General features: G+C 62.6%; 56 protein-coding genes and 4 pseudogenes (2 of these 60 only partly in view). 36 read left to right on the forward strand and 24 right to left on the reverse strand.

What is annotated here, in order from left to right; all coding sequences use genetic code 11:
- From BB934_RS36400 to BB934_RS36410, 3 genes are all read left to right on the forward strand, one after another.
- Positions 1–533 carry the end of an IS110 family RNA-guided transposase gene (locus BB934_RS36400; RefSeq protein WP_099509475.1) on the forward strand. Its footprint begins 535 nt before the window's first position, so 533 of the gene's 1068 nt are visible here — the last part of the coding sequence; its start codon lies off the left edge, out of view; it ends in the stop codon at positions 531–533.
- A 344-nt stretch (positions 534–877) separates the two neighbouring features.
- On the forward strand, positions 878–1948 hold the full coding sequence (locus tag BB934_RS36405; protein ID WP_237050621.1) for a DUF4118 domain-containing protein: 1071 nt from the start codon (positions 878–880) through the stop codon (positions 1946–1948).
- On the forward strand, positions 1909–2850 hold the full coding sequence (locus BB934_RS36410; RefSeq protein WP_237050551.1) for a magnesium transporter CorA family protein: 942 nt from the start codon (positions 1909–1911) through the stop codon (positions 2848–2850). Before BB934_RS36405 ends, BB934_RS36410 begins: the two co-directional genes overlap by 40 nt.
- Here BB934_RS36410 and BB934_RS36415 read toward each other — a convergent pair.
- A complete protein-coding gene (locus tag BB934_RS36415) occupies positions 2828–3625 on the reverse strand; it encodes a TerC family protein (protein WP_099514626.1) in 798 nt (265 codons plus the stop codon). The two genes, BB934_RS36410 and BB934_RS36415, sit on opposite strands and share 23 nt — an antisense overlap.
- A 618-nt stretch (positions 3626–4243) precedes the next feature.
- Here BB934_RS36415 and BB934_RS36420 point away from each other — a divergent pair.
- The 5 genes from BB934_RS36420 to BB934_RS36435 all read left to right on the forward strand — a co-directional run bounded on the left by BB934_RS36420 (position 4244) and on the right by BB934_RS36435 (position 8208).
- Positions 4244–4528 carry a hypothetical protein gene (locus tag BB934_RS36420; RefSeq protein WP_157934542.1) on the forward strand — a complete coding sequence of 95 codons (285 nt, stop codon included), beginning with the start codon at positions 4244–4246 and terminating at the stop codon, positions 4526–4528.
- A gap of 34 nt (positions 4529–4562) precedes the next feature.
- The gene (locus BB934_RS36425) at positions 4563–5246 is read left to right on the forward strand and encodes a 2OG-Fe(II) oxygenase family protein (RefSeq protein ID WP_237050552.1); all 684 of its coding nucleotides are present in this window, start codon (positions 4563–4565) and stop codon (positions 5244–5246) included.
- A 377-nt stretch (positions 5247–5623) separates the two neighbouring features.
- A complete protein-coding gene (locus BB934_RS47865) occupies positions 5624–5797 on the forward strand; it encodes a hypothetical protein (RefSeq protein ID WP_157934266.1) in 174 nt (57 codons plus the stop codon).
- Positions 5798–6129: 332 nt separating this feature from the next.
- On the forward strand, positions 6130–6447 hold the full coding sequence (locus BB934_RS36430) for an antA/AntB antirepressor family protein (RefSeq protein WP_157934543.1): 318 nt from the start codon (positions 6130–6132) through the stop codon (positions 6445–6447).
- 462 nt (positions 6448–6909) lie between these two features.
- Positions 6910–8208 (forward strand): ISNCY family transposase, encoded by a 1299-nt coding sequence (locus BB934_RS36435; protein WP_099514629.1) that lies wholly within the window; start codon positions 6910–6912, stop codon positions 8206–8208.
- A 76-nt stretch (positions 8209–8284) separates the two neighbouring features.
- Here BB934_RS36435 and BB934_RS36440 read toward each other — a convergent pair whose 3' ends face one another.
- Together BB934_RS36440 and BB934_RS36445 are read right to left on the reverse strand one after the other, a co-directional pair.
- Positions 8285–8695 (reverse strand): hypothetical protein, encoded by a 411-nt coding sequence (locus BB934_RS36440; RefSeq protein ID WP_099514630.1) that lies wholly within the window; start codon positions 8693–8695, stop codon positions 8285–8287.
- Positions 8696–8890: 195 nt separating this feature from the next.
- Positions 8891–9109 carry a hypothetical protein gene (locus tag BB934_RS36445; RefSeq protein WP_099514631.1) on the reverse strand — a complete coding sequence of 73 codons (219 nt, stop codon included), beginning with the start codon at positions 9107–9109 and terminating at the stop codon, positions 8891–8893.
- A gap of 537 nt (positions 9110–9646) precedes the next feature.
- Between BB934_RS36445 and BB934_RS36455 the strand changes: the two genes are divergently transcribed.
- The gene (locus BB934_RS36455) at positions 9647–10654 is read left to right on the forward strand and encodes an ABC transporter substrate-binding protein (RefSeq protein WP_099514633.1); all 1008 of its coding nucleotides are present in this window, start codon (positions 9647–9649) and stop codon (positions 10652–10654) included.
- Between the two features lie 240 nt (positions 10655–10894).
- Here BB934_RS36455 and BB934_RS36460 read toward each other — a convergent pair whose 3' ends face one another.
- Together BB934_RS36460 and BB934_RS36465 are read right to left on the reverse strand one after the other, a co-directional pair.
- Entirely contained in the window at positions 10895–12496 is a 1602-nt protein-coding gene (locus tag BB934_RS36460; protein WP_335645655.1) for an adenylate/guanylate cyclase domain-containing protein, read from the reverse strand.
- Positions 12497–12903: 407 nt separating this feature from the next.
- Positions 12904–13320, reverse strand: coding sequence for a hypothetical protein (locus BB934_RS36465; RefSeq protein WP_099514634.1), 417 nt, complete (start codon positions 13318–13320; stop codon positions 12904–12906).
- A 192-nt stretch (positions 13321–13512) separates the two neighbouring features.
- On the opposite strand from BB934_RS36465, the gene BB934_RS36470 reads away from it, so the two are divergent.
- Positions 13513–14424 (forward strand): ketopantoate reductase family protein, encoded by a 912-nt coding sequence (locus BB934_RS36470; RefSeq protein ID WP_099514635.1) that lies wholly within the window; start codon positions 13513–13515, stop codon positions 14422–14424.
- Between the two features lie 62 nt (positions 14425–14486).
- Positions 14487–14867, forward strand: coding sequence for a hypothetical protein (locus tag BB934_RS36475; protein ID WP_099514636.1), 381 nt, complete (start codon positions 14487–14489; stop codon positions 14865–14867).
- A 302-nt stretch (positions 14868–15169) separates the two neighbouring features.
- Here BB934_RS36475 and BB934_RS36480 read toward each other — a convergent pair whose 3' ends face one another.
- Positions 15170–15487: a phage integrase N-terminal SAM-like domain-containing protein gene (locus tag BB934_RS36480; protein WP_099514867.1), complete on the reverse strand. Its 318-nt coding sequence runs from the start codon at positions 15485–15487 to the stop codon at positions 15170–15172.
- A gap of 387 nt (positions 15488–15874) precedes the next feature.
- On the opposite strand from BB934_RS36480, the gene BB934_RS36485 reads away from it, so the two are divergent.
- Entirely contained in the window at positions 15875–17137 is a 1263-nt protein-coding gene (locus BB934_RS36485; protein WP_099514637.1) for an MFS transporter, read from the forward strand.
- A gap of 311 nt (positions 17138–17448) precedes the next feature.
- Here the strand turns inward: BB934_RS36485 and BB934_RS36495 are convergent, their stop codons facing one another.
- Positions 17449–18159 carry a sigma-70 family RNA polymerase sigma factor gene (locus tag BB934_RS36495; RefSeq protein ID WP_099514639.1) on the reverse strand — a complete coding sequence of 237 codons (711 nt, stop codon included), beginning with the start codon at positions 18157–18159 and terminating at the stop codon, positions 17449–17451.
- A 112-nt stretch (positions 18160–18271) separates the two neighbouring features.
- Between BB934_RS36495 and BB934_RS36500 the strand changes: the two genes are divergently transcribed.
- Positions 18272–18934 carry a DUF6766 family protein gene (locus BB934_RS36500; protein WP_099514640.1) on the forward strand — a complete coding sequence of 221 codons (663 nt, stop codon included), beginning with the start codon at positions 18272–18274 and terminating at the stop codon, positions 18932–18934.
- Between the two features lie 237 nt (positions 18935–19171).
- On the opposite strand, the gene BB934_RS36505 is transcribed toward BB934_RS36500, so the two are convergent.
- A complete protein-coding gene (locus BB934_RS36505) occupies positions 19172–19666 on the reverse strand; it encodes a YciE/YciF ferroxidase family protein (protein ID WP_099514641.1) in 495 nt (164 codons plus the stop codon).
- A 196-nt stretch (positions 19667–19862) separates the two neighbouring features.
- On the opposite strand from BB934_RS36505, the gene BB934_RS36510 reads away from it, so the two are divergent.
- A complete protein-coding gene (locus tag BB934_RS36510) occupies positions 19863–21038 on the forward strand; it encodes a YihY/virulence factor BrkB family protein (RefSeq protein WP_099514642.1) in 1176 nt (391 codons plus the stop codon).
- Between the two features lie 196 nt (positions 21039–21234).
- Here the strand turns inward: BB934_RS36510 and BB934_RS36515 are convergent.
- Positions 21235–21828, reverse strand: a pseudogene (locus tag BB934_RS36515) (IS6 family transposase); the annotation flags it as partial.
- A 425-nt stretch (positions 21829–22253) separates the two neighbouring features.
- Between BB934_RS36515 and BB934_RS36520 the strand changes: the two are divergent.
- The 6 genes and pseudogenes from BB934_RS36520 to BB934_RS36545 all read left to right on the forward strand — a co-directional run bounded on the left by BB934_RS36520 (position 22254) and on the right by BB934_RS36545 (position 25921).
- Positions 22254–22715 carry an Hsp20 family protein gene (locus tag BB934_RS36520; RefSeq protein WP_099514643.1) on the forward strand — a complete coding sequence of 154 codons (462 nt, stop codon included), beginning with the start codon at positions 22254–22256 and terminating at the stop codon, positions 22713–22715.
- Between the two features lie 91 nt (positions 22716–22806).
- Positions 22807–23331 (forward strand): annotated as a pseudogene (locus BB934_RS36525) (Hsp20/alpha crystallin family protein).
- Between the two features lie 75 nt (positions 23332–23406).
- On the forward strand, positions 23407–23715 hold the full coding sequence (locus BB934_RS36530; protein WP_099514644.1) for a hypothetical protein: 309 nt from the start codon (positions 23407–23409) through the stop codon (positions 23713–23715).
- Positions 23716–23729: 14 nt separating this feature from the next.
- On the forward strand, positions 23730–24068 hold the full coding sequence (locus tag BB934_RS36535) for a hypothetical protein (protein ID WP_099514645.1): 339 nt from the start codon (positions 23730–23732) through the stop codon (positions 24066–24068).
- Between the two features lie 147 nt (positions 24069–24215).
- The gene (locus BB934_RS36540) at positions 24216–24632 is read left to right on the forward strand and encodes a hypothetical protein (protein ID WP_157934544.1); all 417 of its coding nucleotides are present in this window, start codon (positions 24216–24218) and stop codon (positions 24630–24632) included.
- 164 nt (positions 24633–24796) lie between these two features.
- On the forward strand, positions 24797–25921 hold the full coding sequence (locus BB934_RS36545) for a Do family serine endopeptidase (RefSeq protein ID WP_099514647.1): 1125 nt from the start codon (positions 24797–24799) through the stop codon (positions 25919–25921).
- 469 nt (positions 25922–26390) lie between these two features.
- On the opposite strand, the gene BB934_RS36555 is transcribed toward BB934_RS36545, so the two are convergent.
- Together BB934_RS36555 and BB934_RS36560 are read right to left on the reverse strand one after the other, a co-directional pair.
- Positions 26391–26900, reverse strand: coding sequence for a response regulator (locus BB934_RS36555; protein ID WP_099514649.1), 510 nt, complete (start codon positions 26898–26900; stop codon positions 26391–26393).
- Between the two features lie 304 nt (positions 26901–27204).
- On the reverse strand, positions 27205–27813 hold the full coding sequence (locus tag BB934_RS36560) for a DUF4142 domain-containing protein (protein WP_099514650.1): 609 nt from the start codon (positions 27811–27813) through the stop codon (positions 27205–27207).
- Positions 27814–28141: 328 nt separating this feature from the next.
- Between BB934_RS36560 and BB934_RS36565 the strand changes: the two genes are divergently transcribed.
- Together BB934_RS36565 and BB934_RS36570 are read left to right on the forward strand one after the other, a co-directional pair.
- Positions 28142–28687 carry a ferritin-like domain-containing protein gene (locus tag BB934_RS36565; RefSeq protein WP_099514868.1) on the forward strand — a complete coding sequence of 182 codons (546 nt, stop codon included), beginning with the start codon at positions 28142–28144 and terminating at the stop codon, positions 28685–28687.
- Positions 28688–29114: 427 nt separating this feature from the next.
- Positions 29115–29204: pseudogene (locus BB934_RS36570) on the forward strand (IS6 family transposase); the annotation flags it as partial.
- Positions 29205–29874: 670 nt separating this feature from the next.
- On the opposite strand, the gene BB934_RS47870 reads toward BB934_RS36570, so the two are convergent.
- From BB934_RS47870 to BB934_RS36580, 3 genes are all read right to left on the reverse strand, one after another.
- Positions 29875–30033 (reverse strand): hypothetical protein, encoded by a 159-nt coding sequence (locus BB934_RS47870; RefSeq protein ID WP_157934546.1) that lies wholly within the window; start codon positions 30031–30033, stop codon positions 29875–29877.
- A gap of 179 nt (positions 30034–30212) precedes the next feature.
- Positions 30213–30422, reverse strand: a complete 210-nt coding sequence (locus BB934_RS36575) for a hypothetical protein (protein WP_099514651.1) — start codon at positions 30420–30422, stop codon at positions 30213–30215.
- 299 nt (positions 30423–30721) lie between these two features.
- A complete protein-coding gene (locus BB934_RS36580) occupies positions 30722–31216 on the reverse strand; it encodes a YciE/YciF ferroxidase family protein (RefSeq protein ID WP_099514652.1) in 495 nt (164 codons plus the stop codon).
- 486 nt (positions 31217–31702) lie between these two features.
- Between BB934_RS36580 and BB934_RS51235 the strand changes: the two genes are divergently transcribed.
- The 3 genes from BB934_RS51235 to BB934_RS36590 all read left to right on the forward strand — a co-directional run bounded on the left by BB934_RS51235 (position 31703) and on the right by BB934_RS36590 (position 35041).
- Positions 31703–32116: a L,D-transpeptidase family protein gene (locus BB934_RS51235; protein ID WP_418294802.1), complete on the forward strand. Its 414-nt coding sequence runs from the start codon at positions 31703–31705 to the stop codon at positions 32114–32116.
- Positions 32116–32844 carry a hypothetical protein gene (locus BB934_RS51240; RefSeq protein WP_418294803.1) on the forward strand — a complete coding sequence of 243 codons (729 nt, stop codon included), beginning with the start codon at positions 32116–32118 and terminating at the stop codon, positions 32842–32844. Before BB934_RS51235 ends, BB934_RS51240 begins: the two co-directional genes overlap by 1 nt.
- A gap of 280 nt (positions 32845–33124) precedes the next feature.
- On the forward strand, positions 33125–35041 hold the full coding sequence (locus BB934_RS36590) for an adenylate/guanylate cyclase domain-containing protein (RefSeq protein ID WP_099514653.1): 1917 nt from the start codon (positions 33125–33127) through the stop codon (positions 35039–35041).
- Positions 35042–35578: 537 nt separating this feature from the next.
- Here the strand turns inward: BB934_RS36590 and BB934_RS36600 are convergent.
- The 6 genes from BB934_RS36600 to BB934_RS36625 all read right to left on the reverse strand — a co-directional run bounded on the left by BB934_RS36600 (position 35579) and on the right by BB934_RS36625 (position 42042).
- The gene (locus BB934_RS36600) at positions 35579–36496 is read right to left on the reverse strand and encodes a succinylglutamate desuccinylase/aspartoacylase family protein (RefSeq protein ID WP_157934547.1); all 918 of its coding nucleotides are present in this window, start codon (positions 36494–36496) and stop codon (positions 35579–35581) included.
- Between the two features lie 101 nt (positions 36497–36597).
- A complete protein-coding gene (locus BB934_RS36605) occupies positions 36598–37635 on the reverse strand; it encodes an ABC transporter ATP-binding protein (protein ID WP_099514655.1) in 1038 nt (345 codons plus the stop codon).
- Positions 37632–38627, reverse strand: a complete 996-nt coding sequence (locus BB934_RS36610) for an ABC transporter ATP-binding protein (RefSeq protein ID WP_099514656.1) — start codon at positions 38625–38627, stop codon at positions 37632–37634. Before BB934_RS36610 ends, BB934_RS36605 begins: the two co-directional genes overlap by 4 nt.
- Complete coding sequence (locus BB934_RS36615; RefSeq protein ID WP_099514657.1) at positions 38624–39457, reverse strand: ABC transporter permease; 834 nt, start codon at positions 39455–39457, stop codon at positions 38624–38626. Before BB934_RS36615 ends, BB934_RS36610 begins: the two co-directional genes overlap by 4 nt.
- Positions 39454–40395 (reverse strand): ABC transporter permease, encoded by a 942-nt coding sequence (locus tag BB934_RS36620; protein WP_099514658.1) that lies wholly within the window; start codon positions 40393–40395, stop codon positions 39454–39456. Before BB934_RS36620 ends, BB934_RS36615 begins: the two co-directional genes overlap by 4 nt.
- Positions 40396–40449: 54 nt before the next feature.
- Positions 40450–42042 carry an ABC transporter substrate-binding protein gene (locus BB934_RS36625; protein ID WP_099514659.1) on the reverse strand — a complete coding sequence of 531 codons (1593 nt, stop codon included), beginning with the start codon at positions 42040–42042 and terminating at the stop codon, positions 40450–40452.
- Between the two features lie 178 nt (positions 42043–42220).
- Here BB934_RS36625 and BB934_RS36630 point away from each other — a divergent pair, with 178 nt between their 5' ends.
- From BB934_RS36630 to BB934_RS36655, 6 genes are all read left to right on the forward strand, one after another.
- Complete coding sequence (locus tag BB934_RS36630) at positions 42221–43207, forward strand: GntR family transcriptional regulator (protein ID WP_237050553.1); 987 nt, start codon at positions 42221–42223, stop codon at positions 43205–43207.
- On the forward strand, positions 43204–43914 hold the full coding sequence (locus tag BB934_RS36635) for a creatininase family protein (protein ID WP_099514661.1): 711 nt from the start codon (positions 43204–43206) through the stop codon (positions 43912–43914). The genes BB934_RS36630 and BB934_RS36635 overlap by 4 nt, the downstream gene beginning before the upstream one ends.
- The gene (locus tag BB934_RS36640; protein WP_157934549.1) at positions 43896–44417 is read left to right on the forward strand and encodes a ketopantoate reductase family protein; all 522 of its coding nucleotides are present in this window, start codon (positions 43896–43898) and stop codon (positions 44415–44417) included. The genes BB934_RS36635 and BB934_RS36640 overlap by 19 nt, the downstream gene beginning before the upstream one ends.
- Positions 44299–45054 carry an SDR family NAD(P)-dependent oxidoreductase gene (locus BB934_RS36645; RefSeq protein ID WP_099514662.1) on the forward strand — a complete coding sequence of 252 codons (756 nt, stop codon included), beginning with the start codon at positions 44299–44301 and terminating at the stop codon, positions 45052–45054. The genes BB934_RS36640 and BB934_RS36645 overlap by 119 nt, the downstream gene beginning before the upstream one ends.
- On the forward strand, positions 45051–46445 hold the full coding sequence (locus BB934_RS36650) for a dipeptidase (RefSeq protein WP_099514663.1): 1395 nt from the start codon (positions 45051–45053) through the stop codon (positions 46443–46445). Before BB934_RS36645 ends, BB934_RS36650 begins: the two co-directional genes overlap by 4 nt.
- A gap of 80 nt (positions 46446–46525) precedes the next feature.
- Positions 46526–47956 (forward strand): aldehyde dehydrogenase family protein, encoded by a 1431-nt coding sequence (locus BB934_RS36655; RefSeq protein WP_099514664.1) that lies wholly within the window; start codon positions 46526–46528, stop codon positions 47954–47956.
- A 75-nt stretch (positions 47957–48031) separates the two neighbouring features.
- On the opposite strand, the gene rraA is transcribed toward BB934_RS36655, so the two are convergent.
- Together rraA and BB934_RS36665 are read right to left on the reverse strand one after the other, a co-directional pair.
- Entirely contained in the window at positions 48032–48523 is a 492-nt protein-coding gene (rraA, locus tag BB934_RS36660; protein WP_099514665.1) for a ribonuclease E activity regulator RraA, read from the reverse strand.
- Between the two features lie 389 nt (positions 48524–48912).
- Positions 48913–49572: a DUF7986 domain-containing protein gene (locus BB934_RS36665; RefSeq protein ID WP_099510067.1), complete on the reverse strand. Its 660-nt coding sequence runs from the start codon at positions 49570–49572 to the stop codon at positions 48913–48915.
- 45 nt (positions 49573–49617) lie between these two features.
- On the opposite strand from BB934_RS36665, the gene BB934_RS36670 reads away from it, so the two are divergent.
- The 4 genes from BB934_RS36670 to BB934_RS36685 all read left to right on the forward strand — a co-directional run bounded on the left by BB934_RS36670 (position 49618) and on the right by BB934_RS36685 (position 53305).
- Positions 49618–49941 (forward strand): transposase, encoded by a 324-nt coding sequence (locus BB934_RS36670; RefSeq protein ID WP_157934550.1) that lies wholly within the window; start codon positions 49618–49620, stop codon positions 49939–49941.
- 103 nt (positions 49942–50044) lie between these two features.
- Positions 50045–51298 carry an IS21 family transposase gene (gene istA / locus BB934_RS36675; protein ID WP_099514078.1) on the forward strand — a complete coding sequence of 418 codons (1254 nt, stop codon included), beginning with the start codon at positions 50045–50047 and terminating at the stop codon, positions 51296–51298.
- Positions 51295–52167, forward strand: a complete 873-nt coding sequence (istB, locus tag BB934_RS36680) for an IS21-like element helper ATPase IstB (RefSeq protein WP_099514429.1) — start codon at positions 51295–51297, stop codon at positions 52165–52167. Before istA ends, istB begins: the two co-directional genes overlap by 4 nt.
- 70 nt (positions 52168–52237) lie before the next feature.
- Positions 52238–53305 (forward strand): IS701 family transposase, encoded by a 1068-nt coding sequence (locus tag BB934_RS36685; RefSeq protein WP_157934551.1) that lies wholly within the window; start codon positions 52238–52240, stop codon positions 53303–53305.
- A 396-nt stretch (positions 53306–53701) separates the two neighbouring features.
- Here BB934_RS36685 and BB934_RS36690 read toward each other — a convergent pair whose 3' ends face one another.
- On the reverse strand, positions 53702–53896 hold the full coding sequence (locus BB934_RS36690) for a hypothetical protein (RefSeq protein ID WP_099514668.1): 195 nt from the start codon (positions 53894–53896) through the stop codon (positions 53702–53704).
- 365 nt (positions 53897–54261) lie between these two features.
- Positions 54262–54966: an IS6 family transposase gene (locus BB934_RS36695; protein WP_099514669.1), complete on the reverse strand. Its 705-nt coding sequence runs from the start codon at positions 54964–54966 to the stop codon at positions 54262–54264.
- A 127-nt stretch (positions 54967–55093) separates the two neighbouring features.
- Between BB934_RS36695 and BB934_RS36700 the strand changes: the two are divergent.
- A pseudogene (locus tag BB934_RS36700) lies at positions 55094–55876 on the forward strand (IS110 family RNA-guided transposase) (it continues 248 nt past the right edge of the window).

Raw genomic sequence — 55876 nt, forward strand, 5'->3', positions numbered from 1 at the left:
TCATCTTCGAGCATCCGGCCCAGTATCTCGTCCTGCGCGAGTACCGGCAGGCGATCGAGGATGCCGAGGCGCGATTGGAGCGCCTGAACCAGCAAGTCGCCGAGGTGGTCAAGACCTGGTCGATGGCGCCCGTGGTCGAGGCTTATCAGGCCCTGCGTGGGGTGGCGCTTCTGACCGCGGTGACCTTTGTAGCCGAGATCGGCGATGTACGCCGCTTCGAGAGCCCGCGCCAGCTGATGGCCTATCTCGGTCTGGTGCCGTGCGAGAGCTCGACCGGCGAGCGGGTGCGGCGCGGCAGCATCACCAAGGCGGGCAACCCACGGGTTCGCCGGGTGCTGATCGAGGGCGCCTGGACCTATCGCTTTCCGGCCCGGATGAGCCGCGTGCTGCAGGAGCGCCAGGAGGGCTTGCCAGCGATCGTGCGGGCCATTGCCTGGAAGGCGCAGGTGCGGCTGTGCGCGCGGTATCGCCGGCTGATGGCGGCCTTCCTGTGGGCGATCGGGCGCGAGATCGAGCCGCGCTCGGCCGCATAAAGCCGAACGAGCTCACGGTCATTGCGGAGGACCTCCTCAGTTTGGACTGACATCTGCGGTTGCCCAGCGCCGGCGGCAGGGCCTCGGAGGGGAACCCTCGCGAGAATTGTGTGGCCGATGATGTGTCATCGACGCCCGCTGACAGATCGAGGCAGCCCCGGACGAACACACGGAAATGCGGTGATCAACCCGCGCATCAGAGTTTGCTCAACCGTCGTCTTGACGGCTCTGCCGCCGGCCCTGCGCAATCGCTCCATCCTGCCGCGCCCGGCTTCTGCCCTGGGATCGCACACCCACGTCCAAGCTCATTGACAACGAACATCAGAGGTCTCGGATTGACCTCCGTGGTCCGTCTCCCGAACGTCTCGATGGTGTTCCTTCTGGCGGTCCTGTTCTCCGCCGCCCGTTTCGGCATCTGGCCAGCCCTATTCTCATCGGGACTGTCGTTCCTGGCCTACAATTTCTTCTTAATCGAGCCACTGCACAGCTTTTCGGTCACCGAGCCTCATGAACTGCTCGCGCTGTTCGTTCTCCTGGCCGTCGCGGTTCTGACCTCCGCCATTGCCGGCCACGCCCGCGAGCAGGCGCGACGTGCGGCCGAGCGGGAGGTCCCATCGCGGCGTCTGTACAAGTTCGCCCGCCGTCTTTCCGCCCTGGCCGATCCTCAATCCGTTGTGGATCACGCTGCCATTCAGGCCCATGGTGACCTGCGGTGCCCGTGCATGATCCTGCTGCGCGGGCAGGGCGGGCTCGTGGTGTCAACAGCCTGGCCGCCCGCAGATCGGCTCGACCCGGAGGCGCTCGCGGCGGCCAGCCTCGCCCTGACAAAAGGAGAGGCAACCGGCATGGGGACCGCCCATTGCCCGACGGTGCCCTGGCTGTTCCTGCCCCTGCGGACGCCCGAGGGGACCATCGGGGTCATCGGCGCCGCCCTCTCTGATGCCATCCTCGACCCAGAGGCCCGAACCCTGTTCGAGACGGTCGCCGAGCTGACCGCTACGGCTCTGGCGCGGCTCGGCCAGGAGATTACTGCGGCCCGAACCGCCGCCGAGACCGAGCGGGTCCGCAACACCCTGCTGGCCTCAGTCAGCCATGACTCCCGGACCCCGCTGGCGTCGATCCTGGGGGCTTCGACCAGCCTGATCGAGTACGGCGCCCGGCTGCCGGAGCCGGCCCGTCGTGACCTGCTCGTCCAGGTGAAGGACGAGGCCGAACAACTCGATGGCATGGTCAAAAACCTTCTGGCGATGACGCGTCTGGAGGCCGGGGCGCTTGAGCTCAACCGGGACTGGAGCGATCTGCAGGAACTGTTCGATCGTGCCGTCGCATTTGCCAAGCGACACGGGGCGCCATCTACCGCGATGAGGCCGGATCGGTGCGCGAGAGCGCCTCCCTGGAACTGCCGAGCGAGGTAATCTGGATCGACCTCCTCGAACCAACGGCGGAAGAGAAAGCCTTCGTCGAGAGCCGGACCCATATCCAGGTGCCCTCGATAGACGCCCTGAGCGAGATCGAGGCCTCAAGCCGTTTGCAGGTGGACCGTGGCGTGATCTATCTCAGCATGCCCATTCTCGCCCGCAGCGACACCCCCGAGGCTTTCCTGTCGCCGGTCGGGTTCATTCTGTCGCCGACTGTGCTGGTGACGGTCCGGTTCGCCAAGCTCTCCACGTTCGACCAGGTGGCGGAGCAGATCCACCATGACCCATCCCTGGCCACACACGTCGGGGTGTATACCGCCTTGCTCGAGGCGATCGTCGACCGTGGTGCGGACGTGCTGGAAGGTCTGCGCGGCGAACTCGACCAGATCTCCCACAAAGTATTCCGCGGCAACCCCACTCACCGGAGCCATACGGTCCGTTCCACCGATGCCCTGCGGATGACCTTGGGCGCCGTAGGAGCGATCGGCGAGCGTGTCTCGCAGGCACGGGATGTGCTGCTCGGGGTCGGCCGGATTGCGTCGTTTGCCGGCGATATCGGCGAGGAGTGGATCACCCCGGAATTCCGGGTGCGGCTCAGGGCCGTGTTGAAGGATGTGGCTTCGCTGAACGAATACGAGGCGCATCTCTCGGGCAAGGTGCAATTCCTGCTCGATGCGGTGCTGGGCTACATCACGATCGAGCAAAACGACCTGTTCAAGGTGCTGACCATCGCCTCGGTGGTGGGGATCCCACCGACGCTGATAGCCGGTCTTTACGGCATGAACTTCAAGTTCATGCCCGAACTCGACTGGACATGGGGCTATCCGTTCGGGTTGGCCCTGATCCTGGCCAGCGCTCTCATTCCCCTGATCTGGTTCAAGTGGCGGGGCTGGTTCTAGCCTGCGGTTCATCACCGTTCTCGACCGCAGCCTCAGGGTTGCCGTACGGGTTATGAAGATGAACCACCTTGGCGGCCCGGCGCCGCGCAACCGTGTTGAGCGCCTCGACCGCAACCGAGAAGACCATCGAGACATAGATGAAGGCATGATTGAAGTGGACGCCGAAGCCGTCGGCAACGAGCGTGGTGCCGATCATCACCAGGAATGAGAGCGCCAGCATCTTGGTGGTCGGATGGCGTTCAACGAACTCGCCAACCGGCCGCGCCGCCGCCATGAGCACAATCATGGACAGAACAACAGCAACGGCCATCACCCAGATCTCGGTCGCAAGGCCCACCGCGGTGACAATCGAGTCGATCGAGAACACGAGATTGATCACTGCGATTTGAATAACCACAGTGGCTACCTTGCCATACATCTTGGCCGTAGCTTCCCCTTCGACGCCCTCGAGATTGGCATGGATCTCCTGCACGGCCTTGTAGACCAGGAAGAGCCCACCGGCGATCAGGATCAGATCCTTGCCCGTGAAGCTCTGGCCAAAGGCCGAAAACAGCGGTTCGGTGAGGCTGAGAACCCAACCAATGGCAAAGAGCAGAACCAACCGAGGCACCAGGGCCAGGGTCATTCCGAGCTTGCGTGCGAATGGCTGCTGCGGGGCAGGCAGCTTGCCGACCAGGAGCGCGATGACGACCAAGTTGTCGACGCTGAGCACCACCTCCAGGGCGGTCAGTGTCAGAAGGCTGAGCCACACCTGAGGGTCGAGGAGCGTATCCATTGTTGTAATCCCCTCAATGTTTGAAGGCCCGCAGTCTTAAGGCACAAACTGGCATTTAGAGGCTGAGGGCCGTTTGTCATCTTCTGACTGGGATAAACAAGGGCGTTGATCTCGGCAGCACCTGCGGGCATCAAGATTGATGGTTGGCGAGTTTTTTGCAAAATTATGTTTTACTTACTTGGCGTAACTGGCCCGCCGTAGGCGCCGTAGAACCAACGGCTTAGCGTCGCTGCCCTGATGTAAAAGGGCGCTGAGATGCTAATCCTTTGGCCATGCCACGGCGAAGGGACTGCGATAACGCTCAACGCACCCGACGCGAGCGTGCAAAGCCGTGGCATGGCTAACCTCCTGTCGTGAGGCGACGTGCCATTCGACCTCAATCTCACCCTCGCGTTAACCTCCCGGATAGCTTGAGTGAAAAGCTGCAGACTGATCCAACCCTTCGTCGTGCCAGCACGGCGGCAGCCGGGCTTAGCACTCCTCCCCAGGCGTGTCGGCTATCCGACAGACAGAGTTTCCTTGATCCAGTACTGGGAGCCTCGTAAGACCAAGCTGAGGCAGGAGCGAGAGTGGCCAATGAACTGCCCCGCTTCGGTGCGTGATCGTTGGACTGAGCCGATGAACCGACATCCGTTTCGTTCGCCCGTTGTCGTGACCCTTGAGACCGCACCTGGGCACAAGAGCCAGTACCTGATCCGTGACCTCTACAAGGCCATGGCCGTGATGCGCTGGTACAAGCTCAGGCATCTGAGTGATCTTCGCGTGCTCAGTCCTGGAATTTGGCTCGTCACTGCGTCCGCCATGGCCCGGGCACACGAGCACCCCGATCCCGGGACCATCGAGCATGCCCGGGACATGTTTGCCGCTCTTGCAAAAGCGGCTGGTGTTCTCGCCGGCTTGTAGACCCCAGATGGGGATTGGCGGACGACAGCGGCCCGTGCCAGTCTGCGACCGGGGCATGATGCGGGTGGCTGCCATGAACATCCAGGGATTTGCCATGAACGTCATTGATCTGAACTCCGTGCGCAATGCCAAGCGCTTAGCCGATCCCTACGATTTCATCCTGGGCTCGAGCTTCCTCCAGGCCACCGCCCTTGACGACCTGCGCCGGGACTTCCCCAATATTGTCAAGCCAGGTTACCTGACGGTCGACGAAGTCGATCTGCACGGCCGCTTCAAGACCCTGATCGATGAACTCGAAGGACCCGAACTCACGGAGGAGCTGTCGCGCACGTTCGGCCAGGACCTGCATCGGTTTCCGCGCCTGACCACCATCATGAAGCGATCGCAACCGAAGTACGGCGCCATCCACACCGATGGCCCCGCGAAGGTCATGACGATGCTGGTCTACATGAATGACGGCTGGCAGCAGGACGCCGGCGGGCGCCTGCGGGTCTTGTACAACGAGAAGGACTTCGAGCCCTATGCTCTGGAGGTTCCACCGGACATGGGCACCCTGTTCGCCTTCCTGCGCTCGGACACGTCATGGCATGGCCATCGGCCCTTCACCGGCGAGCGCCGGGTGGTGCAGGTCGCCTGGGTGAAGAGCCAGGCGGATGTGGAGCGCAAGAAGAAGCACAACAAGCTGGCCCAGGTCTTCAAGGGCATCTTCAAACGGTGAGGCAGCGAGGTCGGCCAGGAAGCGGCGCGCCATCCTCAGAGAGAGGTCGAACGGCACTTACCGCTGGGCGACAGTCACTTGTGAGGTCCACAACGGCCGGAGGAGGGGCTCGGCAATGACGCTGCCAATGATGATCAGCGACGCGAGCACCAATCCAATCCGGCCACAGACCGCAACTCGATCCTTCCAGGGCACGTTTGAACCCTCCGAGCGTCTGACATCGCGGACAACGTAGAGGAGTGACGGTTGGTTGCCAATACGGCCAAGCCGGTCCCCGTGCCCCCTTCATGGCTTGCTCCCTTTGGCCTGCTTCGTTGTTTCAGGAAGGAGTGCTAAGTCTTGCAAGACCAACCTCATTCGGCGGGATCTCACCCGGCATGACCACGCGGACGCTCCTCCTTGCGCATGTCGGTAGTGCCGTGCTTGGAACGGCGGCCCTGTGGTGGTTTGTCATGCCGGGAGCCGCCCTGGAAGCGATCGCTGATGGCATTTCAGCCGCTGCCGTGGCGGGCTATGCTGAAATCATGGCGATCAGGCTTGGCCTTCTCTGACATTCTCTCATGCGGATTGCGTGGGTCGGCGCCGACAACCCGATGATCGCACCACTGCCTGCGCTGAAGGCAGCATGCTCCGCTCGGTGTACAGCGATTTCCTCCCAGCGGGCCTCCCTCAAGCCAGCGATGGTCTCTCGGCTTGGATCGTTGGAGCATTGCCCCCATTGCTCCTTCTCCAGGCGGGGAGGGGCCGGCGATGGTGCCATTTCTGGCCCCTCCCCATTGCAAAGGCTCCCTTGTCGACGAGTTGATGGAGCCGGGAGGGAGCTGAGGTTCAAACCCACTCTCACGTCAGCTAAATAAGCCTGTCAGGCGCCATTAGGCGCATCGTGGTCCCAACGGGAAACGCCCGTGACCTGCACCGCTTCCTCGAAGTGCGCACGAACTTCTCATTGGGGATGAAGGACCGCATCAGCCAGGACAGCTTCGTGGAAGGCGTTGACTGCGGTGTTGACTTTGGTACCCCAAACTCGGGAACCCAAATTGGACGAGTGGAGATGGCCGTTCTGTTGGGTACTGGATCAGTCGCGACATGGCTGCAGCCGTCGCGGCGCGGGCTACCAGCGCTTGGCGAAATGCCCAACGGCAGCGCCGACAGCGATGCCAAAGGCAATGCCGATCGCGATATGATCCAGAGCCGCGCCTAAGGCCGCCCAACACCCACACCGATCGCAATTCCCAGAGCCATGCTTCGCTCCTTCAGAAGGGATTTGAGATAAATCGGCTGCCATCCGTCTGTGCAAGCGGCCAAAAGCCTAGGGGTGTCGAGGCAGTTCGCCCGGGTCTGCGTCCAACAGCCGGATTATTGCCGTGATGAGGATTATCGTGGTGATGATGCCGCTCACGACCACAATGAACCGAAAAAAGTGTTCTACGAAATCCTCTGGCAGCCGCTTCATGATCTCCCCCCGAGATCTCTTCTGGGGAGGACATCGGCGGTGATCCGTAACATAGGTTAGGGGAGCTCGGCGATCTCGTCTGTCGGTTAATAGCGTTCCATACTGAGGATTATGCGAAATCTCAGTGTAGACGCAATATAGAGATGACACCCCTCTGCAAAGTTCAAATGGCACTCTCCTGCTTTTCGGGGCTGCAGGAGGACGTGCCGTATGACGGTGGTGTCGATGAGCGCCAAGGAGTTTTCCCGGCTGGATGTGCTGATGGATTTAGAAGCCCGTCGGGTGACCGTTCGGGACGCTTGCGGCCTGCTCCGGCTCAAACGCCGACAGGTCTTCCGGCTGTTGAAGGGCTTCCGGCAGCATGGAGCTGTCTGCCTCGTGTCGAAGCGGCGCGGCCAGCCCGGCAACAACCGGCTTCCCGCGTCAGTCCGCGACTTGGTCATGACGATCATCAAGGAGCGCTATCCAGACTTCGGTCCGACGCTGGCTACTGAGAAGCTGCGGGAGACCCATGGTTGTCCCGTGTCCCGAGAGACGGTCCGCAAATGGATGATCGAAGACGGTCTGTGGCTGGATCGCCGCCGGCGCCTTCCTTCGGTTCATCAGCCACGCAATCGCCGCGAGCGCAGGGGCGAACTGATCCAGATCGACGGCTCCAAGCATTGGTGGTTCGAGAACCGTGGCCCACAATGCACGCTTCTGGCTTATATCGATGATGCCACCAGCCAGCTGATGCATGCGGCTTTCGTGCCCTCGGAGTCCACCTTCGATTACCTGCGCGAGACGCATGAATACGTCACAGCCCATGGCCGTCCGATCGCCTTCTACTCGGACAAGCACGCCATCTTCCGGGTCAGCAACACAGAGGCTGAAAGCGGCGACGGCATGACCCAATTCGGGCGGGCCCTGCATGAACTCAACATCGACATCCTCTGCGCCAACACACCGGCTGCCAAGGGCCGCGTCGAGCGCTCGTTCGGCACGCTGCAGGATCGCCTGGTCAAGGAGATGCGGCTTGCCGGCATATCGACGATCGAGGCAGCAAACGCCTTCCTGCCGGGGTTCCTGGCCGATCATAACCGGCGTTTCGCCAAGGAGCCCATCAGCCCCTCGGATGCGCACCGTCCGGTGCCGCAGGACATGGTGCTGGAGGATATCTTCGCCTGGAACGAGGAGCGCACCATCACCCGCAATCTGACGCTCCAGTACGACAAGGTGCTGTTCCTGCTCGAGCCCACTGAGCTGACGCGCCCTCTCGCCCGCCAGCGTGTGACGGTGATCGACTATCCGGACGGACGGCTGGCGATCCGGCACAACGGGGTCGACCTGCCATACCGCACCTATGACAAGCTGCGGCGGGTGACGCATGCGGCGATTGTCGAGAACAAGCGCCTGAGTGAGGTGCTGGCCTATGTGGCGCAGCGTCAGCAGGAGCGGGACGAGCAGCGCTCGGCCAAGGCGCCGCGCCGGCGGGGGCAGGGTGAGCGTCACATGTTCAAGACACCGTAAGGCGCCCCGGCGGAGCAACCCCGACCAGCTCCGCCGGGGCGCCCTCCCCAACCGGTTTTAGACCCAGGGTGTCATGTCAACTTTGCACGCTAAGTGCCATTTCTGGATTGCGCCGAGACTCAGACTCTATTGTACCGACGCAGCTTGAGGCGGCAGGATCGCGCATTTCGTCATATGCAGTATCGCGCCCTGCTGGGTGACATCGGGCTGGTAGAACGAGCCGCACCAATGCCCCGTAGGTCTCACCCGCATCTCCGAGCAGGGCGCGGTATTGGATGCGTTCGTTCGGTACGTTGATCCATTGCTGATCCACGAACATCTGCACGCCGCGTGCGGTAAAGCGATACAACGCAGGGCGGCAATCCTGGTTATCGCAGCAGCTCCCGCCTCCCTCGTCCCTCAGATGCGAGTAGATGTCATGGGCTTGGATCGGCAGCGGCAGGCTGGCGACGAGAACGGCGACCACAAAGGCAGTTCTGGACGACATATGCCCTCTCCCTTACGGATGGGCTTAATCCCTCAGGGGCGGCTCGGGGCGCTGTGTCGGAGCCTCGAGGGCTGCGAGAGAGGCGAGGTCAACTACCGCCTCAAGGATACGCTCGTTCCGCCACGCTTACAATGAAACCGTGGTAGGAGCATTTTCTGAATTCCATACTGGGCCTTATGCGAAATTGAGACTCGCTCAGATGATAGTTTCGATCGAGCGATCCTGAATGCTTCTCTCAAGCTCAAGCATACCGTTGGTGATGCTCGCCCAGCGTCCAGCCATCAGCACTGTGGCCGAGACATTCACAAGAGCCAGGACGACCACCAGGACCATAATAAGGCGGGGAAACTCTTGCGGCTGTTGACCGCGATCCCTGGACCAGGGGACCCGCCGGTGAAGGTTGGAGGCAATCATCGGGCCATTCCTCAAAGGAAGTCCAACCAAGTCTGCCGTATGATGCGCGTGCAGCGCCAATGGTGAGGTGCGCCAGAGCACTTGGAGGGATGCGAATTGCGTGGCCCCCGCGTGCGGCCAGACGTATAATCACCAGCAGTTTGGCATTGGCCTCAGCTCGGCATATCGCCATGTCTAAGATACCGAACAGATGCGAAGTGCTTGCTAAGATTGACCGGGACATCGCTGAAGGCGAACGGCACGTGGCGGAGCAGATTGCCCTGATCAAGTGGATGAAAGGCGAGTGCCTCGACACGGCCTTGGCTCGGAATTTGCTCTGTAATCTAGAACAAATCCTTGAGCATTGGCACGCCCACCGACAGTTGATCTTGGAAGCGAATCCGCAAATCCGAGCGCAAAATCTCTAATTCCACACACGGCCTTCCGCGAAAATGCTTCGGCCGCTCATGCCGCTGGCGCCCGCTTGATGTGAGGAGTAACATGAGAACCAGGCACGTTTTCGAATAGCGCGCGACGACGCCATCACGAGGTGATTGGATGAGGCGGCGCGATCTCATACTCGGCGGAGTGCTCGCTGCGGGCTTCGCGCCGCGAGCCTCGGCGCAGCCAAAGGAGCGTGTCCGGCAGCTCTTGCTGATAGGGAACGCTTGGTCCGACCGGGTGCCCCCTGATCTGGCCTCACCGCGCTGGTCCGTCTTCCTGGATGAACTCCGACGTCACGGCTACGCAGTCGGCGTGAACCTTGCCGTGAGCTGGCGTGAAGGTGTCGAGGACTGGGGCGGGCCGCGGGATGAGTGGGCCGAGGTGATGGACGACATTCGCCGGCTTTCGCCGGATGTCATCGTAACCACCTCGCATGGTTGGGCGCGTGCGTTGAATGCCGTGATCAGCATGATCCCGATTGTTGTCTCAGCTCTAAGTCCGATTGAGCAGGAGGTCATATCTGGCCTTACCCGAGCATCCGGCAACATCACGGGCATCGCGATCGACCTGGGACCTGACTTTTACAGCAAGCAGCTCGATCTCCTTTTGGAGGCGGCACCAAAGGCGTCCTATGTTGCCTTGCTCGGCTCGGAACGAGCCTATCGGGGCATGCGGCAGCTTTGGCGGGAAGCCAAGCAGCGCGGTGCTGGCATCCAGGAATTTCTCTACTCCAACAACTATGAAGCTCTCTTCAGCTCCATGGTCCGGGAAGGCGCAACGGCAGTGCTCGTCCTTGCGGATGCCAACCATGTCCCTCACGCCGATCGGATTGCACGATTGGCGAGACAGTACCGGCTGCCTCTCATGAGTCCATTTCGTCGCCTGACGGAGGCCGGCGCCCTGATGTCATACGGCATTGACTGGAGCGGGGTCGATCGCGGTCTCGCGGTGTACAGCGCGCGCGTGCTCGGCGGGACCAAGCCCAGCGAACTCCCCTTCGAGCAGCCAAGCCGCTACGAACTCGTGCTCAATCTCCAAACAGCCGATGATCTTAGCCTGACGTTCCCTGGCTCGCTTATCGCTTTCGCCGACGATATGCTCGAACGAGGCCGCACCCCTTGATATTGCTCAATCTCATCGGACCGATGGGTGCCAAGAATTGCAGCATTAGGCAGCAAAAACGACCAGATTTAGTCTGACTCTTCTGGGAGCTTCCGGCTCCCCTTGCCGGAGTGGGAGCGACGTAAGCGTTGAAGGGGAACTGAGGCGGAAGCGCGCCGAACTGCTCAGCGACGCCGAGGAACCGGGAACCAGGATCGCGGCGATCGACCATGTGATCGTAGCTCCGATCTCGTTGCGCTCTCAATTTCCAGGACCAGGACCAGTGCAGGACGGCAGCCCGGCAAGGCGCAGCCCCATTCGCAGCCGCTCCATGTCAGCCGCATGCTGAAGGAGCGAAGACCACACGATCCAGTCAATGTAGTCAGACGGACCCGCCCCCGGATCGCCGCGCCAGTGGCATGCAATCTCGCGGACGAGTTCGTCTCCGCGGCGAGCCGCCTCGTCGAGGCGGCCTTGGTGGGCCAAGGCTGCGACGAGCCATCCGGTGTCCCGCAGGCGCCGTGCCGGTATGCCGAGGATCGACCGCTCCAGAAGGGCAGTCGCTTCCCCGTAGTGACCAAGCTGGAAGTGCAGGCGTGCAACGAACCTGTCATACCAGAGCGGGTGCCGCGGATTGAGCCGGTAGGCGGTCTCGGCGGCCGCCATCCCGCGTTCGGGCTTGCCGGTTACCGCTCGCATCCAGGCCCAGAGGATCTGGATTGATGCGTCGTTCGGGTTCATGGTCCGCGCGAGATCGAAGTGCCGTTCTCCGCGGTCGAAATCGCGCACAAACGCGCACATCATCCCGAGCGTGCAATGCACCTGGGGATCGTTCGGGTCGAGCGCCAGCGCTCGCTCCGCGAGGTCCAGGGCCGAGAACCGATGCTCATCCGGCTGGGGCCCCACTCCCGCAACGACGTTAATGGAGCGGTTCAGATGGATATAAGCGAGGCCCGTATAGGTGCGTGCGAAGGTTGGGTCGATGGCACGCGCCTGCTCGTAGAGCGCCTCCACCTGCGCCTGTACCTCGGGGGTGAAGGTGTCCGAGAGCCGCAGACCCTTGAGGAACAGATCGTACGCCCGGATGTCCTCCGGCGGACGCCGCCGGGCCGCAACCTCGCCCTCATCGCGGACCCGCTGTGCCACCGTTGCCACGATGCTCTGGGCGATCTCCTCCTGCACCGCGAACACGTCCTCGATGGCCCGGTCGTATCGCTCGGCCCAGAGATGGGTTCCACTCGCTGCATCGACGAGTTGGGCATTGATGCGCACGCGGTTGCCCGCGCGGCGCACGTTGCCCTCGATTACGTAGGTCGCCCCGAGGGCATGGCCGATCTCGCGCACGTCCATGCTCTTGCCGCGGAATGCGAATGAGGAATTGCGCGCGATCACCATGAGTTCGCGAAAGCGCGACAACTCGGTCAGCACCTCCTCCGTCATGCCGTCGCTGAAGTAAACCTGCTCTGGGTCGCCGCTCAGATTGTGAAAGGGAAGCACCGCAATGACAGGCTTTTCACCGGCCCGTGGCGCTGGGTCCAATTGGGCCAGCCTGCCCTCCGGCATCAGCCGGTAGGCTCTGACGGGCCGCGCGATGTTCTTGAGTCGCGGCTCACCCGCGTACGCAAAGCGGACATCGAGTTTGCCAGGAAGCTGGTCGTAGGCGGCGCCCGAGATCATGACGCCGCCCGGCTCGCAGATCTGTTCAAGCCGGGCTGCAATGTTGACCCCGTCCCCAAGGAGATCGTCACCCTCGATGACGACGTCGCCGAGGTTGACACCGATACGCAGGACGATCCGGCGCTCTGGAGGCACCTGCTCCTGTCGGCCGGCCACCTGCGCCTGGATAGCTGCTGCGCAAGCCACCGCGCCAACCACAGACCCCGAACTCCGCAATGAGTCCGTCGCCCAACAGCTTGACCAGACGACCGCCGCGCTCGGCCAGGAGAGGCTCGAGCACTGTCTGCCGCAAGTCCTTCAAGGCGGCCAGCGTCCGGGCCTCGTCAGCCTCGACCTGGCGCGAATAGCCGACGACATCGGCCACCAGGATCGCGGCCAGTCGTCGTTCCACCTGTGACGGCGTCATCCTGCTCCCCGCGGCTCGGTGCCCATGGGCAGTCATTCCGAAAGTCCGAGAACACGGAACATTAGCCTGGGGCGGCGTTAGCGGCGACTGCCAACTCGAGCGATACGCGTATCGATGACGAGCATCCGCGAATGGAATGGACCGGCTCCTTCCCGTGCTAGGTCGTCTGCAAGGACCAGCACGGCGGTCACTGGGGAAGCAGCTTGCGCAAGCGAGTTGCCCTTTGCCCGACAGCAGGATCCCTGCCATCCGTCGCCTCGTTTCGCGGCCGCCCATAGCGCCGAAAATCTTCTGAATGCAAAATGTTACGGAGAGCTTGGTGGTCCTTGCTGCCGAATGCCGAAGAATTGCGGCATGCGGCAGTAAGGACCGTATGGCAACAGGTAAAAAGTGTTTGGTAGCGGGAGATCCCTGTTCCGTTCAGGGCTGTCGCGCTGCCCATGGCATCTCCGCACGCGATGTCGAGAAAACGGAAAGGCTTCGGCGCTTCAGTGATCAGGATCTCGTGCAGCAGGCCGTAGACCTCGCGGTGGAACATGGAGTTGCGCTCGATCACCTTGCGGTAGGTCTGCCACTGGGTATGGAAAATCGCTTGCGTTGCCATGACACCCTCTCGCAGATCGCTGGCCTCTTGGGCGAGGTCGGGGTTCAGGCACGATAGGACCTCAGGGTAGCACACTTCGGCCAGAGGAGCGTTGCGCACCCTGAACTACAAGCGCCCAACGTGCATCGCCGCACGTGACGGTTCGCGATCGCGCCCCATTCTGGTATCCTTCACGGAGAGCGGAGGCCAGCCATGCGGATCGCGGTGATGGGCGCCGGCGGGATCGGTGGGTACCTCGGCGGCTGGCTGGCTGCCGTGAGAGAGGATGTCGCCTTTGTGGCCCGAGGCGCTCATCTCGAGGCTCTGCGCTGCGACGGCCTGCGCATTGCGAGCCCGTTTGGTGACCTGCATCTGCCTGATGTCACGGCCACGGACGACCCCACGGCGATCGGACCGGTGGACCTCGTTCTGTTTACGGTCAAGCTCTACGACAGCGAGACGGCCGCGGCAGCAGTGGTTCCTCTGGTTGGCCCGCACACCCGCGTGCTGACGCTCCAGAACAGCATCGACAGCCTCGACATCCTCGCGCGGCATGTCCCGTCCGGGCAGCTCATCGGCGGTTCGATCTACGTTGCGGCCTCGATCGCGCAGCCTGGGGTCATCAGCGTGCCCGGCGGATCCAGGCGCCTTGTAGTGGGCCAGGCCAGCGATCCGGTGATCCAAACCCTAAGGGAAGCCTGTGAGCGCGGCGTCGGCATTGAACTCGAGACGGTGGAGGATGTCGCTCCCGTCCTGTGGGAGAAGTTCGTCATCCTGTGTGCCTTTGCCGGAGCCACGAGCCTCATGCGGGCGGGCATCGGTGCGATCTTGGCCGACCCAGAGGCCCGGGTCTTCATTGAGCAGCTTCGCGATGAAGGCTTCGCGGTAGCGGCAGCATCCGGCCATCCGGTCCCGGAGGAGCGTCGGCCACGAATGATGGCGCTGTGGGAGAGCCTGCCGCCGGAGACACGCTCCTCGATGGCCAACGACCTTGCCCGCGGCAAGCCACTTGAACTCGAGTGGCTGTCCGGGCGCATGCATGCGCTCGGCACAGATCTGGGAGTGCCGACGCCGGCCCAAACGGCGGTCTTCCGCGCCCTGCACTTGCACGCTCACCCATCGTGACGCCGAACGTGCAGCTCGGCAGCACCGCATGTTCTCGTTACGACACGCAGGGAGAGGCTTCCATGATGAGCGAGTACAATGAGTACTTCACGGCTCCCAGCTTCGTTGTCGTCACCATCAGGGGCGGCAAGGTGAGAAACGTGTTCGGTCCCTTCGATTCCCGGGAGAAGGGGCAGGCATTCGGGTGTTGCCAGGATTGCACCTTCGAGGTGGTGAAACTGACCGCTCCGATGCAGAAAAAGCAGCCGGTGACGGTCACCTTCGCGCACTCGCCGGAGAATGCCGGTGTGGTCAATGCGCTCGCGCGGGAGCTCGGTGTCTCGTGGAGCGAAGGCTTTCCTGACGCAGGCACCTTCGTGCTCAAGGGCCGGCTGAACAGGAACGAGATCAGCGCGTTCAGGACCCGGTTCGGCCACGAGCCGTGGTTCACGCTGCACGTCTGAGCAGGCGTCGAGGAGTGCCTCGATGGTCCGCGTCGTGCCGGAGCGCATGAGGACGTGTGGAGCAACACAGGCTCCGCTGTCTTAGCACTCCATTTCACTGCCGCTGAACGGGTTTAATCGCCGCCTTGCGGGTAATCCCTTTCACCGTCTGCCACACATTTCCCTCATGCTCCCTTACTCCACCATCACGGTGTCAAATTCAGCCCAGGCGCTCCGCAGCTGGGTTTGACCCGCCAGGCTTCTCAATCGAGCAATGAGCCGATCCAGCCGCGGGGTGAGCATGAGCAGGTATCGGCTCGGTTCTATGACTCTGTAGGTATGCGCCAGTCCAGCCGGGCCAAAGACCGTGATGCCGGTCTGAGCGTCCACCTCGCGGTGCTCGAACCGGAACTGGAAACATCCAGCGTCACGGTGAAGAAGAAGCGCAGCGCCGAGACGGTGCTGTCGATGTTCGAAGGCTGCACGCCCGCCTGCGTCTGGTGCCACTGGAACCGGCGCAGGTCCTCGGCTGTGGCCCTGTCGGGGGAGCGGCCAAGGAAGGCGGCAAAGGTTTTCACGTACCGGATGTAGTCGTGCTGCGTCTTCGCGGTGAAGCCGCGCACGGTCATGTCCTCGATCATGCGCTTGCGCAAGGCGCTGCCGCACGGAGGCGACGGGTGGACGGTGGAGGTTCCTCTCAAGCCGAAGGTTGACCCTTCATGCCCAGAGGCGGAGCCGCGTCCGTCACCTCTGGACGATCACAGGCTCACTGACTCCAGAGGCTAAGCTTCAGCCTTGAAACGCGCGCCCTGCGGCTCCTAAGTGACAACCGCGGGACGCTGGTCGTGGCCACCTTGCCTCTTGGCTTCGAGAAAACAGGTCCCGGCCCAGAGTCACCTCGTGGGGAGCAGATCGATTCCATTGACAACCCATTGGGAGCGGGCATCTACTGAGCCCATGGGGATTGCGATCTCCCCACGAGGCGGCATGCCCAAGCATCGCGTCCTGTCTTTCGAAGGGGACGCCGCATGCCAGCAACCAGCAGCACCGTCAAAGCCAATTCCCGATCCGGAGCGGGTACCCGGATCCGCTCAAGCAAGGTCCTGCCGCCGGACATCCAGCGGGTTCTCTGGGCGCGGTCCTTGCGGGCCTTCGGCGACGGCTACGTCGCGATCCTGCTTCCGCTCCATCTCTCACGTCTTGGCTACGATGCCTTCGGTGTCGGGATCATCTCGACCGCGACCTTGCTGGGCTCCGCCCTGCTGACGCTCGCCGTCGGGCTGGTCGCCTACCGGATCCCGAGGCGTCGTGCCTTGCTCGCCGCGGGTCTCCTGATGGCGACGACCGGACTGGGCTTTGCCGGGATCGAGGGCTTCTGGCCGCTCCTGCTGATCGCGTTTGTCGGCACGCTGAACCCGTCCGGCGGCGACGTGAGCCTCTTCCTGCCTCTCGAGCATACGGTGATTGCCCATGTCGTCGCCGACGAGGAGCGCACGGCGGTGTTCGCCCGCTACAGCTTTGTCGGCGCCTTCTTCGGCGCTCTCGGGGCGCTCTCGGTCGGCACGGTCGATTGGTTCGCCCCGGTCATTCCGCCGCCCGCAATGACGACGGTTCTCTTCGGACTGTACGGCGGCATCGGGCTGCTCACCTGTTTGCTTTACCGCAACCTCTCCCCCAAGGCCGAGGCCGGGACGGACAGCCCACCGGCACCGCTCGGACCATCGCGCGGGATCGTCTATCGGCTCGCGGCCCTGTTCTCGGTCGATGCCTTCGGCGGGGGCCTCGTCATCAACTCTTTGCTGACGATCTGGCTCAGCGAGCGGTTCGGCATCGGCGTCGGCACCATCGGGGCGATCTTCTTCGCGACCAGTTTGTGCTCGGCCGTGTCGTACTTCGCGGCGGTGCCGTTGGCCAAACGGTTCGGACTGATCAACACGATGGTGTTCACACATCTGCCGTCGAGCCTCTTCCTGATCCTGACGGCCTTTGCCCCGACGATCTGGATCGCGTTCGGGCTGCTGATCCTCCGCAGCCTGCTGTCCCAGATGGACGTGCCGACCCGGTCCTCCTACGTCATGGCGGTGGTCCGGCCGGAGGAACGCCCTGCCGCTGCGAGCGTGACGGCGGTGCCCCGGAGCCTGGCCTCGGCGGTCGCGCCGCTGCTGTCCGGCTGGCTGCTGACGGTGACGCCGTTCGGCTGGCCGCTCGTCCTCGCCGGCACCCTGAAGGCGATGTATGATCTGGCGCTGCTCCGGCAGTTCTCGGCCATCAAGCCGTCGGAGGAGCGCTGATGCGGTCGGCGGCCACTGGCCCGCCGGTGGCCGCTTCAGTGACCTCAAACCCCGCATTTTCCAATCCCGCCACAGCCATCTCGCGGACGAACGTATCATTCTCTACGACTAAGACCTTCGTGGCGTCCGCACTTGCCTGGTTCCCGCGCCTATGGCGGCCTGTCGCTCTCATCGCCCGGGGCTCTCATCGCCTGGGATGCGTTCAGTTCCACGGCAGCCGTCCGAGAAATCCCCTACCGCAGAACTGAGGTTCACCGACCGAGGGCGCTCGGACCGGAATGCATTTCCGCATCCTGATATCCAGAGGTCCTTTAGGCCGGCGCGCCGTGCGCTCCGGCGATGCCATCCTCGTGGTCGAGCCCCATCAACTCGGCCAGGCGCGTCCTTGTCCGGTTGACCCGGCTCTTGATCGTGCCAACCTTCGTTGCCAGAGCCTCGGCGGCTTCCTCGTACGACAGTCCGTCCGCACTCACGAGCCGCAGGGCCTCGCGCTGCTCCCAGGGCAGCTTGGCAATCGCCGCGTGCATGTCCTGCACCGTGAGCCGGTCCTCCTGGTCCGGGATCGTGATCATGCCGGCCGCGTGGATCCCGTCCGCATCCTCGATCTCACGCTGCTTCGTGCGCCGGGCGGAGAAGAACAGGTTGCGCAGGATGGTCATGAGCCAGGCCTGAAGATTCGTGCCGGCCTCGAACGTCTCCTGCTTGCTGATGGCCTTGAGCACCGTCTCCTGCACGAGATCCTCAGCCTGGTGGATGTCCCGGGTGAGCGAGATCGCGTAGGCCCGCAGCGACTTCAGGCCGGCCATGAACTCGTTGACAAAGGCCTGGTCCACCGGCTCCGTGTGCGCTCGGATGACCTGCGCCACGCGATTGAGCAGCCGGGCCAGGCTCCGGGGCATCTTCTCCGCGTCTGGGTTGCCGTAGACGGCACGCAGCTCGCGCCCGAGATGGGTCTGGATCGCATCGGTGAGGGACGAGTTGTCGGCGGGATGGGAGCGTTCGATCGCGATGCACGGTGTCATCGCTCATCAGACGTAACAGGCCGGCCTGCTTTCAACCGCGCGGGCGGATCGGAAACCAGCATCCCCGTCCGGCGTTGTCCAACCGTAGCGGTTCGAGTGCGAGGTCAAATGTATGCGTCGTTTCCTCCATGACAACGGACTGTCGGTTGTACTCTTCTCCCTGTTCCTGGTCTCGCTCATTGGCCAAGCCCTGACCGGGTGGAAAGCCCATGCCGAGGACCTCCGGATCCACGACATGCCGGCAATTGGCCTGCTTTCCTATCTGACCAGCGGCCACTTCATCTCGGCGGTGTTCGAGAACTGGGAGAGCGAGTTCCTCCAGATGGCCGCCTACGTGGTCTTGACGATCTTCCTGTTCCAGAAGGGCGCCTCGGAATCTAAGAAACCGGACGAAAGCAACCCTGAGGATGAATCGCCATACGCCCATCGAAGCGATCCGGATGCACCGGGGCCTGTCCACCGTGGCGGCCTGCTGCTGAAGCTCTACTCGCACTCCCTCAGCATTGCACTGGTCACGCTCTTTCTCGTCTCCTTCTGGCTGCATCTGGCGGGGAGCACGCGTCGAATGAACGAGGAGGCGCGTGAGCATCGCCAGCCGCCACAAACCATGACCGACACGCTCGTCGACCCGGAGTTCTGGTACGAGAGCTTCCAGAACTGGCAGAGCGAGTTCCTGTCGATCGGGGTGCTGCTGGTGCTCGGCATCTACCTGCGCCAACGCGGGTCGTCTGAGTCCAAGCCCGTCGCCGCGCCGCATCACGCGACCGGGCATTGATGCGGGCGCGGTCGCCCGATCTCAGGTCTGTGGCCTGTGCATCGCGGGATGGGAGGCATCATATTGCGGACGAACCCTGATGCCTTTCACAAAGTAGGGTCATCGTCTCCTCGCTCAATTGGTCACGGCACTCTCCGAGGCTCAGGCCCGTTGACCGACCACATCGACAAACGAAAGGCCGGATCTGCATGATCCGGCCTCGAGCGGTTGAGCAGGCACTTCGGCTGCGGGCGACGCCTACGCCGCCTTGACGTTGACCCGGGCCTCGGCCAGTCGGGAGAGAAGGGCGTCCGTTTCCTTCTCCTCCTGAAGGGTCTGATCGAGCAGCGTCGCGGCCTCGGTCAGCCCGAGCTCCCGGGCCCAGGTTTTGAGCGTGCCATAGCGGGTGATCTCGTAATGCTCGACGGCCTGCGCTGCGGACAGGATGCCGGCATCGAGGGCGGGACTGTCGGCGAAATCCTCCATGATCTCGGTGCCCTCGTCGATGATGCCCTTGATCGCCTCGCAGGGCACGCCGCGCGCGGGCTTACCAAGGAGCTCGAAGATCTGCTCGAGGCGCTCGATCTGCCCTTGCGTCTGCTCGCGATGGGTCTGGAAGGCGGCCTTGAGCTCGCCCGACTCCGCCCCCTTGGCCATCTTCGGCAGGGCCTTCAGGATCTGCTTCTCGGCATAGTAGATGTCTTTCAAGGTGTGAAGGAACAGGTCGTCGAGCGTCTTCTGTTTCGCGGCCATGAACGGTTCTCCTGGCTTCGGGTCAAAGGGTGCAAGGCATTGATGCGGCGACTAACGGCACGGCATCACCGAAGTTCCAAAATCCGCAGTGGACCAGCCAGAGACAGGGAAGCGAGGGAACCTTGGGTTGACCGTCCCGGTTGTTTCAATGGCCAAGCCTGGCCGTTGCCTGCATTCCGGAGAACGGAATTCCGTCATGACCGCTGCCACTGAGCCGCCTCAGGACCCAAAGGAGCGCCGGGGCCTCTCCGCGACAGTCACCATGCTGGCCATCGTGGCGGGATGGGCCCTGGCGCGTCACGTCCTTGCCGGCGATGCAAGTGCGGGAGCAGCAGTCAAACACCAAGGCCGTCAGGCCAGTGCGGGTCGACCAGGTCAGGATCGCAGCGCTGGGCCGCCTGCTTCTCCCGCAGCAGCCGCGGGCGAGAAAGAGCGCGGACGCGAAGCCGACACGCCGACGCAGATCCCGACGCTCGGCTGGAAGGACATCCTGTGGCGGACCTGGGAGGAGTTCGGGCAGGACCGGATCATGGCCGTGGCGGCAGGCGTGACCTACTATGCCCTGCTCGCGATCTTTCCGGCGATCGCCGCCTTGGTGTCGGTCTATGGCCTGGTGGCCGATCCGGCGACGATCCAGGAGCACCTCAACGCCCTCGCGGGCGTGCTGCCGGGGGGCGCGCTCGACATCATCCGTGATCAGGTCATCCGCATCGCCTCGCAGGGCGGCGGTACCCTGGGTTTCAGCTTCCTCGTCGGTCTCGTCCTGTCGCTGTGGAGCGCCAATGCCGGCATGAAGGCGGTCATCGATGCCCTCAACATCGTCTACGACGAGGAGGAGAAGCGCGGCTTCGTGCAGCTTAACCTCCAGTCGCTGGCTTTCACGCTCGGCGCCATCGCGTTCATCCTCCTGGCCCTGGCCGCCATCGTCGTGTTGCCGATCGTCCTCGACTTCATGGGACTCGGCAGCGGGGTCGAGTGGCTGCTCGCGCTGGCCCGCTGGCCGATCCTCCTCGTCGTCGTGGTGGCGGGGCTGGCCATGCTGTACCGCTACGGCCCGAGCCGCGACCAGGCCGAGTGGAAGTGGGTGACGCCGGGCGGCCTCGTGGCGGCCGTGCTGTGGCTCGTCGTGTCGATGCTGTTCTCGTGGTATGTGGCGAACTTCGGCAGCTACAACGAGACCTATGGCTCGCTGGGTGCCGTGATCGGCTTCATGACTTGGATCTGGATTTCCGGCATCGTGGTCCTGGTGGGCGCCGAGATCAACGCCGAGATGGAGCACCAGACCGCCAAGGACTCGACGGTGGGCCCGGATCGTCCGATGGGGGAACGCGGTGCAACCATGGCCGACACCGTCGGTGCCGCGAAGGCATGACGATCGGACCTGATAATCCCGTCATCGCCAGCACCGCCATGAACGGTGCACCGGTGAACGGCTTCCCCGTACCGAGCGGGACGCTGACGGTCAGTGCTTCGATGACAATCTCTCCCCCATGCGACGGAGACCAAGCTTGAAAGGGCACCGTCAAGTTATCGGAGAGGGAGACATCTATCCCGGGTACAGGTCTGGATCAGGCGGCACTCGCGATGCTAGTCATCTCACTCCAGACCTGAAAGGCCCGAGCGCGGGCACGGCGATGATCAGCAGCGTTGGTGTTTGCAGGGCGGCGGAAGAGATTGGCAACCTGATCATGGACCCAGAGGAAGCGTTGCGCCTGCTCGGCTGACTTGAAGCGTTTCATGATGCGCTCTCGCCGTCGGGTGGGCTGATGGCTATTCTCTGCTCGATTGTTCAAACCTCGATGTTGGCGATGCTCGACGCCGGGCATGATTGCTCGCCTGGCTGCACCATAACTCGCGAGTTTGTCGGTGATCATCACACGCGGAGTCGCGCCTTGTTTCTTGAGCAACTTGCGCAACAGCCGTTTGGCGGCTCTGGCGTTGCGGCGGCTCTGAACCAGAATATCAAGCACAGTCCCGTGCTGATCGACAGCACGCCAGAGCCAATGCTTCTTGCCAGCGATGCTGATCACAACCACGTCGAGATGCCATTTGTCGCCAGGGGCCGGAAGACGGCGGCGGATCTGGTTGGCAAAGCGCAGGCCGAAGTTCAACTCCCACTGCCGCACCGTCTCATTGCTGACCAGGATGTTGCGAGCCGCCAGCCCGCAAGCTTGGTCGCAGGGGCGACCGTCGAGTGGACGCAACGACTGGACACGGACTTTACCCGAATTGCAGCCCTAACATACACCTCCTGTGACGCTGGCGCGAGTGATGGGGATGCCAGCGGTCGCCTGACTGCCTTTCGCTGATCGGCATCGAGGCATTTAGGAGAGAATGACAGCTATTAGCCGGGTAAGCCGACCTTCAAACCGCTGAGCTGAAGGGCAGGACGTGATCCAGAGCAGACCATCCGGACGATACCATGCCCTGTCACATCCGGGCCTTACTCTGCGATCCCGGCCCTCTTGAAACCCCGAAAAACTGCTCCTATCATCATTTGTGCCAAGGCTTTTGACGAGCTTGGCTCTTCGGGCGCCGGTGGTGTCCGGCGCTCTTGTGGTTACGTTGCTCTAAGGAGGATGTGGCTATGAGAACAGCGTTTGATTTCTCTCCTCTGTATCGCTCCACGGTCGGCTTCGACCGGCTGTTCGACCTGATCGATCAGACGGCGCGCGTGGAGGCGCCCCCGAGCTGGCCGCCCTACAACGTCGAGAAGATCGGCGATGATCAGTACCGCATCACGATGGCGCTGGCCGGGTTCTCGCCCGACGAGATCGAGATCACCCAGAAAGAGAACCGGATGCTTGTGGCAGGCCACAAGCATCCGGAGCAGGAGAACGGGCAGTTCCTGCATCACGGCATCGCCACGCGCGCCTTCAAGCAGAGCTTCAGTCTCGCTGACTACGTCAAGGTCCGGGAAGCCAAGCTCGAGAACGGCTTGCTGACGGTCGATCTCCTGCGCGAGGTGCCGGAGGAGATGAAGCCCCGTCGTATCGAGATCAGGACCGGTGGTGGCCCGAAGACCATCGAGCACGACAAGGCAGCCTGACAATTTGATCAGAGGTGAGGTCGACGCTGGTCCAGGAGTGGCGCTGGCCTCATCCGCTTGGCGCGGACTGAACAGACAAGGAGGATTCATGATGACCATGCGCGATCTCATTCCCTGGGGTCGCAACCAGCAGACGACCCCGAGCCGCTATCGCGAGGAAGGCGATCCCTTCATGACCCTGCATCGCGAGATGAACCGGCTCTTTGATGACGTCTTCCGCACCTTCGACGTTGCTCCGCTCAGTACGCTCAGTGGCGTGGGCCGCATGGCGGGCTAGCCGAGCGTGGAGGTGAGCGAGACCGACAAGGATGTGCGCATCTCGGCCGAGTTGCCCGGCCTTGAGGAAAAGGACTTCGAGGTCCTGATGGGTGATGGGGTCCTCACCTTCCGCGGCGAGAAGAAGTCCGAGATCGAGGACCAGGACCGCGCCTTCAGCGAGCGGTCCTACGGCCGCTTCGAACGGCGCATCCCGCTCGCTTGGGACGTGGAGGAAGACAAGATCGATGCTGTCTTCAGGAACGGCGTGCTCACCGTCACGATGCCGAAATCGCCGGAGAGCAAGCCGAACGCGAAACGCATCGCCGTCAACCAAAAGGGTGAGGAGACCAAACATTAGCCGCAAGATGGCTGGGTTCGGGCGGGCTGGTCGGCTGCCCGAACCCAACCCTTCGCTCGATGGAGAAAGGAAACCATGGACCAAGTGACCATTGATCTGCAACCCGTCCGTAACCCATCAGGATCGTCCCTTCCACTGAATGCCCACGGGCGCGGCGATCAGCTCAAGGCAGAGATTCGTCCGTTCAGCAACCCGCAGGAGGTTCTGGCGTATCCCCTCTTGGACACCAGCGCGAAGCGGGCAATCCTTGCCGGCTGGGCCTCGGATGCCTGCGCCGTAGAGAACCTGCCAGACTGGCGCAAGCTCCCCGAGACCGGTGCTCTCGTGCCACTGGACGACATTCTCGACGCCCTGCAGGGGCTCGACGGCAGCGCGCTCCATTAAGAGGCGAGGGTGCCATGACCACGTTCAATCCCGGCGACTGGCCCCGGCTGCCCGACTGGCTCGACCCGCACAAGGGCCGCCACAGCCCGCAGGCGATCAACCGAGAAGCGCTCGAGCGCTGCTGCATGGTAGTAGCATTCTGTCTGTGCTTTGCTGCCCTCGCGCCTCCCCACCTGATGCCGGCCGCGTTCGCAGGACTCCTACTCCTGGCAGGTATAACTTCAATCGGCTTTGCGCTCATGCGGGGCGACCGCCCGCTGGCATCGCACCTGACCGCCTGGGACGAGGCGGCGCTTTTGTTCACCGCAAGTCTCGGGCTGCACCTCTGGCTCGGGCCATTCCCCATCAATTGAGACCAACCCAATCATCGAAAGATCTGCACCTGGAGGAGTGCAATGGAGCAGCAAACGATCAGAACTGGATACACTCGATTCCCATCGCCGTTTCTGGCCCGAGAACAATCCTGGCTCGTGAGAGATGGAAAGGGCGATTCCACCCATTTGCCTGACGTCTCAGATCTCCCTGCCGACGAGTGGGCAGCAGGAGCCGGTCCTGCCGAGATCGTGCCGTGGGCGTTCTGGCTGCGCGACCGCTACAGTCACCGCCATGCACTCTTCCTGCCGGATCTCGAACGCGCTTTCGTCAACCCAGCCTCCGTCTTCGACACGCCGCACGACGTCGTGCGCCATCCGCTGCTGACGATCGACTGCAAGCGGGAAATCCTCGTTCGCTGGGCGTGGGACGAGTATCTGCTCGATCTTGCCGATGCCGAGGGCATGCCAGGAGGCGAGCCCTCGCAGCTGGACGAGGTTAGGGCGGCCCTGCGGCTGGTCAACACAGAGCGCAGCCCTGACCCGGCGGCGCCCGCAGCCTTCATCGTCCCCTACCACTGGGATGAGAGAGCCCTTGCAGCTTAGGGTCGGAGACCCTGGACAGGAACCCATTTCGCTTCTCCGCGGGCTTCGGCCGTACCCGAGAGCGAATCCCTTGTCCTGGGACCAACTCCCATCGAAGGAGCGCACTGTTTAGCCGGGGCTTGGACAGAACAGATCAGCAAGAGTGCTTGCAAGGAGATCCTGTGATGATCGCACATGACGGACGCAAGGTTCTCAATCTCCAGCGCCTGACTGCAGCGGCGATCCTCGCCTGTGCTTCAACCCTCGCGCCTGTGCCTGGTTGGGCGACGCTGCCGGATCCGCAGAAGGCAACTGTCGCTCCCCTCGTGCGGGCCGTCACCCCGGGGGTGGTCAACATTGCGACGCGGGTGGTGGAGACTGTCGATAATCCACTGCTGCAGGATCCGCAGTTCCGCCAGCTGTTCGGCATTCCCGATGAGGCCGTCCGGCGCGAGACGCACGCGGCGGGTTCAGGCGTGATCGTCGACGCGGAGCGCGGCTACGTGCTGACCAACAACCACGTGATCGAGAAAGCCGCCGCGATCGAGGTTACGACCAAGGACAACCGGCGCTTCCCGGCCGACCTGATCGGCCGGGATCCCGACACCGACATCGCCGTTCTGCGGATCAAGTCCGATCACCTCACGCCCGTGCCGCTCGGCGACAGCGATCGCCTGGAAGTGGGGGATTTCGTGCTGGCCATCGGCAATCCCTTCGGGCTGGGACAGACGGTCACATCCGGGATCGTGTCGGCCCTCGGGCGCACGGGCCTCGGCATCGAAGGCTACGAGGACTTCATCCAGACGGACGCCTCCATCAACCCAGGTAACTCCGGTGGGGCGCTTGTGACCCTCGACGGCCGGCTCATCGGGATCAACACGGCTATCCTGTCGCGCACGGGCGGCAATGTCGGCATCGGCTTTGCGGTGCCGATCAACATGGTCCGGCGCGTCATGGACCAGATCATCGCGCATGGTGAGGTGCGGCGCGGGCGGATCGGGGTCGCAATCCAGGATCTGACGCCCGATCTCGCCGAGGCACTGGGCTCGCGCTCGGGCCAGGGTGCCGTGATCGGCAGCATCGAGCCAGGCTCGCCTGCTGCCCGGGCTGGCCTCGTCAAAGGCGATGTGGTCACCGCTGTGGATGGGATTGCCATCAAGAGCGCAGTGCAATTGCGCAATGCGATTGGCCTGACGCCCGTCGGTCAGGAGGTTGAGCTCACCCATGAGCGCAAAGGCAGCCGGGCCACGACACGGGTCCGGATCGAACCAGGAGAGAGGACAGCGGCAGGGCGGATGGGGCGCCCGTGAGGCCTGCGTCCAGCTGCTCTGGGCTCGGATGGTCAGCGGTCCCACTTGTCTCTGCCGCTGCGACGCCCAAAACGCGTTAATGGGATGTTCCTCGACCAGTATCCCGATCAGACGAAGCAACTCCTGATGCTCCGATCGCTGTCCCGAACTCAGGAAGGTTCCAATCTCGATGTGGGCGACATGACCTCCGAAGGCCATGTCGCCTCGTGTCTGATGAACACCTCACCCGAGACATCGCGGATCAGGTACCAGCGATCACTGTTGGGATTGCTGTAAAGCTACGAGCCTTCTCATGCATCATGCTCCGGTTCTCACGAGAAACGGCCGGGCAACAGCGCACAAGCATGCGGATGATAGAATGAGAAGTCATTCGGAACCAGATTCAGCATGTCAACTGTGGCGTTGATGACCTGTCATCAGGCGCCACTGGGAGGTCTGACGACACTTGTCGCAACTTATGTATTAACCGCTATGCTGGATCATCGCTGCCGGTAACAGGTTTCTGCATAGCTTGGGATCGGCTGTAAGGGTGACGATCAAGATGAAGAGGAGGCGCGGATGATGCCTGTCCCGACACGGCCATGAGGGTCTTCAACACCACCTTCAACAAGTCATTCCGACTTGTTGGCTTATCGAGCCATGGCACACCCTGAAGCTCAGCGGGGATGCCTTGGCGCGGAGAGTAGCCGGAGTAGATGACGAGTGGGGTGGCGTGTCGATTGAGTTCTCCCACCAGCTCTGTGGCGGGCCCATCCTTGAGCATAAAGTCAACAATAGCGATGTCGGCTGCGTTGGCCTCCAGCCAGCTTCGTGCCTCAGCCAAGGAACCAACAGTCGCTACAGCAATGCCGGCCTCCTCCAGGTAGGTCTCGATCGACATAGCAATGAGTGTGTGATCTTCGACGACCAAGCAACGGGGCTGATCTGCGACGTCTCCGCTCATGACCGGCTGGGTAGAGGAGGCCAGGGACGCTGGCATTCACTTAAGTTGGTCCGCGCGGTATGACGCACTTGGCAAAAGGAGTAATCTGCGACATTCGCGGATAGGACTTCAACCCCTCAGGGCGTAGCCATCTGCCCGCCGCCAGACAGCGCCGCGCGGTCCCGATCGTTTGGCTCTGCACCGAGCCGATCGGGACTGCAAGAAAAAGCACAACAAGCTGGCCCAGGGTTTCAACGGCATCTTCAGACTGAAGGGCGGATTGTCGCCCATCGAAGGCCGGTCAAGTGAGTCGACCAGTGCCCGGTGAGGTGCACTTCACCCACCACGCGTGCCAAAAGGATCACTTCATCTTGCTTTGAATATCCTCCAACAAGGCAATGTGTTCGGTGATCATGCCGCGAGCCAGTTTCGCGACGTTCACATGTTCGCGGTTCTGAGGATTGCTTTGCAAATACTGCGTCTGCACCTGCAGCAGACCCTTGTGTCCCTCCATTTGTCCCTGAAGATACTGATGATCGAAGACTTCACCCGATTGGGTGTTCTGAAGTTTCTGGATCATCTCCCGGCTTTTAGCATCGATTTGCACGGGTGGCGCGGCGGCGGCTGATCCAGCACTTGGTTGAGCCGCCGATCCAGTCGCGGCAGGCTCCAGCATGGACCGCAGGACCTCGGCGAGAGTGGTCTGCTCCTGCACCTCGAAGGTAGCAAACTGCTTCAAATCGGCATTCTTCGCCTTCTGCTGCGCGATTTGGCTGGTTTCAAGGGCCACCATGCCCAGCTGCATGTGCTGCATGTCAGCCTGCGTCATCGGCTGCCCGCCCATGCTGCCCGCGCCGGAGGTTGCCCCGGTTGTACCCGGTTGTCTGGTAGCTGGGGATCCGCTGGTCTGCGCTAGGGTGGGGGCAGTGATTGCGGCAGTCAAACCTGCCAAGACAAGGCGGCGATCCATGGTATGTCTCCTGCCGTGGTTACGGCACCTAACAGAGCTTACGTTCTGCGTGCGGCGGGATACCAACGCGGCAGAGCCGATTTTGTTAGGATCGTCGCAGAACGATTGTGATCATGAGTGCGCCACGGGGACGATAATCTGCTCCTGATCTATTAGAGCCAATCCGATTGTCGCCTGATCCGAGGCTCCGCCAGAACTCTCACGCTCCTCGCTATTATCCAATCTCGATAAATGCTTGTGCCGGATCGTGTCCCCAGAGCGAGCCGGCATGGAACAAGTGTTTCCGGCCATAGTTGGAGTCCGGAATCGTGAGATAAGGATGTTCATTATGACCGTTGCTACATCAGGCAACACTGATCTGACCCATTCCGAAAGCATCAAGACTATTTTCATCACCGGCCTTCAGAATGCTCATGCTCTTGAGAAGGAAGCGGTCCAGCTCATGCAACGCCAGCTTGAGCGCTTCGAAAACTATCCTGAGATGTCGCAGCTCCTGCAGCAGCACCTTCGCGAAACGGAAGGGCAGATCCGCCGTCTCGATGACATCCTGCACACTTTCGGAGAGGACCGCTCGCTTTTGAAGGACATGGCGACCCAGTTCATGGCCAACATGGCAGCGGTCGGGCACATGCCGATGGCCGACGAGGTTCTCAAGAACACTTTCGCCAACCATGCTTTCGAGAATTTCGAGATTGCTTCCTACAAGTCCCTGATCGTCATGGCCGAGGCTGCCGGCCATCAGAAGTTTGTGCCGGCTCTCGAAGAAACGCTCCGGGAGGAGGAAAAGACGGCTCAAGCAATCTATGGCATGATCGAGCCAATCACGCGGAGATACTTGGAGCGTGAAGCGCAAGGGTTGAAGGCTGATCGATAAGAGCCTTTAACTTTTTTGGAGGTTTTAGAAATGTGGCAGCGCTCTCTCCAGAACGGCGACGATGAATGTGGGTCCTTGTTGTATAGACAGGTTTCAGGCGAAACTAACCTGGATCAAAGACGGACATTCATGTGGATGCCATAAGCGATTGATTATCAGCAAACGATCATAGGCGCTGATACCTGAGAGAGACGTGTGCTCCCGCCTGTAACTGCCGGAGTGTCACGTGCACGCTTCTTTCCCCTCTCAAGACAATCCGCTCATCCGCAAGAGCGAGAGCATCTTTGCGCTCAACGATGACGAGCGCCGGGCCCTTGAGAAGCTGCCGATGCAGCTTGCCAAATTACACGTTCAATTATTTCTTTATGCCAGAATAGTAGCGGCGGGTGATGTCACATTAACCCGAGGGTGGGAGCGATGGACGGGCATAATCAAGCCCGTCAGCTACAAACGCCATAGCTTTCCGCCTGAGATCATCGCCCACGCATTCTGGTTGTACTTTCGTTTTCCACTAAGCCGGCTCCTGGGAGACGCAAGAAGCCAATCCGGACGATGCGGTCCTGCCGGCAGACAAACTACCGTTCGTAGCGACGTCAAACGCCTCGATGTTCGTGTTCGACCTCAGGAATGACTCACCGATCGTGAAGAAACTCACTGGAGGCCCGTTGAAGGGGTATACGTTCATCCCTGCAGGGTGCTAGGAATGATTCGTTGGCTCTGGTGTGCCCGAGTAGAGAGCGAACCTCTAGTACCTAAGGGTGAGCGGACCTTCCGACGGAGAGGCCATGGGCTCCTCTTGACCGAGAGTGTGTCAAAACTCTTACAAGCCCCGCCTCGACGAACTATTCGGACAAGTTCACTCTCATCTACCGGGGATTTCCCGGTCTATCAGGGCTTGCAAGAAATCTAATTGCTCCACGGAGCGGCCCGTTTGCGTTTTGACACACTCTCGACCCTGAGCTGACCGTTAGAGGTCACGACGCATCGTGGAACAGGTCCATTCCTGCCGAGGCCGACGGAACGGGCCGATCGTACGGGCATCATTGCCTTGTCTGATGCCGACTCTATGTGCCGATGGCAGGGGACGCTGGCGTACAGCTTCAACGGAATCACACCATGAGCATCTTCAGCAGGAGCAAGGACGCAATCCTCGGATCCGCGGCGGCGCAGTGATCCCCTGAGGCGGGCTACTCCTGCCACGGCTCCACAAGCCGGGTGTCGTTCGGACGCACCTCCAGGCGGTACGCAACCTCCTCCCCGGTGACGGCGGTCGCGGCAGGACCGCAGATGACCTTGAACGCCGTGTCTCGGTCACCGGAACCGACCTCCGTGACCCTCGTGGCCATGGGACAGGCGAACCCGCCGTCCCTGACCCAGAGGCGTATCGCTCCAGGAGTTCGAGGGTCCAAACATCACTCTGGGCAGCGGAGATCCCGGGAAACAGGGCTGCCATGACGGCCATGCGCATCGGGATCATCTCGCCGATCGTTCCTGGTTCGGATGATGCGCCGGGGGCGGAGCCTGTTCAGCCGTTCGCTTGCGAGGACGCGGATGCCGGCACGATGTCGGCTTCACGTACAACGCGCTGGACCGGCCCTGCCGCTGCCTTGATCCGGTAGAGGGGCTCGTCGTCCGATCCGGAGGGCAGAAGACCCAGGATCTCGTAGATCCCGGTATTCTCGCGAAGGCGTTCCCGTGGCCGCACGAGCTGGCCGATCCCAAATCTGTGCGTCATGGCGTCTGTTCCTCATCCGTGAGCGCGGCTCTTCTGCGATGGCCCGCCCGATGCCGAAACAACCGTGTCGCTTGGCCCCTCGTTCCAACGGATGCCGCAGGGCGCCCGTGCCATGATGCGGCCGCCTGACGGATCTGCGAGCCCGGCCTCGAGGCCGGGGCCAAGGTCATAGGAGCAGGGCTGCATCGCAGGTCCGACATGAGTGGGGATGGTCTCGTGCGGAGTCGACGAACACGGCCCTGTCCCTTGGCCAGGTTAAACCCCAACGTCGGATGGCCCACGTCGGCGGCGGGCGAGGCCTACGCCGCCTTGACGTTGACCCGGGCCTCGGCCAGTCGGGAGAGAAGGGCGTCCGTTTCCTTCTCCTCCTGAAGGGTCTGATCGAGCAGCGTCGCGGCCTCGGTCAGCCCGAGCTCCTGGGCCCAGGTTTTGAGTGTGCCATAGCGGGTGATCTCGTAATGCTCGACCGCCTGGGCCGCGGACAGGATGCCGGCATCGAGAGCCGGACTGTCGGCGAAGTCCTCCATGATCTCGGTGCCCTCGTCGATGATCCCCTTGATCGCCTCGCAGGGCACGCCGCGCGCGGGCTTACCAAGGAGCTCGAAGATCTGCTCGAGGCGCTCGATCTGCCCTTGCGTCTGCTCGCGATGGGTCTGGAAGGCGGCCTTGAGCTCGTCCGACTCTGCGCCCTTGGCCATCTTCGGCAGGGCCTTCAGGATCTGCTTCTCGGCGTAGTAGATGTCCTTCAGGGTGTGAAGGAAGAGGTCGTCGAGCGTCTTCTGTTTTGCGGCCATGAAAGGTTCTCCTGGCTTCGGGTCAAAGGGTGCAAGGCATTGATGCGGCGACTAACGGCACGGCATCACCGAAGTTCCAAAGCGGAATGTGGACAAGCCGGAGGCAGGTGAGCCGATGCCCCGCGACCGCCGGGTGCGTGGATCCGGACAGCATTGGGATCCGGGAACCCGGGGCTGCCGATCCCGGTTACTTCAATGGCCAAGGCTGGCCCGTTGCCTGCATTCCGGAGCCGACACCGGCGCCACGGTGCTGGTGACCGCCAACGCTATGCGCCTGCTCGGGGCCGGGGAACGGGAGTGATGCCGTCGCTTCGGCTGTGTGGATCACGGGAATGCGCGCCGCATGCCTCAATCCTGCCGGACTTGACGGCAAGCTCTGATCCGACTTGGCCGAACCTGCGGTAGGCAGGCTCGACGCCGACGGTCAAACGAAACGGGGAACTGTCCGGCGCGACGTTCGGGCAGACAGAATGCGGGGATCCCCTGATGAAGCGTATCGCATTGGCTGCGGGCCTCGTGCTCGCGCTCGCCGCCTGCCAAGGCCAGAACATGTCCACGCGCCACCTGGCGCCGATCCCGCCCGCCACCATGGCGCTGATGGAATCGAAGGGCATGTCGCAGAACGACCCGATCCTGATGCGATCCTACAAGAAGGAATCCGAGATCGAGGTCTGGAAGCGGGGCCGCGACGGTCGGTACGCGCTCCTCAAGACCTACCCGATGTGCCGCTGGTCGGGCCAGCTCGGGCCGAAGATCCGCGAGGGTGACCGTCAGGCGCCGGAGGGCTTCTACACGATCACTCCCGCGCAGATGAACCCGAACTCGCAGCTCTACTCTCGTTCAACCTCGGTTACCCAAACGAGTACGATCGCGCGCATGGCCGGACGGGAGCGCACCTGATGGTGCACGGCTCGTGCTCGTCGAGCGGCTGCTTCGGCATGACGGACGTGGCGATCTCAGAGGTCTATGCGCTTGCCCGCGATGCCTTCGCCGGCGGCCAGCGCGGCTTCCAGTTTCAGTCGTATCCGTTCCGGATGACGGCTGAGAACCTCGCCAAGCATCGCCTCGATCCGAACATCGCCTTCTGGCGGAACCTCAAGGAGGGCTCCGACTACTTCGAGATCGCCAAGGACGAGCCGCGCGTGTCCGGCGCCAGCGGGCAGTATGCCTTCAGCGGCGATGCCTCGGTCATGGCCGCCGTCGCGCAGAAGGGGCAGACTGACGATCGGCGGGTGACTGCGTTGGCGGCCAATGGCGTGCAGCCTGTCAATCTGGTCTATGCCGACGGCGGGCAGCACCAGAGCTTCCGGCAGGCGCTGTCCGGCGATGCCGAGGAGGGCGGCTCGCTGGCGGTCGACGCCAACGCCCGCAAACGCCTCGGCGACATCAGCCGCCCTGAGGCCCTGGCCACCGGGCCGCAGGAGGTCGTTCTCACGGCGAACGGGAAGCCGCGGCAAACGCCCACTTCCACGATCTCCTACGCGTCGCAGGCCCCAACGAGTCCTATGCGGACCGGCGCAGGTATCCCGCAGACCGTATCGGCGCCTTCGGCGAGGGCGGTGCCCGAACCGACGGGAGGCGACGGGGGCTCGGTGCTCAAGCGCTTCCGAGGGCTGTTCGGCGGGTAGAGACTGCGGGGCGGCGACGGCAATGCCCCACCGCTCCCGTTCGATGCGCAGGGACATCCGACCCTGAAGCACAATCGCCTGGTGCGCCGCACGTCCGGAAATGGTGCCGAGTCCCTCGCGGATCATGAGCCAGTCCTGAGAGGCCCTGCGGTTGGGCCGTCGCTGCGGGATTGCCACCGTGGTATGATGACCAGGCAGTGTTGCGACGTTGCCTTGGTTGAATGACTGGGCGGCCGACTGCCCGGCTTCAGCCGGCAGATCTCCTCATGGAGAACCAGCCATGGCGACAGCATGGGTTGAGCGCCGGTTGGTGGCGATCCTGGCGGCGGACGTCGTCGGGTACTCCCATCTCGTGGAAATGGACGAAGCCGGGACCCTTGCTGCCCTAAAAGCCTTGCGGCGCGAGGTCATCGATCCGCTCCTGGCCGAGCATCACGGCCGCATCGTCAAGCTGATGGGCGACGGAGCGCTCGCCGAGTTCGGCTCGGTGGTGGACGCGGTGGCCTGTGCCGTGGCGGTGCAGAAGGGAGTGGCGGATCGCCAGGATGGCGTCCTGCCAGAGCGCCGGATCGTCTTCCGCATCGGGATCAACCTTGGCGATGTCGTGGTTGAGGGGGACGACCTGCTCGGCGACGGTGTGAACATCGCGGCGCGGCTGGAACAGATCTGCGAACCCGGCGGTGTGCTGATCTCCGGCACGGCCTATGACCACCTTCAGGGCAAGATCGACCTGCTGATCGAGTTTGCGGGCGAGCAGCGGGTCAAGAACATCGAGCGCCCGATCCGGACATACCGGATCCGACGCGGGACATCATTGCCAGGAGTGCTTTCCTTCAGATTGCTGACACGGCGCGGGCTCGCTGCGGCCGCCGCCATCCTGCTGCTCACAGGGGGCGCCGTGGGCTGGTGGCTCTGGCCTGCCGCGCCCGCCTATGCCAGCAAACCGTCCATCGCGGTGCTGCCGTTCAACAATCTCGGTGGCGACGAGGCCACGACCCGTCTGGCCGATGGAATCACCGAGGACATCATCACCGATCTTGCCCGCTTTCCCGAATTCGAGGTCGTCTCCCGCAACTCGACCGGGATCTACAGGGGCAAGGCCGTGGATGTGCGTCAGGTCGGAAAGGACCTTGGGGTCGGCTACGTGCTGGAGGGCTCCTTCCAGCGTGAGGGTGAGCGCCTGCGCGCGACCGTGCAGCTCATCGACGCGAAGACCGGAACCCACCTCTGGTCGAACCGGTGGGACCGCGCGGTCGAGGAAGTGTTTGCTTTGCAGACCGACCTTGCCGAGCAGGTCGCCAACCGGCTCGGCAGCGGGGCGGGGCTCATCCAGGAAGCGGGGCGCAAGGCGGCGAAGCGCAAGCGGCCCGACAACCTTGGCGCGTATGAGCTTTACCTGCTCGGCACGGAAAGGCTCGAGCAGTCCACCAAGGACAGCAACGATGATGCCGTCCGGCTGCTCAGGCAGGCCGTGACGCTGGACCCGACACTCGCTCGGGCCTGGATCGAGCTCTCCTGGGCCTATCTCGGCACGGTCGGTTTCGGTGCGGACGAGACCACGGGGCGGCGTGCAGCACGCGATGCAGCCGAGCGCGCTGTGGCGCTCGACCCCAGCGATGCGGAGGCGCATGCGGCCATGGGTAACGCCTTCGGTCAGGCGGGTGACTTCGTGCGGGCCGAGGCCGAGTACGAGGAGTCGCTTCGTCTCAATCCGGGCTCGGCGGAGATCCTGACCTTCTACGCCGGCTGGGCCAGCAGCTTCGGCAAGCCGGAGCGCGGCGCCGAGGCCGCCGACCGGGCCATCCGGCTCAACCCGCACCACCTGCCATGGCACGCGAGCCAATTCAGCTATGCCTACTTCAATGCGGGGCGATATGACGATGCGTTGCACATGATCGAGCGGCGGACGCCGGATCAGTGGAGCCGCGGCTTTTCGGTTCGGCGAGCCGCGGTGTTCGCTGCCCTCGGCCGGATAGACGAGGCGAATGCCGCCGTCGCGGAGACGCTCAAGCGCTTCCCAGGCATCACGATCCAGGGCTATGTCAGCACGCCGGACTGGAGCGAGGCCGAGCGCCAGCGCCTCATCGAGACGATGCGCAAAGCCGGCTTTCCCGCCTGCGCGCCGCCCGAGACGTTGGCGAAGCTGGTCAAGCCCGTCAGCCTTCCCGAATGCACGCAGCCAAGAGCTGCGAACTAGCACTGATACCTCTCGGCCGAGATGACATGGCTGGTTGCACGAGGACGCTGTGCGGGCTTTGTTGGTCGCGATGCTGCTTGTGACGGGTGCCACCGCTGTCGCTCTCGTTCTGTAATGGCACTCCTCAGATGAATGAACTTGGTTGGCATCGCCAGTCAGAGCTGAAGCTCCCTGGCAGAAGAGGTCCGGGTACACTCGACAAGCCCTCATAGAGGGCGCCATCAGCCGGCTGAAACGGGTGCTTGGGAATGCATTGCGCTCTCGGACGGATCGGCGTCGCAGGACAGAGGTCACCATCGCCGTTCAGGCCTTGAACGGGATGCTTGAGCTTGGACGCCCGAAGTCCGTTCGCATCGCCTAAACTAACGGCATTGGGTGGGCTCAATACGTTCACCAACCGATCCGTGCAACACAGCCAGCAGTTGGCGACATGAGTGAGGATGCTGCCGTTCGGAAGCCCCTGAGCCATGCAATATGTGCGGTTGCAGAAAGCGTAACGTTTACGTTGAGCTTTGGACTTGTGGGCAAACCGGCAGTTTAGACCGCTGCGGCAATGCCGATTAGCGCCTCGCCCTCGTTCACCGACAGACTCGTCAACTGGTAGAGTACAAAGCCGTCCACTGGAGACGTGATTGTACTGAGAACATTGCCGAACACGTCACGAACTTCGCCTACGGATTGGTCTGTTGCGACTTTATCCCCCAGTTGGTGTCGGGGATACCATAGACCCTGGACCGCAGAGCACGGAACGGTCATCGTCACGATGGAAGAGGCAGCAGGTTCGGGGGCTGTTCCCCTCATGCCAAGCATGTGCATGACCTGATGTATGCCTGCCGTAAGCATAGCGACACTCTCGTCATTCCACAGGCCGTTGCCACTCACTTCGGCAATGATTCCCGGCACGCCCAGTTCCGCGGCCGCCGAGATTGTCCGGCCCGTGCCGCGGCTCGACACGATGATCGGCAGGCCGAAGGCCCGGGCTATGGCTTCCGCGCGCTCGTCGCCGCGGGTAAAAATCGAGAAAGGCATCAGTTCTTCGTTAAGATCGCCGCCATGGAGATCGAGATAGGCGTTGGCCAGCGGGAATACCGATCCGACCAGCCAAGCCGCCAGGCGTTCACTTGCAGTGCCGTCGACATGGCCGGGAAAGACGCGGTTGAGATTTTTGCCGTCCTCCGGCACCACATAGATGCTGCGCTTGCGGAAGCCCTGGACATTGAGGATCGGGAGCACAAGCAGCGTTCCCCGGATCTCCTCCGGCGGGAGTTTGAGAAGGCGGAGCGCCGCCTCTATGGAACAGAATTCGGAGCCGTGTACGCCAGCCGTCACGAGAAGACACGGTCCATCCTGCGCGCCTTCGATGATTCCAAACGGCAGCTCGAGATCGGGATATGGACGGACGAAACCCTGCTCAATGCGTGCCTTGCCGGTGCGGAGGATGGGGAGCGCGCTCATGACAGCTCTCGTGTGTGATCGATGTGAGTGAAAGCGGGTGCAGACACAGTGCGGCCCGCAGAGGGTCGTCATGCTTCTGAGACAGGTCGTCGAAACGGGGCTCATGGCAGTGAGATGTCCTGGCGGGAGAGATCGGCGGGCGCTTCGACGGGGGCTGCGAAGTGGCAGGCTGCCGGCCAGTGGCCACCCCGCAACTCCAGCTCTGGCACCTCCTGTCGGCAGATCGCCTGCGCCATGGGACAGCGCGGATGGAACGGACATCCGGGTGGCGGGGCGAGCGGGCTCGGAAGCTCGCCCTGGACGGCGGTCGCGCCCGAGCGGCGACCCGGCACGAGTCTGGGCACAGCGGCGAGAAGCGCACGGGTATAGGGGTGCCGCGCGGAGGCGAAGATGTCCTCCGTCGGCCCGATTTCCATGATGGCCCCGAGGTACATGACGGCGATCCGGTGGGCGATGTGATGGACGAGGCGCAGGTCATGCGTGATGAAAATCAGCGCAAGCCCAAGCTCGTTCTGCAACTCCAGAAGCAGGTTCACGATCTGGGCCTGGACCGAGACGTCGAGCGCGGAGACCGGCTCGTCGGCGATGATGATTTCTGGCTCCACCGCCAGGGCACGCGCGATGCCGATGCGTTGGCGCTGGCCGCCGGAAAACTCGTGCGGGTAGCGGTCCGCCGCTTCGCGAGGCAGATGGACGAGGTCCAAGAGGCGATCCACGCGTGCGTTGATTTCTGACGCCGGAACAATTCTATGGACCGAGAGAGCCTCCGCGAGACATTGGCGGACCGTCAGACGCGGGTTGAGCGAACTGTAGGGATCCTGAAAAATCATCTGGACCCGACGGTTATACGTCCGCCGCTCGGGGCCCGATAAGGCGAGCACGTCCTGCTCGTTGAAGGTCAGAGTGCCGCTGTCAGGCTCGTGAAGCCGCACCAAGCATCGTGCGAGCGTCGACTTTCCGCATCCAGACTCGCCCACGATCCCGAGCGTTTCGCCGCGCCGGACATCGAAGCTGACGCCATTGACGGCCCGGAGCAGCCGCTTGGGGCGCCGTTGCAGAACATCCTGCAAGGTTCGTTGCAAGGAGAAGGATTTTCTCAGGCTCTGAGCCCGCAGGAGAATGTCGCCGGGTGTGCTCATACAGGGACGATCCGACTCGGCAGACGATGGGCGGCCGTACAGGCTGAGACATGGCCGGGCGCGACCGGGACGAGAGGCGGCTGCACCTCGCAGGGAGGAGTCGCCCATGTGCAGCGTGGAATGAAAGGGCAGCCCGGGATGGGCCGGTCCAATCGGGGCGGCTGTCCAGGGATGGGCTTCAGGGCGACCCGGGCCGCGGTGCTGTCTGGCATAGAGTTCAGCAAGGCGTGAGTGTAGGCGTGGCGTGGATGATGAAAGAGGGCTTCGACCGGGCCTGCCTCTGCGATCCGTCCCGCATACATGACCGCGACCTGGCTGCAGGTCTCGGCGACAACGCCGAGATCGTGCGTCACGAGGATCATGGCCATACCCAGCTCATCGACGAGCCGGAGGAGAAGCTTGAGGATCTGATCTTGGATCGTGACGTCAAGGGCCGTTGTCGGCTCGTCTGCGAGAAGGAGCTTGGGTTCTGCCGCCAGCGCGATGGCGATCATGGCGCGCTGGCGCATCCCGCCCGAAAATTCGTGCGGGTAGTTGCCCAGTCGTTCCGCCGCCGACGGAATGCCGACGAGGCCCAGAAGCTCGATTGCCCGCTTGCGCCGTGCCGCGCGGCTCAAGCTCGTGTGAGCGACGAGCGCTTCGTCGATCTGAAGCCCGATGGGAAGGACGGGATTCAGCGCGGTCATCGGCTCCTGAAAGATCATGGCGATCTCGGCGCCACGCACGGCGTGAAGACGCGTCTCAGGCATATGCAGCAGATCCTCGCCGCGCCAGAACACCTGGCCCTTCACACGTGCGTTCGGGTGCAGGATCCTGGTGATCGATCGGAGCGTGACGCTCTTGCCGGATCCCGACTCGCCAACCAGTCCGAGGACCTCGCCCGTCCTGACCTCGAGATCGACGCCGTCCACAGCCCTGATGGAGCCGCGGCTCGTCTCGAACGAGACGTGCAGGCCGCTGACACGGAGCAGGGGTTCAACGCCGACCATCATCGCTTCACGTCGAGAAGATCGGCGAGTCCGTCGCCGGTGAGACTGAATCCAAGCCCGCAGACCACGACCGCGAGGCCGGGGAAGAAGCACATCCACGGTGCCTGGGTGAAGAAGTTCTTGCCATCCGCCACGAGCACGCCCCATTCGGCTGTCGGAGGCTGCGCTCCCAGGCCGAGATAACCGAGGCTCGATCCCAGCAGGATCGCGAGGGCCATGTCGGTGACCCAGTAGACGATCACGGGGCGGATCGCATTCGGCAGGATATGGCGAAACAGGATGCGCGGCACGCTGTAGCCGAGCACGCGGGCTGCCGCCACGTACTCGTTCTGGCGCTGCACCAGGACCTCGGCCCGCATAAGTCGGGCGTAAAACACCCAGCCCACCACGCCGATGGCGATGTACATGTTGATGAGGCCCGGCCCGAGCACCGCCACGATGGCGATGACGAGAACGAGAAACGGGAACGTCACCACGAGATCCACGATCCGGCCGAAGATGGCATCCGGCACGCCGCCGAAATAGCCGACCAAGAGACCGACGAGGCTGCCCACGATGATGGGGCCGATGGTGGCGAAGAAGGCGATCTGCAGATCGATCTGAGAGGCCGCGATGACGCGCGAGAGAATATCGCGCCCGAACTGATCGGTGCCGAAGGGATGTGCCCATGTCGGGGGCTGCAGCAGAGCCGCGAAATCGAAGGCCAGAGGGTCATAAGGCGCCACCAGCTGCGGTGCCACGGCGCAAAGCAGAACGAGGAAAAGGATTACGAACCCGACGATGGCCGAGGCCGGTGGGCGCTTGAGGCGCCGCGAGAGCGTTGCGGCGATCATGAGCGGCCCACCCTGGGATCCAGCCACATCTGGATGATGTCGGTGACGAGAAAAGCAATGGAGACCAGGAGCGCGAGGACGAGGGTCAGGCTCTGGATCACCGGGTAGTCCCTGGCGAAGATGCTGTCGACCATCAGGCGTCCGACACCCGGCACGGCAAAGACGCTCTCCGTGATGACGGCGCCGCCGAGGAGCTGGCCGATATGGAGGCCGATGAGGGTGACGGTGGCGATCAGGGCATTGCGCATCACGTGCCGGAACAGGATGATGCGGCCTGAAAGGCCCTTGGCCTTGGCGAAATCCACGAACTCCGCCCGCAGTACCTGCAGAATGGAGGCCCGCAGGCTGCGCATGATCACGGCGGCGAAGCTCAGAGCCAGCGTCAGGGCTGGTAAGAAAAGATGGTGCAGGTTGTCGAGGAAACCCTCCCCATAGCCGCCGACGGGGAAGATATGCAACCAGGCAGCGAACACCGTGAGCAGAACCAGTCCGACAAAGAATATGGGTGACGAAAGCCCCACCTGAAAAACGGAGCGGATCAGGAGGTCCGGCCAGCGGTTGGCCTGCAGGGCAGCGCAAAAGGCCAGGGGCACGGACAGAATGATTGCGATCAGCGTCGCCAGCCCGGTCAGCATGAGCGTAACCGGGAGCCGCTCGGCAATGAGGCTGGTCACAGGAACACGAAAGGCCAGGGATGTGCCGAACTCGCCGCGCCCGATGGCCTGCAGAAACGCGATGAACTGGGCAAAGATCGACTGATCCAGACCGAGCTGGCGCGTCAGTCGTTGGATGGCTTCATCGGTGGCCCTGTCGCCGAGCATGGCGGAGACGGAGTCGCCAGGCAGCAAGCGGGCAATGATGAATACGGCGACCCCGATCAGCAACAGGGTTGGGATCATCTGCAGCAAACGGGTCGCAACGTAAGTCGCTCTATGCACCGGGACCTCCGCCTCCGGAAGGGTTGGCCCGAGTCCCTGACCCGGGCCACTGCCTTACTTCTCGACGTAGGCTGCCTCGAACAGGTTGTTGCCGAGCGGGATCTGCACGAACCCCTTGGCATTCTTCCGGAAGGCAACCGGATAAGGCGTCTCGTAGAGATAGATGATGGGGGCCGCGCTGTTGTAGATCTCCTGGATCTCCTTGTACTGCGCCCTGCGGGCCTCCAGGTTGTTCTCCTGCTGGCTCTTGAGGAACAGCTCGTCGATGCGCTTGTTCTGGAAACCGGAGTGCAGCGACTCGATGTTCGGGAAATAGGCGAAGTAGGACGTGATCTGGCTCGGATCGGAGATGTCGTTTGTCCAGGCTGACGTGCGGCACTGGAAATCGCCCTCGCGGTAGCGCGCCGTGCGGGTCGCGTTGTCAACCTGGTCGATCCGGAGCTTCACTCCGAGCTGGCTCCACATCTGCTGAACGGCTGTGAGATTGTTTGTATCGTCGCCATTGCCCGAGAGAGCAAGGCACGACATTTCGAAGCCATTGCCGAAGCCCGCTTCGTTCATCAACGCCTTAGCCTTCGCCGCATCGTTGTTGTAGAGCGGCGCCGGACCGTAGAAGAGGGGCGTCGTCGAGGACATGAACGACTGCAGCGGCTTGCCAAGGCCCAGGGTCGTGATCTGGATGACGGCGTTCTTGTTGACGGCATAATTGAGCGCTTGCCGCACCTTCTCGTTCGACAGCGGGTTGGGCTTGCCGTCCTTCAAGGTCGGCCTCACGTTCATGGTCAGGTAGGCGACACGCGTGGAGGGCCAGAGCTCCATGCGAAGATTGGGGTCGTTCTTCAGTTCCTGGACCCGGGCATAGGGAATGAACTCCGTGCCATCGATCTCACCGGCCTTCAGCTTCAAAAGGCGCGTTGCGTCGTCGGGAATGGTTTGGAATTCGAGCTCATCGAGATAGGGCAGAGGTTTCCCATCCTCGCCCTGTTTCCAGTAATACGGATTGCGCTTCAGTTTCATCGAAACGCCGCGCTTCCACTCCGTCATGAGGAAAGGACCCGTGCCGATCGGCTTTTCGGCGAAAGCCTTGGCCTTGTCTTCCGGGCTTGCTCCGGGAGTCGCTTCGAACAGCTTCTGGGGCAGGATCGCGCTATTGAAGGTGGCAAGGGCCGGAAGGATGGTCGGATCCGGATGCTTCAGCCTCAGGACGATCGCTCCTGGATCCTTGACCTCGATGGAGTCGATGGATGAAAGGGATGAGTTCCAGGCGCCGGCCTTCGGGTCGCGGGCGCGGTCGAGGGACCATTTTACGTCCTCGGTGGTGAGCGGGGTTCCGTCGGCGAATTTCACATTCGGCCGCAGGCTGAGAACGACGGATTTCCCGTCATCGGTCAGGTCCCACTTTGTCGCCAGGCCCGGCTGGACATTTTGACCGTCCGGTGTTGGTGCAAGCAGCGTGTCGTAAAGGTTCGTCAAGACCCAGATATCGACATTGGCGTCGTTCAGAACCGGGTCTAGGAAAAGAGAGTCGGCATAGCGCCCGTAGATCATCTTGCCGCCGCGTGTCGCGGCCTCCACGGCCGTGCCGGCAAGTAGAGAGGCAGCTAATCCTGCTGCGGCCAGTCCAAGCTTTGGAAAGAGCGATCCCATCGTGTTTCCCTTTGCGTTCTGGAAGGCATGTTCTTGTGTTATAGCCTACTAGGATGCTAAGTGTTTACCATACGCAAAGTCAATCAGCGGGACCATGGCTTTGATGGGAAAAGCGGAGGGGGGCTCAACCTCCCGTGCTAGCCGCCTAGAACAGCAGCTTGGCGCGCCAATTATAGGCATGGTTGCCGCCGCATTGGACAGAACCCTTCCTGTTCCCCTTGGGGTCCAGCTTCGCGGCCTCATTGAATATGGGGTTGCCTGCGGTGAATTCGCGCCAGGAACCCAGCTTCCCTCCGTCCGGGAATTCGCCGAAGCGAGTGGGCTGGCGCCGATGACAGTCTCCGGAGTCTACAAGACGCTGCGCGAGGCTGGCCTGATCGTGACCCGTCCGGGGGCCGGCACCTTTGTGGCCCAGCCTGCTCGGGACACGGTCCAGACGATCGATGCCATGCAACGCATCGAAGCCAGCATGGACGCGCTTCTGGCGGAGGCCGAAGCGGTGGGTGTCGCGGCGGATGAACTCGCAGCCTTGCTCAATGCCCGGATTGCCCGGGTCAAGGCGCGCAAGCTCCGGCCGGTCCGGATCACGATGGTCGGCGTGTTCAAGGAAGCCACCAGGGCCTACGCGGCCGACATCCGGCGCCAGCTGCGGGATCACGACGTGATCGATCCGCTCACGATCGATCAACTGCGCTCCTCCCCGGAGCGCAACGGACGCACCGACCTTTACGTGACCTTGGCCAATCGGCGCCAGGAGGTTGAGGCTCTGGTCACGCCAGCCAGCCCTGTCATCAGCATCAGCTTCATCCCGTCGGAGAAAACCCGCACGCGTCTGGCCGGCATCGACCCGGTTGCGCGCATCGGGATCGTCTCGGTGTTCCCTGAGTTCCTGGCCTTGATGAAGCCAGGTGTCCTTCGGTTCACTCCGCATGTACAGAGCGTCGCAGTCGCGTTGGCTGACGACCCCGATCTGAATGCCTTCCTCAATCGTGTCGATGTGGTGGTCTACGCCACGGGCGCCGAAGGCGTGCTCGATCAGGTTTCGCCAAATGCTCAAGCGATCGAGTACCGGCATGTGCCTGATCCGCATGCGGTGCAGCGTGAGCTTCTCCCCGTCATCGAGCGATTGCGCGCCGGCCTGCCTCTAAAGGAGACTTCAGCTTGAAAATTGCGGACATGAACTGGATGCAGGTGGAGGCCTACCTGCGAGGAGATGATCGCTGCGTTGTTCCGATCGGTTCGACGGAACAGCATGCGCAGCTTTCCCTCTGCGTTGATGCCATTCTGGCGGAGCGGGTCGCCGTCGAGGCGGCCGAGCCCCTGGGCACTCCGGTCTTTCCGGTGATGCCTTACGGACTGGCTCCGTATTTTATCGCCTTCCCGGGCACTGTGTCTTTGCGTGTGGAAACTCTGCTCGCCGTCATGCGCGACGTGATCGCCTCCGTGCGCCATGCAGGGTTCCGCCGCGTGCTGATCGTCAACGGCCATGGCGGAAATGCCCCTGTGGGTGCATTGGCCCAGGAGCTGATGGCGAAGTACACCGACATGTCGATCAAGTTCCACAACTGGTGGAGTGCGCCGAGGACATGGGCGGAGGTTCAGGCCATCGATACATCAGGATCGCACGCCAACTGGATGGAGAACTTCCCTTGGACGCGTCTGGCGAATGTCTCACATCCCGAAGGCCCCAAAGCGCCGCCGGATCGGGAACTCATGCGCGTCTCACCGCCTGAGGAGGCTCGGCGCCTTCTGGGCGACGGCAGCTTCGGAGGCAACTATCAGAAACCGGACGAGGCGATGCTCAAGGTCTGGGAGGCGGGCGTCCTGGAAACCCGTGAATTGCTGGAGGGACCATGGCCGGGGACGCGCTGACCGAGCCGGTCGTCATCTGGGGAGCGGGAGCCATCGGAGGCACACTCGGCGCCTATTGGGCGAGAGCGGGCGTGCCCGTCCTTCTCGTTGATCTGGACGTCGACCATGTCGAGGCCTGCCGTACGCAAGGCCTGCAGATTGAAGGGCCGATCGACACTTTCACCCAGGTCATACCGGCCGCGGCGCCGGGTGAGCTGGCAGGCACCTACGGCAAGATCGTTCTCGCTGTGAAGGCGCATCAGACAGTTGATGCGCTCGCTGCCCTGAAGCCTCACCTTCGCGAGGACGGCTATGTCCTGTCGGCTCAAAACGGGCTCAACGAGATCACGATTGCGCAGACCATCGGCATCTTTCCTTCAACACTCTCAAGGGGCTTATCGCCACATGCAAATCCGTCTCGACCACCGTGTAGTCATTGTCACCGGTGCTGCCCAAGGGATTGGGCGCGCCATCGCGAAAACCTTCCTCGACGCGGGCGCTCGTGTCCATCTCGCCGACATTGATGCGGCCGGTCTGCGACAGGCTGGGGAAGAGCTGGGAGCTTCTGTTCATGTGGGGGATCTCTCGGAGCGCCAGGCCGCAGCGGAACTCGTTCGGTCGGTTGCCGAAGCCGAAGGACGGCTCGATGGTCTTGCCCTTGCGGCGGGTGGCGTGCGTGGTCAGGTCGGGCGTGCCATCGAGGAAATTTCAGAATCCGACTGGCACGTGTTGTTCAAGGCGAATGTGGATGGAGCGTTCTGGCTCGCGCAAGCCGCAGCCCCTTACATGAAGAAGGCCGGCTGGGGCCGGATCATCACAATTTCGTCGGGCGCAGGTCTGAGGCCGAGCCTGACGGGCATCCAGGCCTATTCGGCAGCCAAGCACGCGCTGGTCGGGTTGACGAAGCAGCTCTCATGGGAGCTCGGACCGTTTGGGATCACCGTCAATTCCGTAGCGCCTGGTTTCGTCCTTTCGAACCCCACAACGGAGCGTCAGTGGGATTGCTATGGCCCGGATGGGCAGAAGCGGCTGCTCGAATCCATTCATACCAAACGGCTGGGCAGGCCTGATGATATTGCCAACGCAGTCCTGTTTCTGGCGAGCGAGCAAGCCTCCTGGATATCAGGCCAGATTCTGTCCGCCGATGGAGGGCGCTCATGAGCGATCCTGTCCTGGCTCGGCTCAAAGCCGACCGCGAAGGCATTCTGTCGCGCCTTTATACCTTCGTGCGCCATCCATCGGTTGGAGCCGATCCTGCCTATGCGGATGGCATGCGAGGCGCGCAGGACTTTCTACTCGACCGCCTCCAAGCGCTCGGCCTTCGCAAGGTCGAGCGTTTGGAGGCGGGCGGCCAACCCGCTATTTATGGGGAGTGGCTCGGCGCTCCAGGCAAGCCGACCTTCCTGATCTATGGCCACTACGATGTTCAGCCGCCGGACCCGTTCGAAAAGTGGTCCTCGCCTCCCTTCGAGCCGACCCTCAGGAACGAGCGGATCTACGCCCGTGGGGTCTCCGACGATAAGGCCCCAAGTCACATCGCCCTGGAAGTCTTAGGCGCATTCCTTCAAGAGGAGGGAAGTCTACCGGTCAATGTAAAGGTGCTGCTCGAAGGCGAGGAGGAAACCGGTAGTGCGACGCTCGGCGCCTTGTGCCGGTGCTATGCCGATCTGCTCGCCGCTGACGCGGTCATCTCGGCGGACGGCGCGCGATGGCGCGCGGATCTCCCGACGATCACGGTTGCGTCTCGCGGCAATGCGGGCTTCGAGTTCACCGTCACGACGGCCAGCAAGGACCTTCATTCCGGTCGCTATGGCGGAGCGGTTCCGAATGCACTTCATGTCATCGCGGAGCTGATCGCATCATTCAGAACTCCTGAAGGCGGCATCGCCGTGGAGGGCTTCTTCGATGGTGTCGAGCCGCTTCAGGAACAGGAGCAGTCGGCTCTGGCGCAGATCCCGTTCGACGAAGAGGCATTCTACGGTCAGCTTCGGACCGCGCCGAATGGCGAGCCCGGATACACGACGTTGGAGCGCCTGTGGCTTCGTCCGACACTCGAGGTGAACGGTCTGTGGGGTGGATATACAGGGGCCGGCAGCAAGACCGTGATTCCGAATGAGGCCCACGCCAAGATCACGATGAGGCTGGTGCCGGGGCAGGACCCGGAGCGGCTGGTGGAGGTCGTGAAGAACCATCTGCTGCGCCAGTCCCCCAAGGGGACCACGATCACGTTTGGTGCGAAGCGAGGCGGTTCGCGAGCATATCTTTTTCCGGCCGATCACCCTCTGCTCGCGGCAGCCGAGCAGGCCCTGACAGAGACGTTGGGGACCCTCCCGATCAGGGTCCGCATGGGGGCGACGCTCCCCATGACCGACATTATGGCTCGCGAGCTCGGTGTGCATACCGTGATGTTTTCATTCTCAATCTCGGATGAAGACTATCACGCTCCCAACGAGTTCTTCCGCCTGTCTTCCCTCGACGACGGCCTGACAGCTTGGGTGAGGCTGCTGCGCAAGGTGGGACAGCAGGGCAAGGATGAGTACCGCCGACAGTAGACGGTCATAACGCATTCGGGCGACGCGGTTTCCCGTTCGCCGTCGAAAAGACATTGTACACAGAGGATTGGAGACAGGACGTGCCGCATTATCATCAATTCTATATCGACGGGCAGTGGGTCGAGCCGGGCCAGCAGCGGCGGATCGAGGTCGTCAATCCGGCGACTGAAGAGGTGTTCGCGACGATCGCGGCGGGCGACGCGAGCGATGTGGATCGTGCCGTGAAGGTAGCGAGACGGGCTTTTGAATCCTATGCTTGGACGAGCCGCGAGAAGCGGCTTGAGCTGCTGCAGACGATTGTCGACATCTACAAAAAGCGTACGAACGATCTTTCCGAGGCGATCTCCATGGAAATGGGCGCACCGCTAGCCTTTGCGCGCGAGCGCCAAGTGCCGGCGGGTCTCGGTCATCTGCAGCGCAGCATCGAGGTTCTGAAGAACTACGAGTTTGATGAGACGATCAACAATACGGTCATCTCGCGCGAGCCCATCGGTGTATGTGGCCTGATCACGCCGTGGAACTGGCCTCTCAATCAGATTGCCTGCAAGGTCGGTCCAGCTCTGGCGGCGGGTTGCACAATGGTCCTGAAACCCAGCGAAGTCGCGCCGATCTCAGCGCTCATTTTCGCAGAGATCCTGCATGAGGCCGGCGTTCCGGCCGGCGTGTTCAATCTCGTGAACGGTGATGGGCCGACGGTCGGGCATGCCATTTCGAGCCATTCTGATATCGATATGGTGTCCTTTACCGGCTCGACCCGTGCCGGCATTCTTGTCGCGAAGGATGCCGCCGATACCGTGAAGCGCGTGCATCAGGAGCTGGGCGGCAAGTCGCCCAATATCCTGCTCGATGACGCTGATATCGAAGCCGCAGTCGCCCATGGAGCGAGGGCATGTTTTGCCAATAGCGGACAGTCCTGCAATGCTCCGACCCGCCTGCTCGTTCCGTTCGACCGGCAGGAGCAGGCAGCCGCAGTTGCCAAACGCATCGCCGAGGAAACCCTTGTGGGCGATCCGAGATCCGACGCAACTGTCATCGGACCCGTCGTCAGCCATATCCAGTTTGAGCGCATTCAGAACCTGATCGAGAGCGGCATCCGGGAGGGAGCCACACTTGTGACCGGCGGACCGGGGAGACCCGAAGGGTTCAATCGGGGCTACTACGTGCGTCCCACTGTGTTCTCGAACGTACGCAATGACATGCGGATCGCCCAGGAGGAAATTTTCGGACCGGTTCTGTCCATCCTTCCGTACAAGGACGAAGAAGAGGCGATCCGCATCGCGAACGACACCGTCTATGGCCTCTCCAGCTATGTCACATCGGCAGATTTGGATCGAGCACGGAGAGTCGCTCGACGCATTCGGGCGGGCATGGTCCACCTGAACGGTTCGCGCGGCGACGGTGCGGCTGCCTTCGGCGGTTACAAGCAGTCCGGCAACGGTCGCGAATGGGGCCGGTTCGGCTTCGAGGAGTTCCTCGAAACGAAGTCCATGTTCGGCTACGTGGGATCGTAAAATCTATTCAATCGAAGGCGATCCGGTTTCCTGGTCGCCTTCCAAAGATGGATAGGTCTGACCCGATAGGACGAATTATTCGGCGAGCCACAACGGGCGGGAGCTGACGATGACCCCATCCAGATCACAATAGACGAACCGGCCTGGTGCAAGCTCCACGCCGCCGATTTGGATCGGAATGCCGACCTCACCGGTGCAATTGAACGTGCCGCGGATAGGAATTGTGCCGAGGGCCATCACACCGATATCCATGGTTGCGAGAACCTCAGTGTCTCGTAGGGCACCATACACAATCACGCCGGCCCACCCATTCTCGATAGCTTTCGTCGAAAGTCTGTCACCGAGAAGGGCTACTCGGGTAGAGCCTCCTCCATCGACGACGAGAACCCGATCATGGCCTGGCCGCTCGAGGCATTGTCTGATTAGCCCGACATCCTCGAATGTACGGATGGTCTCAATCCCACTGCCGAAGGTTCTCCGTCCTCCGAACGTCCGAAACTGCACTTGGACAACCTCTAACTCTCCCGCAAAGGCATCGCATAGGTCAGCCGTTTTGAAACTGCTCATTGTGTGCACCACTAGTTGGAGGACATCCTGATGAGAGGATCATCGACATAATCAGAGCTGATCCAGACAATTCTACAGAACGATTTAGCGACGTCTAACCGGAATAGTAACCTTTGCGCGAATGTCTCCTTCTGGCACGGAGCTGATGTAAACGGACATTCCGCAATATGCGGGAAACTGGACGTTCCTGAACGGCACGGCACTTTCCAGTTTGAGCTGGTTCGGACCTTCCGTTGCCAATGACGAACCTGCCCATGTGGTTTGGCAGCAGGTGTCCGTTGGCATCTTGGTGTGAGACGTCGGCATGAGCGTTTCCAAGCACTTAGCTTTGAGCATCAAATTTTAGCTCGACTTTGGCCAATTTCGCGGGCCAGTAGGCCACCTGCGGGTCAGTCCGGATCGGCAAATCTCACAAGGCTCATGAGCGCGTCCATTACGGCAATCCGATAGATTGCGGTAGCAAACCGGCGATCATTGGCAATTGCGTCGGCATCGCCATGCACGCGCTCCAGCATGGTGTCGAACACCTCCTCCATCATCTCCACATCCACCGGCACGACAACCCCACACGTCATCGCAAAGGCCTCCGGAGTACTCAGCCGCATCGCCAGCGATGTGCCAGGATGAGCCGTCTGCTCCAGATGCTCATCGACCAGCCAAACCTCTTCCTGGCGCATGAGATCCAGCACCACCAAGCCGGCCGTCTCGTGGCGACGCTCAACCCGCCAGACCGAGAAGCGGGCCCGCAGCAGAGCCTGCAGCATCACGTCCTCATCCGAGCCGGGCACCACGACAGCGTTGCGGGTATAGCGGTCCATCCCGCGCGAGCGGCCCGGCGGGGCGGTGTAGAGAGCCAGGTCGTAGGCCAACGTCACCTCGTCCAGGCTCTCGGCCACCAGCATCTTGCCAGCCGTGAGCCCCAGCCGGCGCGCCTGCTCCATCAGGGCCGAATCCGGTACGCAGCGAAGAGCCTCGTTGTGATGGTGGGTGCTGATCGCGCGGAGATGACGATAGCGCGTCAGGATCTCGGTCCGACCCATTTCGGCCATGGCGACCTCCCAGGCTCTTGAGCCTGATTGTGGGAGATCGTGGCCATGCCCGTCCAGCCCCATGTTCCTGACCTCCTGTCCACCTGGCTGGCTCCGTTCCGGTCCGGCCTGACCGGACCAACCTTCCGCCATGCCCTTGTGCTCGTCCTGGGGGCTCTTCTCACCCCGGGCCGTCGCACCGTCACGGCCATGCTCACCGTTGTTGGCCTCGCCCGCACCCGCAGCTTCACGAACTATCACCGTGTGCTCAACCGCAACCAGTGGTCCAGCCGCGAGGTGGCGCGCCGTCTGCTCGGCCTGCTGGTGGCAGCTTTTGTGCCGACCGGGCCTGTTGATGCCGGAGTAAAACTCCCCAGACCTGCCGATTGAATTTTCCCCAGGTGAGAGCGGTGGCCAGTTGGTTTGGCCGTCTCGGGGAAGACGGGCAGGCCCTCTTCGCTGATGCTGCTCCTGATGATCAGGAGGGCATGCGGTGATCCAGCTTGGGGAGTTAGTCATGATCCTGGATTGGCACCGGCAGGGCATGTCGGTCTCAGCCATTGCCCGACAGAGCGGCCTCGATCGCAAAACCGTGCGCAAGTATATCCAACGCGGCCTGGAGGCTCCGGCTTATGGCCCACGCAAGCCGCGTCAGACCGTCATTGATCCCTTCACCGGCTACTTGCGCGAGCGGGTGAGCGCCTTCCCGGGCCTGACCGGAAGCCGCCTGTTCCGCGAGATCAAGGAGCACGGCTATGCCGGGGGCTACACCGCCGTCACCGACTTCCTGCGCGAGATCCGCCCCACCCCGTCATCCTCCTTCGAGGTCCGCTTCGAGACCGCGCCCGGCCTGCAGGCCCAGGTCGACTTCGCCCAGTTCCAGGTCGTGTTCGCCGACGAGCCTACAACCCCGCGCATCGTCTGGCTGTTCTCACTGGTGCTCGGCTACAGCCGCCTGATCTGGGCCCGCTTCGTGCTGCATCAGGATCTGGCCACCGTGCTGCGCTGTCACGTGGCGGCTTTCGAGGCTTTGGGCGGAGTGCCGCACGAGGTGCTCTACGACCGCATGAAGACCGTGGTCACCGGCGAGACCTCTCCCGGCGGCATTATCTACAACCGCGCGCTGATCGACCTGGCCCGGCACTTCGGCTTCCATCCCAAAGCCTGCCGCCCGTACCGGGCCAAGACCAAAGGCAAGGTCGAGCGGCCCTTCCGCTACATCCGCGAGGACTTCTTCCTGGCCCGCTCCTTTCGCAATCTCGAGGACCTGAACCGGCAGCTGCAGCACTGGCTGTCCACCGTGGCCAACCCGCGCGTTCATGCCACCACGCGCCGCGTTGTCATGGAGGCCTTTGCCGAGGAGCATCCCTTCTTGCGGCCTCTGCCGCTGGCCCCCTTCCGGTCCGTCTTGCGGCTGGAGCGGCGGATCTCGCGCGACGGCATGGTCAGTGTCGGCGGCAACTTCTATAGCGTGCCCGATGCCACACGCCGGCGCGTGGTCGAGGTCCACACCCTGGCTGATGAGATCCGCATCTTCGAGGAGGGTGAGCTGATTGGCGCCCATCCCGTTCTGGAGGGCCGCCACCAGCGCCGGGTCGCGCCGGGCCACCGCAAGAGCTTTCCCGCACCGCAAAGGCGTGAAGCCAAGGTCGCTCCGGTCGGCCGCACCGGCGACGTGGTCGCCCAGCGCTCGCTCGCGTTCTACGACGCGGTCGCCCGTCACCTGGCCCGGGAGACGCGCGCATGAGTGCGCCCCTGGAGCTCATTCCCACGACCCTGGAGCGGATCCGTCAGGATCTGGTTGGCCTGAAGATGCCGCGCGCCCTGGAGGCGCTCGATGCCATCGTGCGTCGCCTCGAGCAGGGCGAGATCGGTGCGCTGGAGGCGATCGACACGCTGCTGTCCGAGGAATTGAGCCTGCGCGAGAACAGCCGCATCAAGACCGGCTTGCGCATGGCGCGGCTGTCGACGATCAAGACCTTGTCGGGCTTTGACTTCACCTTCCAACCCTCGCTCGACCGGGACCGCATCCTGACCCTGGCGCAGTTGGGCTTTATCGCCCGCTGCGAAGTGGTGCACTTTCTTGGCCCGCCCGGCACCGGCAAGAGCCATCTCGCCATCGCCCTGGGGGTAGAGGCGGTCAAGGCCGGCAAGAGCGTGTACTTCTGCACGCTGGCGGATCTGATCGGCATGCTGGCCCGCGCCGAGCGTGAGGGGCGTCTGCCGGAGCGGATCCGGTTCTTCTGCCGGCCTTCGCTGCTGATCGTTGACGAGATCGGGTACCTGCCCGTGGTGTCCGGCGGGGGCAACCTGATCTTCCAGCTGGTCAACGCCCGCTATGAGAAAGGCGCCATGATCCTGACCTCCAATCGCGGCTTTGCGGAATGGGGCGAGGTTTTTGGCGATCCCGTTGTGGCCACGGCGCTTTTGGATCGCCTTCTTCACCATGCTGTGGTGGTGCAGATCGAAGGCTCGAGCTACCGGCTGCGGCAACACGCCGAACTGATGCCCGAGCATGTGCGCTCCAAGGCGCTGATCACGCCACCCAATCCGGTGTCCGTCTCCCGTCCGCGAGGTCGGCCTCCGAAAAATGGTCCCGAGCCCCTGGGGACGTAAGCGGCAGAAGTGGGGAATTTTACTTCGGCGCTTCTGGGGATGATTCACACGGCATTGACACGGGCCAGTGGTGATTGGCCTGGATGACACCCTTGAGCGTCGCTGGGGTGCCCGGATCAGGGCCCGTGGCATCTACCGGGATCCGGTCCGCTCCTCCCATGGCCACTTCGTCAAAGCCTCGGGATTGCGCTGGCTGTCCATCATGATGCTCGCTCCCATCCCGTGGGCCGGTCGCGTGTGGGCCTTGCCCTTCCTGACGGTGCTGGCGCCCTCCGAGCGCTTCTCGCGTGAGCATCGCCAGCGTCACAAGGCGCTCACGGACTGGGCCCGACAAGCCCTTCTCCAGGTCGCCCGCTGGCTGCCGGACCGGCGCCTCGTGGCAGTGGCTGATCAGAGCTACGCGGCGATTGAGCTGCTGAACGCGGTTCGGCATCGCCTGTGCATGATCACGCGCCTGCGCCTGGATGCGCGCCTGTTCACGCCGGCTCCGCGCCGTCGGCCCGGAACCCGAGGACGCCCTCGCGTTGTTGGTCAACGTCTTCCGAGCCTGGCCGAACGCCTGGCCAATCCCAAGACGGCGTGGCGGCAGGTTTGGGTCGACGGCTGGTACGGCGGTGGCGAACGCCTGATTGAGTTCATCTCGGGCACGGCGATCTGGCACCATCCCGGCAAGCACGTGCCGATCCGCTATGTTCTGGTGCGGGACGTGGCCGGCCTCCTCAAGCCACAGGCGTTTCTGTGTACGGACCTGCAAGCCGATCCTCTTGAGATCGTGCGCTGGTTCGTGCGGCGCTGGAGCACCGAGGTGACCTTTGCCGAGGCTCGCAGACACCTGGGGATGGAGACGCAACGCCAATGGTCGGACAAGGCGATCGCCCGCACGACACCAGCCCTGCTGGGGCTGTTCTCGCTGGTCAGTCTCTGGACCGCTGACCCCGCCATTCGGCGCTTGGCTCGCCCGCAGTGTGCCGCTTGGTACAATAAGCGCACCATCACCTTCAGCGATGCTCTGGCGGCCGTCCGACGCTCGCTCTGGGCCGCCGCAGTTTCTGATGCGTCACGCCGGCCCGCCAACATGACAAAAGGCCAAATCGATGTTCTGAAGCGATTGACGGCGACACTCTGCTATCCAGCATAAATGACCAAAGTCGAGATTAGAATGTGCATTTAAATTGAGAACGCGAGGTGCTTTGGACATTTCTTTTGAGACAATCGCCGCCCAACGTTAGCTGCCAATCTCAAGGGTAGAGCTCGCGATACCAGAGAGCGCAGCGCTTGGAATTGGCACTTAGAGTGAGCCAATGGATCGCCCGTTTGTCTCACTATTGATGTCCAAACCCATCAGAAGCCCGATTTTCTCATTCCAAGATGTCAGCTAACAGCGGCGGCATTTGGTGGCGAAGAAAGTGTTGAGGGGCTGTCCATCGGCACGCAGGCTCGGCTCCTGGTCCTATGACGAACTGCGGGCGCGACCGGCCGCAAGTCTCATCGGCATGAAGGTGGCTGGCGCGTCGGAGATTGCAAGGGGGAATGATTATGCCTTTGGCGTCTCGGGAGTGTCCCTACCGTCCGGTTCTTCGTCACGGTGTGTATCAGGCGTGATCTGGCAGCTCGGCGATGACCGGGTGATCTTGGGAGGATCACTTGCGGGAAACGTGCCTTCCAGCTTGAAGTCCAGCTCCCTGTCGAGAGCTTCAAGCTCGGTTTCAGCTTTTGGTGCTTTCGACATTCGCTGCCTCCACAAGGTCTTCAGCTCAATACAGCTCCGAAGGGCAGATGGCCCACCGAGCCATGGTCACAAGGATGCCTGGGACATAGCCCGTATGCGAAGGTAACTCCGCACAATGTTCAGAGAAGTGGTATGGCGGAAATGCGGCGTGCCGTCGTGAAACCCTGAACGCCTGCGCAGGTTGCTCCAGGCCTCGAAGTAGCACAGACCGCCCGGATCATCTCGATGTCGGCAACGATTCCGTGCTTCGCACAGAAGGCCGGCAGATGGGGTGCCACCGCCACTACTCGAGCCGGTACTGTCAACTTGACGGCCGAGTAGACAAAGCTGTCGCTGGCGCAGCCATCATGCTGGTCTACATCAGCCTACGAGGGCAGCCCAGCAACCTCGCGCCAGGTAGCAAAGGCGTGGTCTCGGGCGGCTCGGTACTCACTGGCCGAAAGGCGATGGCGGCGGAGCTGGAAGTGGTTGTGGATCGGAGTGTTAATAGAGAGAAACTGCTGCGCATGCCGGACGGACTTGAACCGCCTCATGTGTCGCTCGCGCCTTCGCGTGGGCTGGTGCGAGACCTCACAGCGATTGTTGAGATACCGGCTCTGCCGATGCTCGACGCCCGGCAGGATCTCGCGTTTGGCGGCACCATAGGATCCAAGTTTATCGGTCACGATGACTCTGGGCACATAGCACAAACCCTTCAGCAGCTTGCGGAAGAAGCGCTTGGCGGCCGTCTTGTTGCGGCGACCCTGCAACAGTACATCGAGCACGTTTCCGTGCTGATCAACGGCCCGCCAGAGATAGTGCAGTTTGCCTCGGATGCGGACGAACACCTCATCCAGAAACCATTTGTCTCCGGGCTGTGGCCGGCGCCGCCTGAGCGACTTCGCGAAGGTCCGTCCGAAGCGGAGGCTCCATTCGCGGATGGTCTCGTAGCTGACCACGATGCCTCGCGCCGCCAAGATCAGTTCGACTTCACGCAAGCTCAGGCTGAAGCAGTGATACAACCAGACGGCTTGGTTGATGATTTCGGCCGGAAAACGGAAGCCGCGGTAAGGATTGGACATCGTGCTCATGTCTGAGACCCTGCCATAGGTGCCGACCTATGCCAACTTGATGGAGTGGACGCTCCCTGCTCACCGGCATCAAAGTGCCAAAGGGTGGTCGTCATGAAGATCGCCACAAGGAGAGGGAGCGTCCGCCATGCAGATTACCACAGTCGGCCTGGATCTGGCCAAACACATCTTCCAGGTGCACGCCGTTGATGACGCCGGGCAGGTCGTGGCTCGCAAGAGGCTGCGCCGCCCGGAGATGCTGCCGTTCTTTGCTGTCTGAGCCCGTGCCTAATCGGCATGGAGGCGTGCGCGACCTCTCACAACTGGGCCCGTGAGATGACCAAGTTGGGGCATACAGTCAAGCTGATGACGCCGGCTTACGTCAAAGCCTATGTCAAACGCGGGAAGACCGACGCGGCCGACGCCGAGGCAATCTGCGAGGCCGTGACCCGCCCGAGCATGCGCTTCGTACCGGTCAAGTCGGGTGAGCAGCAGAGCGTCTTGATGCTCCACCGGGTGCGAGCGCTTCTGATCCGCCAGCGCACCATGCTGATCAATGCCCTGCGCGGACACTTGGCCGAGTTCGGGATTGTGGTGGCTCAAGGCGTCAGCCGCATCCGCGAACTCATCACAGTCCTCACGGACGAGAGCCCGGATGCTCCACTTCCTCCGCTGGCCCGGCGGGCTCTGGCGCCTCTGGTAGATCATCTGATTGATCTGCAGCCGCGGATCCGAGCGCTTGAGGGCGAACTGCTGGCCTGGCATCGCCAGAGCCAGGAGAGCCGGCGGCTCGAGACGATCCCAGGCGTGGGCTTCATCACCGCCACGGCCCTTGCGGCGACTGCGCCCGATCCGTCCCACTTCCGCTCCGGCCGGGAGTTTGCCGCCTGGCTGGGACTGACCCCGCGGCCGAACTCATCGGGCAGCAAGG

The organism is Microvirga ossetica (assembly GCF_002741015.1).
GTDB classification, from domain to species: domain Bacteria; phylum Pseudomonadota; class Alphaproteobacteria; order Rhizobiales; family Beijerinckiaceae; genus Microvirga; species Microvirga ossetica.

Bases quoted from the DNA above. Each gene is read 5' to 3' on its own strand.
- BB934_RS36415 (WP_099514626.1), bottom strand. From the start codon at position 3,625: ATGGATACGCTCCTCGACCCTCAGGTGTGGCTCAGCCTTCTGACACTG.
- BB934_RS36420 (WP_157934542.1), top strand. From the start codon at position 4,244: ATGAACCGACATCCGTTTCGTTCGCCCGTTGTCGTGACCCTTGAGACC.
- BB934_RS47865 (WP_157934266.1), top strand. From the start codon at position 5,624: ATGACCACGCGGACGCTCCTCCTTGCGCATGTCGGTAGTGCCGTGCTT.
- BB934_RS36435 (WP_099514629.1), top strand. From the start codon at position 6,910: ATGACGGTGGTGTCGATGAGCGCCAAGGAGTTTTCCCGGCTGGATGTG.
- BB934_RS36440 (WP_099514630.1), bottom strand. From the start codon at position 8,695: ATGTCGTCCAGAACTGCCTTTGTGGTCGCCGTTCTCGTCGCCAGCCTG.
- BB934_RS36445 (WP_099514631.1), bottom strand. From the start codon at position 9,109: ATGATTGCCTCCAACCTTCACCGGCGGGTCCCCTGGTCCAGGGATCGC.
- BB934_RS36455 (WP_099514633.1), top strand. From the start codon at position 9,647: ATGAGGCGGCGCGATCTCATACTCGGCGGAGTGCTCGCTGCGGGCTTC.
- BB934_RS36465 (WP_099514634.1), bottom strand. From the start codon at position 13,320: ATGGCAACGCAAGCGATTTTCCATACCCAGTGGCAGACCTACCGCAAG.
- BB934_RS36470 (WP_099514635.1), top strand. From the start codon at position 13,513: ATGCGGATCGCGGTGATGGGCGCCGGCGGGATCGGTGGGTACCTCGGC.
- BB934_RS36475 (WP_099514636.1), top strand. From the start codon at position 14,487: ATGATGAGCGAGTACAATGAGTACTTCACGGCTCCCAGCTTCGTTGTC.
- BB934_RS36480 (WP_099514867.1), bottom strand. From the start codon at position 15,487: ATGATCGAGGACATGACCGTGCGCGGCTTCACCGCGAAGACGCAGCAC.
- BB934_RS36485 (WP_099514637.1), top strand. From the start codon at position 15,875: ATGCCAGCAACCAGCAGCACCGTCAAAGCCAATTCCCGATCCGGAGCG.
- BB934_RS36495 (WP_099514639.1), bottom strand. From the start codon at position 18,159: ATGACACCGTGCATCGCGATCGAACGCTCCCATCCCGCCGACAACTCG.
- BB934_RS36500 (WP_099514640.1), top strand. From the start codon at position 18,272: ATGCGTCGTTTCCTCCATGACAACGGACTGTCGGTTGTACTCTTCTCC.
- BB934_RS36505 (WP_099514641.1), bottom strand. From the start codon at position 19,666: ATGGCCGCGAAACAGAAGACGCTCGACGACCTGTTCCTTCACACCTTG.
- BB934_RS36510 (WP_099514642.1), top strand. From the start codon at position 19,863: ATGACCGCTGCCACTGAGCCGCCTCAGGACCCAAAGGAGCGCCGGGGC.
- BB934_RS36520 (WP_099514643.1), top strand. From the start codon at position 22,254: ATGAGAACAGCGTTTGATTTCTCTCCTCTGTATCGCTCCACGGTCGGC.
- BB934_RS36530 (WP_099514644.1), top strand. From the start codon at position 23,407: ATGGACCAAGTGACCATTGATCTGCAACCCGTCCGTAACCCATCAGGA.
- BB934_RS36535 (WP_099514645.1), top strand. From the start codon at position 23,730: ATGACCACGTTCAATCCCGGCGACTGGCCCCGGCTGCCCGACTGGCTC.
- BB934_RS36545 (WP_099514647.1), top strand. From the start codon at position 24,797: ATGATCGCACATGACGGACGCAAGGTTCTCAATCTCCAGCGCCTGACT.
- BB934_RS36555 (WP_099514649.1), bottom strand. From the start codon at position 26,900: ATGCCAGCGTCCCTGGCCTCCTCTACCCAGCCGGTCATGAGCGGAGAC.
- BB934_RS36560 (WP_099514650.1), bottom strand. From the start codon at position 27,813: ATGGATCGCCGCCTTGTCTTGGCAGGTTTGACTGCCGCAATCACTGCC.
- BB934_RS36565 (WP_099514868.1), top strand. From the start codon at position 28,142: ATGACCGTTGCTACATCAGGCAACACTGATCTGACCCATTCCGAAAGC.
- BB934_RS47870 (WP_157934546.1), bottom strand. From the start codon at position 30,033: ATGGCCACGAGGGTCACGGAGGTCGGTTCCGGTGACCGAGACACGGCG.
- BB934_RS36575 (WP_099514651.1), bottom strand. From the start codon at position 30,422: ATGACGCACAGATTTGGGATCGGCCAGCTCGTGCGGCCACGGGAACGC.
- BB934_RS36580 (WP_099514652.1), bottom strand. From the start codon at position 31,216: ATGGCCGCAAAACAGAAGACGCTCGACGACCTCTTCCTTCACACCCTG.
- BB934_RS51235 (WP_418294802.1), top strand. From the start codon at position 31,703: ATGAAGCGTATCGCATTGGCTGCGGGCCTCGTGCTCGCGCTCGCCGCC.
- BB934_RS51240 (WP_418294803.1), top strand. From the start codon at position 32,116: ATGGTGCACGGCTCGTGCTCGTCGAGCGGCTGCTTCGGCATGACGGAC.
- BB934_RS36590 (WP_099514653.1), top strand. From the start codon at position 33,125: ATGGCGACAGCATGGGTTGAGCGCCGGTTGGTGGCGATCCTGGCGGCG.
- BB934_RS36600 (WP_157934547.1), bottom strand. From the start codon at position 36,496: ATGAGCGCGCTCCCCATCCTCCGCACCGGCAAGGCACGCATTGAGCAG.
- BB934_RS36605 (WP_099514655.1), bottom strand. From the start codon at position 37,635: ATGAGCACACCCGGCGACATTCTCCTGCGGGCTCAGAGCCTGAGAAAA.
- BB934_RS36610 (WP_099514656.1), bottom strand. From the start codon at position 38,627: ATGATGGTCGGCGTTGAACCCCTGCTCCGTGTCAGCGGCCTGCACGTC.
- BB934_RS36615 (WP_099514657.1), bottom strand. From the start codon at position 39,457: ATGATCGCCGCAACGCTCTCGCGGCGCCTCAAGCGCCCACCGGCCTCG.
- BB934_RS36625 (WP_099514659.1), bottom strand. From the start codon at position 42,042: ATGGGATCGCTCTTTCCAAAGCTTGGACTGGCCGCAGCAGGATTAGCT.
- BB934_RS36630 (WP_237050553.1), top strand. From the start codon at position 42,221: ATGGTTGCCGCCGCATTGGACAGAACCCTTCCTGTTCCCCTTGGGGTC.
- BB934_RS36640 (WP_157934549.1), top strand. From the start codon at position 43,896: ATGGCCGGGGACGCGCTGACCGAGCCGGTCGTCATCTGGGGAGCGGGA.
- BB934_RS36645 (WP_099514662.1), top strand. From the start codon at position 44,299: ATGCAAATCCGTCTCGACCACCGTGTAGTCATTGTCACCGGTGCTGCC.
- BB934_RS36650 (WP_099514663.1), top strand. From the start codon at position 45,051: ATGAGCGATCCTGTCCTGGCTCGGCTCAAAGCCGACCGCGAAGGCATT.
- rraA (WP_099514665.1), bottom strand. From the start codon at position 48,523: ATGAGCAGTTTCAAAACGGCTGACCTATGCGATGCCTTTGCGGGAGAG.
- BB934_RS36665 (WP_099510067.1), bottom strand. From the start codon at position 49,572: ATGGCCGAAATGGGTCGGACCGAGATCCTGACGCGCTATCGTCATCTC.
- BB934_RS36670 (WP_157934550.1), top strand. From the start codon at position 49,618: ATGCCCGTCCAGCCCCATGTTCCTGACCTCCTGTCCACCTGGCTGGCT.
- istB (WP_099514429.1), top strand. From the start codon at position 51,295: ATGAGTGCGCCCCTGGAGCTCATTCCCACGACCCTGGAGCGGATCCGT.
- BB934_RS36690 (WP_099514668.1), bottom strand. From the start codon at position 53,896: ATGTCGAAAGCACCAAAAGCTGAAACCGAGCTTGAAGCTCTCGACAGG.
- BB934_RS36695 (WP_099514669.1), bottom strand. From the start codon at position 54,966: ATGAGCACGATGTCCAATCCTTACCGCGGCTTCCGTTTTCCGGCCGAA.